Consider the following 57,671-nt stretch of genomic DNA (forward strand, 5'->3'; position numbering starts at 1 on the left):
GCTGGCGGGATGATGACTTTGCCGGAGGGGTTGCCACTGGCGCCGCGCCCTGATTTGAGCTCTTCAGCCGGGGTGGGTTTGGCCGAACCGGCGGCTTTGCTTTCCGACTCGGGCACGCCGCGGCCAACGTTCCACAGGTCGGTCCACTGAATGCCCAATTCGCCGCACAAGCGGCGGGCAAGCGGCAGGCTCAGGCCGATGATGCCATGCGGATCGCCTTCGATGCCGTCGATGAACGCTCCACCGAAGCCTTCGAGGGTGAATGATCCAGCGACTTCAAGCGGCTCGCCGGTGGCGATATAGCGTTCGATATCGTCATCGGTGTAGTTGGAGAAGTGCACCAGTGCGTGGCTGGCACCGCGAGCCACGCGACCGGAGGCGAAATCAATCAGGCAGTGGCCGGTCCATAGTTCGCCGGTGGCACCGCGCATGCGGCGCAGGCGTTCGCGTGCCACCTCCACGCTGTGAGGTTTGCCGTAGCATTCGCCGTCAAGCAGAAACATTGAATCGCAGCCGAGAATCAGTGGGCCAACGGCGCTGTGCGTCAGGCCCGGCTGCCGGGCAATGACTGTGTCGATGGGTTCGCTTGTGGTGGGAATCTGTACGCCGGAAAAGTCGCGTGTGGTGGCAACCGCAGCCTTGGAATAGTCGATGGCGTGGGTTTGCGTGGCGCTGGCATGCTTGCCTCGCGCGGGTTCTTCGGGTTTGGCGGTTTTCAGCGGATAGCCGACAATGCGTTCGCCGGTTGCGGCGGCGGCTGTGGCTGCTACGGCCTGATAGGCGTGATATACGGCCTGTGCTTTGGCCTGAGCAAGGATGGTGACGCGCTGTTCGATGGAGAGTTCGTCTACGGTGACGCCCTGCTCTTGGGCGGCCTCTTCCAATGCGGCGGGTTCGTCAACATGGGAGACGCGAATGGTGGGGCACACGCCAGCGGAGTTCAGCACATCGCGGCGCGGCTTGGATTTTGAAGCAAGAATCAGCGGAATGCTCATACCGCCACCTTATCAGCAACACTGCTCGGTATGACGAAGAGATGCCTCGACTTCGCTCGTCATGCCGAGCGTAGTCGAGGCATCTCGCACCCTGCAACGTGTAATAACACCGGCTAGGCGCGCTGCACTTCGACACCGGTGGTGTTGATGGGCAGGTGCAGCACCCTCCAGTGGCCGGAGGCGAGCTCCTCAGCCGCCAACTGGTCGATGGCCTCGCGGGCATCGCCGTAGTGCAGCACCATAACGCAGGGGCCTGCGCCGGAAACCGCGGCGGCGTATCCCTTGGCACGGAATTTGGCAATCAGATCGCCGGAGGGCTGCATTAACGGGGTGCGATACGGCTGATGCAGTTTATCGGATGTGGCGGTGAACAGCAGCGCATTGGCTTCACGCTGAGCGTTGTTCAATGCTGCGGTGCTTGGCGCATCGCTGCCGGCATCGGCCTCTGCCGAACCACTCTCCTGCGCGGCGGCTTGGGCCAGCACCACCGGATTCATGGCGGCGGGCAGCAGCCCCACGCGGGACACGTTGTAGACTGCATCGCGATACGGCACCTGTGCAGGCAGGGCCTGACGCGCCTTTTCGGTGGACAGTTCGAAATCCGGCACGAACACGGCCGCGGTCACAGACTGGTCAACCGGATAGTTGATGGTGTGGAAACCACCGTGCAGAGGCTCACCGCCCGGAATCGGCACGGATCCGACGCCTTCGCCGGTTTCAAAATCCCAACTCACGGTCAAGCCACCGAATACGGCCGGTGCCACATTATCGGGGTGCCCTTCGATGTGAGCGGCCAGGTCGAAAATCGCCTGACGGTTGAGTTCCCCGGCCTGCGCAAACGCGGCGGCAGCTGCGATACCGGCTACGATGGCCTCGGCGGAGGAACCCATGCCACGAGCCTGCGGGATGTTGTTGGTTGCCTCCAGCGTGAAGCCGAGACGGCCCAGTCCGAAGGTGGAGCAGGCGCGGCGGAAGGTGGAAACCACCAGATGCGTTTCGTCGCGCGGCAACGTGTCCGCGCCCTCACCATGGATAATCACATGGGCTGTGGTGTCCGCCGAATCCTCGGACAGCGTGAATACCAGTTCATCGTGGTAGTCAAGCGCCAAGCCGAGCGTATCGAAGCCGGAGCCAAGGTTGGCGCTGGTGGCGGGCACGCGCACGGTCACGCTGGTGCATACTGGGGTCATTTGTATCTCCTGCCGCGTTATTGCAATCCTACGGAACTTGCCTGCGATCAGTCCAGCACGCGCAGAATCGACGGTTCGCCGGTTACGAAGTCGAGCTTACAAACCGAAGCGACGGTTTCGCGCAGGGTCACTTCGTCGGTCAGATGGGTGACCAGACGCAGCTGCTGGATTTCGCCGTCATAACCGGGGTCGGTCATGGTGGGCTTCAGATCCTGGTTCACACCGTTGATGGACACGCCATGGTCAGCGAATTCCTTGGCGATCGCGGCAAGCACACCCGGCTTGTCGTGGATGAGGAAGCGCACGGCAAAGGCGGCCTTGGAGGCGCTGATCGGCGCCTGGGGAAGGTTCTTGTACAGCGGGATGGCGGGGCCGGTGCAGCCGGAGGCGATATGACGGGCCTCGGTGACCACGTCGCCCACCACTGCGGAGGCGGTAGGTGCGCCACCTGCGCCACGACCGTAGAACATCAGATCGTCAGCGGCCTCGGCCTTGACGAACACGGCATTGAAGGAGCCGTGCACGCTGGCAAGCGGGTGGGATTCGTCGATCAGGGCCGGGTAAACACGGGCGGAGACTCCAGCTTCACCGTTTTCAACCACAGCCAGCAGCTTGATAACCTTGCCTTCGGCGGTGGCAGCGGCGATATCGTCAGCGGTGATCTTGGTGATGCCCTCAACCGATACGTCATCGATGGTGACGTTGGTGTGGAAGCCGAGCGTGGCCATGATTGCGGCCTTGTTGGCCGCATCGTAGCCTTCGATATCACCGGTCGGATCAGCCTCAGCGTAACCCTTGGCCTGTGCGTCCTTAAGCACATCGTCGAACTGCAGGCCCTTGGTGGTCATCTCGTCAAGAATGTAGTTAGTGGTGCCGTTGACGATGCCGAGCATCGAGGTCACCTTGTCGCCCACGAGCGATTCGCGCAGCGGGCGCAGGAACGGAATAGCACCGCCGACCGCAGCTTCGAAGTAGATATCAACGCCCTTGGCTTCGGCGGCCTGGTAGATTTCGGGGCCGTACTTGGCCAGCAGTGCCTTGTTGGCGGTGACCACGGAGGCACCGGATTCGATGGCGGCAAGCACGAACTTGCGAGCCACGGTGGTGCCGCCGATCAGTTCGACCACGATATCGGAGTTGGTGGCCACGGACATGGTGTCGGTGGTGACGATCGACTGGTCGATCCAGGGGAAACGCTCGGTTTCCTTCGGGTCGAGGCAGGCCACGCCGGTCAGTTCGATCGGACGGCCGATGCGAGCGGAAAGCTCATCCTTCTGTTCGACGATGAGACGCGCGGTCTGTGAGCCGACCGTGCCCGCGCCAAGCAGGCCTACGCGAATCGGGGTTACGTTCTGTTCTGCCACTGGAATCCAGCCTTTCTGCCGATGTGCAACTCCCGCCATTCTACGGAGGGAATCTGACTTGGGTCGCGCAACGTCCAGATCACCTATTGGCGATTGCACGTTGGCGACCACACGTTGACCACTTATATTGAACGACGATTATTCGTCGACAACCTGCCGACGACTATGTGCTAGCAATGTGCCAGCAATCACTCGCTGACGTCAAGGTCAAGCAGATCGTCGACCGTCTGACGGCGCAGCATCACATGCGCACCTGATTCGCTGACGGCCACAACCGCCGGAATCAACGCCTGATTGTAGTTGCTGGCCATGGTGCGGCCGTACGCGCCGGTGACGGGCACGGCGAGGATGTCGCCGCGCTTCAGGTCGGCGGGCAGACGCACCTCATGCACCACGATGTCGCCGGATTCACAATGCATGCCGCATACGCGGGCGAGCATGGTGTCGGCTGAGCCCTCGCGGTTCGCCAGTTTTGCGGTGTAGTCCGCGCCATACAGGGCCGGGCGGATGTTGTCGGACATGCCGCCATCGACGGACACGTACACGCGTTCGTCAATCAGGTTGCCAGCACTGTCGTGGGCGTCGCCGCTCAAGTGCACATGCTTAATCGTGCCCACGCGGTAAAGCGTGACACCTGCGGGGGCCACGATATAGCGGCCCGGTTCGAAGCTGATGGCGGGCATCGGCATGCCAAGAGCACGATTGACGGTGGTGACGGCTTCGGCCAGGCGGTTCAGTTCGGCGTGGATATCCATCGAATCCTCGCCGTCGGTGTATGCCACGGAGTAGCCGCCACCAAGGTCGATTTCGGGCAGGGTGTAGGCGTCGGTCGCCCAGAAGGTTTTGCGCAGCAGCATCATGCGACGGGCGGCCTGGATGAAGGCGTCCGCGTCGTGGATGTTGGAGCCGATATGCGAATGTGCACCGACGAGTTCCAGATCGCTTTGGCGGGCGAGGATGTCTTTGAGCACAGCGATGGCCGGGCCATCAGCCACGGCTTCCATGGCTGATGCCAAGGCACGGTCCGCGTCCGATACGTCCTCACGGCTGAGGTCGTAGGGGTATTTGACGTCGTAGCGCAGTGTGCGCGCGGCACCAGTGTTAGCGTCGGTGCTGGCGTCAGCGGCAGACAGCTTATCGTCACTGGCCTCAGCGATGCGCGCGTTGGCCGCAGCCGGAGTCACGCCGCCCAAATCAGCCAGCATGTCGAGTGCACTGGCATCGGCACCTGCGGCCAGCAGCGGTACGCCGAACTTCTGATCCTCATGAGCGGTGGAAATGTATTCGTGGCCACCGGCATGCACACCGACGGTGACGCGCAGCATCACACGGGCGCGCTTGCCAAGACGATGTGCGATGGCAGCGATGCGGGCGGGCTCATCCGGCTCGTCGACCACGATTTTGGCGAAACCCTGCTCAATAGCGAGCGCAATCTCCTCATCAGATTTGTTGTTGCCGTGCAGCACCAGGCGACGGCCGGGCACACCGGCAGCCAGTGCGATGCGCATCTCCCCCATCGTGCAGGTGTCCACGTAGGTGCCTGCTTCGGTGACAAGTCGCGCGATTTCCTTAGAAAGGAATGCCTTGCCGGCGAAGCTCACATGTGTGGTGGCGTTGCGGAACGCTTCAGCGGCTGCGGTCACGAAGCGGCGGGCGCGCATAACCACCTCGTCGGTGTCGATGAGGTAGAGCGGCGAGCCGAACTCGTCCAGCAGTGAGGCGGCGGTACGGCCGTGGAATTCGATTGCTCCTTCGGCGTTGATTGTGCTGGCTTCAGGCCAGATAGGGGTAATTGCCATCACATCTTCTCCGGGGCGGTGACGCCGAGCAGGTCGAGGCCGTTGGCGATAACCTGCTGCACTGCGTTATTAAGCTTCAGTCGGGCGGCGGCGCGTTCGACGGACGGGTTCTTGGCGATGTCAAGCGCGGCGGTAGCCTCTTCGGAGCCGCGGGTTTCGGGCTCGGTCAGTGCCATGGGCACCACGCGCTCCACGTTGTACCACTTGTGGTAGGCGGCGGCCAGATCCTCCAAGTAGCGGGCCACGCGGTGGGGTTGACGATCGTCGGCTGCGGTGGCGAGCACGCTCGGGAACTGGGCGAGTGCGGCGAGCACTTCGCCGTCGGCTTCGGTGTCGAGCAGGGACATGTCGGCCTTGGCGGCAAAGTCGGACAGGACCTCGTTCAGCGGGGTGCCATTCGCAGCGTCGGCGTCGGCGTCAGTGTCGGCCAGCGTGAGGCCGTTGCGCTCGGCCCACCATGCACCGGCGTTACGATCCACGTTCTTGGAGCGGGCGTGCGCGTACTGCACGTAATACACCGGATTGTCGTTGGTGTGCGAGGCGAGCAGGGCCAAATCAATGTCGAAATTCTGGTTGTAGTCGGAGCGAGCCAGCGAATAGCGGGCGGCGTCCACGCCGACCACGGACACCAGATCGTCGATGGTGACGACATTGCCGGCACGCTTCGACATGCGCACGGCCTGACCGTCCTTCATCACGTTGACGAGCTGGCCGATGAGGATCTGCATGTTTTCGCCGGGCTTGTCGCCGAAGGCAGCGCACATGGCCATCATGCGGCCGATGTAGCCGTGGTGGTCGGCACCGAGCATGTAAATCGCCACGTCAGCCGGGTTCTCGGCACGGTGGCGCTTGTCCCAGTAATAGGCGATATCGGCGGCAAAGTAGGCGAATTCGCCGTTGGACTTGATGATCACACGATCCTTGTCATCGCCATGTTCGGTGGAGCGGAACCAAGTGGCACCGTCCTTTTCAAAGATGTCGCCGCGCGCACGCAGCTCCTTGATGGCGGCGTCGACCTTGCCGTCGGCGTACAGGCTGTTCTCGTGGAACCACACGTCAAAGTTCACGCGGAAATCCTTCATGGACTTGCGGATTTCGTCGAACATCATCGGCACTGCGCGCTTACGGAATTCCTCGCGTACTGCGGTGTCTTCCTCGCCGCGCGGCAGGCCCTTCTCGTCGAGGCCACCATCGCGGTGGTCGAGAGCGGTCAGATCCACGCCGTCGGCTTCGGCCTCGGCCTGAACGCGAGCGGCGATTTCGTTGATGTACGCGCCCTTGTAACCGTCGCCAGGGGTTTCGGTGTTGTAGCCCTTGTCACCGAGATCGTTGGCTGCGGCCCATGCGGCAACCAGCGACTTGGCGAAGCGGTTGATCTGCTCGCCGTGATCATTGAAATAGTATTCGCGCACCACGTTCGCGCCGTTGGCTTCAAGCACACGGGCCATGGCATCGCCGACAGCGGCCCAACGGGTACCACCAATATGAATCGGACCGGTGGGGTTGGCGGAGACGAATTCGAGGTTCAAAGTTTTGCCGGCGAGGTGAGTGTTACGACCATAGGCGTTGACCTTATTCAGGTGCGTATCATCATCGGTTGCGCCGGTTACGGGAGCGGCGGCAAGGATGGTGTCCACCACGGCGGCGGCCGAAGCGGAGTCAAGTGTGATGTTGATAAAGCCGGGGCCAGCCACTTCGACCTTGGCGATGCCATCGGCCTCGGCCAGTGCGGCGGCGAAGGGTTCGGCCAGATCGCGCGGCTTCATGCCGGCCTTCTTGGCCAGCTGCATGGCGATATTGGAGGCCCAGTCACCGTGCGCGCGATCCTTCGGGCGCATAACGGTGAGCTTGTCAACCGGCGGAATCAGATCGTCAGTTAATTCGCCGGCTTTGCCGTCGGCGACAAGCTGGTGGGCAATCGTGGAAATCAGTTCACTTAAGGCTTCAGGACTCATTCTTACAAGAATACCGTTCGCGCTGACACTACCGAGCTCCGCGCTCACCGATCTAGTGCGTCGAAGCGGCGAGACAGCGGCATTATTCTGAGCGCAACTGCATACTCACCGTCATTCTGAGCGAAGAGCAGCAGAGTCGAAGAATCTCAACCCCATCCCCATATACAGATTCTTCGACTTAGGCTGCGGCAAGTTCCCGGACAATGGCATGACGCACAACATCGTCACGCTTTACCCCAAGTTGCTTGGCCCTCGCGTCAAGCAACATCAGCATATCTGCAGAAACTCCGACAGAAATGGAATCGGAATATACCCTGTCCACCGGGAAAATGGGGCCATGCATCACGGGGCCTTTGTCCCCGCCATACTCGCCACGCTCCGCAGCTTCACCCCACTGTTCAAACTGTTCATCGCTAATAGACATAATGCACCTCCATCATTCAGTCACTTCGCGCAAGAACTTGGTAGTCGCTGGCATCGCATGAAAGATAATCCAATGATTGTCGTCCCACACAGCACACATCTCCAGTAGTCTGTCAGTACCATCATAACCAACAGCAAGATACCGAAGTGGGTCAGTACCAGGACGATACGACCAGCTAACACGGTTTCGCCATGCAGCCAAAACATCAGCTTCCGACACTTCAGGATGTCGCCTCATAACACGGCTATGGACTACAACATCATCCAAACCCATACCGTCACCCCCCCATATGCTCGCTTTATTCCGGTCTCGCTGCCTGCTGCCGTTGAAACTAGACTAGCGCACACTCATGGTTCCAATACGCTCAGAGCATGACTTTAATAGGCAATCAGCGTCGTCCATCACATTGGCTGCATTGGCGCCCGCATACTTACGCAGTTTGCAACGCAGGATGCTGTTCGGCACATGAGTTCTTCGATATGTTTTGTCGGTTTTTATGATCACCTTTCCAATGCGTCGAAGCGCTTGGACAGCGGCACGATCAGCACGCCGAGCACGGCTAGGCCTGCGGCGGATGCGAGCAGCACTGCGGCTACGGAGAATCGGTCGTAGGCCCAGCCATACAGCAGCTGGCCGAGCGGCTGCGCGCACATGCTTAACGCGGCGACCATCGACATCACCTTGCCGGTCATAGCTTCGGGCGTGCTCAGCTGGATGGTGGGTATGGCGATGAGATTGGCGAAGCTGCTGGCCACAATCGTGCCGCAGGTGAACGCCACTAGAATCACCAGTTTGCACCATGGCTCCCAAGATTTCACGCCGCTCCATGAGTCGAAAACGCCGGACGGCAGCAGAAATACCAGTCCCTGCGGCACCATCATCAGCACGAATGCCCACATAGTCAACGGAAACCGCCGCATCGTGAGCTTGGCGGAAAACAGACCTGCGGCAAATGCGCCAATTACGCCGAAGACGCCGACCAGGCCATCCGCGACTCCGTACACCGTGGCGTTGAAACCCAGTACAGTACGAATGGTGTAGGGAAAGCCCACACCGGAGAATCCAATGATGATAAAGTTCAGTGCTGCGGCAAACAACAGCAGTTGGAATACTTGCGGACGTTCGTGTGTCAGAAATCTGAGGCCGGCCTTGAGATCTTCAATAGGCGTGGGCAGATTGCCTTCAGCATCGGTCGCACGTTCGGGTGCATCCAAGCGAATAAAGCATTCAAGTACGGCGGCCAACGCAAAGCATGTAACGGTGATGCCCATCATCAGGTGGATGCCGCACATCGCATACAGTACACCGCCGAGGAAGCTCGGCAGCAGCGAGCTCAACTGTTGCACCTGGTTGATAACGGCCATGCCTTTGCGCAGTGTTTCGGCGTCGCTGCGCCCAATCAGTTGCGGCAGTGCGGCCTGCACAGTCGGCGTTTCGAAGGCACCGAGCACAGCAAGCAGTACCTGCATCATCGCAATGGCTGCGATATTGAATCCCAAACCAACGAATACTAACGCGCAGATCAGCACCAATGTTCCGGAAGCCGCGTCAAGCGCCACCATGATGGTGCGCCGATTCATGCGATCGGCCAGCACGCCACCGAACGGGCTAAGCACAATTGTTGGCACGATGGATATCGCAAGAATTGTGGCGAATACGGTGGCCGAACCGGTTGCATCCAACACCCACATCGACATAGCGAAGCGCAGCATCATATTGCCGAACAGCGAAATACCTTGCCCCGCTACCAGCAGCACGAAATCACGCGAGCGCAATGGGTTGCGCTTTGTATCCCCTAACTTGCTTGGGATTATTTGGTTCATAGCACGGCCTTTCTCTTTAATACCGACCGACAGTATGTTTTCTTTCGTCTCAATAACAATCGAGACATAAGCTGTTTGTTACTTGCTTACTTACTGCTTACTGCTGATTATTGCCACTTGCACTTGCCATTGACGCACCGACTCCTGCGAGCGCTACTTATCCGACTCGCACGCGACAATCGCACTATTCACCATCAGTTCCACGAGCTCGTCGTCGAACAACGGCACGCCAATCGCCTCCATCATTGTGGCCAGGCATTGCACACGATGGCGACACTCGGCCTTCGACGCAGGATAGAAATGCGGGAGCAGCCAGTAATTGAGCAGCAGCGCCAGCAACTGGGACGCTTCGCGCGGATACTGCGTAACAATCGAGCCATCGGCCGCCCCCTCGTCGATGAGCTGCAGCCACATCTGCGGCAGCTGCTCACGCCAGAATCGCATATTCGCACTAAAGGTCATTGGATCATCCAGCGACGGCTCCACGGCGCGCGTCACCTTCGCATGGCCAGCGTCGGTTAAGGAATAACGCAGAATCACACGTATCTTATGCAGGGCGTCAAGCTGCTGATCATCCATAACCGCACGTACTGCAGCGTAATGCGCGTCATTGTCGCGCTCGGTCAGCGCTTCGAGAATTGCCTCTTTCGAAGCGAAATGATGGTAGATCGCACCTTTGGAGAGATCGCCGAGTTCGTCGACGATGTTCTGGATGGACGTGCGCTCATACCCCCCGCTCGGCGAACAGGTTCTGTGCCGCGTCCAGAATGCGCCGGCGCGTCACTTCGGGATGCGCGTTGCGTGTCATGCCAGACCGTCCTTCCAGATGTCAGATCCAATTTTATCTAAGACCAAATCAAGTATACATACCGTCAGTCGGTATGGTCAAGGCACCTAACACCATTGTGTTCACGCCAAAGGCCACTACCCAAAGGTAGCGGCCCGTAACTCGACTATTCAGATCACCTTCGACAGTCAGCTGGCGTAATCCCTCACCAATGCAATAACATCGTGGTTGATTTGATTGATATGGGGATCGGCAAGCATATCGTCAAGACTCATCCACCGACATTCTTTGGCACCAACCTGAAACTGATCGGCTTGCCAAGATGCAGGAATGTGCTTCACTGTTGCCTTGTACAGACTGTATATGTAATAACGAATTTCTCCACCATGCTCAGTCGATGCCTTTTTGGATTCATCATTACGCACATATTCCAGATCTATATCCTCTTCCGGCACACCAAATTCACTAGACAAATACTGTCGTAGCTGTCGCGCATTTTCTGAAGCGGGCTCGATAGTTTTATGGTTGGGGAAAAAGACACAATTCCATCCCCTGTCAAGATAGACAAGAAAACGATTGGGAAACTCCTCACCTGTGTTCTTTAATGCGATAATGGAGCTTCTACGCTCAGTTCGATCCATGGCTGTAATGTCCTCATAAAGCTGTTTAGCGTCATACCGTCTTGTAGCGGCATATATCGTAGTTACGATACCAAAGATAAGAAAGAACAGACCCACTAACGTGAATAATGTCCTCGGCCAGAAGTCTAAGAAGGACGTTAATGCCGTGGGAATGTAAAAAATACCTGCGACGATGTTGACAATGCCGTTGCTCACCGGCCCCAAGCCGATGAGCTCCTTATGCTCGAAAAGCTTTGCTTGCAATTCGGCTTCGTCAATTCTCAACACCATAGTTTCCTATGGCACTCACGTGCTTGGGACTTTCGGCGAAAAGATTAGGACGTCTCCGCAGTGGAGACGTCCTAATGAGACAGCCGGTCAATTCAGCTCATTCAGTCGATTTGTGCGCCGAGGGCGGTGAGCTTGCCGCGGAAGTCGGCGTAGCCGCGGTCGATCAGGCTGATGCCGTGCACGTTCGACGGGCCCTTGGCCGTCAGTGCGGCGATCAGGTGGCTGAATCCGCCGCGAAGGTCCGGCACGTCGATATCCTGGCCGGTCAGCGGTGTGGGGCCGAAGATCACTGCGGAATGCTTGTAGTTGCGCTGCTGGAAACGGCACGGCAATGAACCCAGGCATTCGCGGTACAGCTGCACGGTTGCGCCCATCTGCACCAATGGCTTGGTGAAGCCGAAACGGTTCTCGTACACGGTTTCATGCACGATGCTCAGGCCGTTGGCCTGGGTCAGGGCCACGACCAGCGGCTGCTGCCAGTCGGTCATGAAACCGGGGTGCACGTCCGTTTCGATGGCCACGGGCTTCAGATCGCCGCCCGGATGCCAGAAGCGAATGCCCCGGTCGGTGATGTCGAATTCGCCGCCGATTTTGCGGAACACGTTGAGGAACGTCATCATTTCGGGCTGGGTCGCGCCCTTGACGAAAATGTCGCCGTGCGTGGCCAGCGCTGCCGACGCCCAGGAGGCGGCTTCGATGCGGTCGGTAAGCGCGGTATGCGTGTAGCCCTTGAGCTCCTTGACACCTTCGATACGGAAGGTGCGATCCACATCCACGGAGATGATCGCACCCATCTTCTGCAGCACGGCCACCAAATCCATGATTTCCGGCTCGGTCGCCGCACCGGACAGCTCGGTCTTGCCCTTGGCCAGCACCGCAGCGAGCAACGTCTGCTCGGTGGCACCCACGGAGGGGTACGGCAGATGGATCTTCGCACCGGTCAGGCCGTTGGGCGCGGTGATATGAATGCCGTCCTTATGTTCCTTATCCACCGTGGCGCCAAGCTTGCGCAGGGTTTCCAGGTGGAAGTCGATCGGACGGCCACCGATGTTGCAGCCGCCGAGCGCGGGGATGAACGCCTCACCCAAACGGTGCAGCAGCGGGCCGGAGAACAGGATCGGAATACGCGACGAGCCGGAAAGCGTATCCACGTCGGCCACATCGGCCAGCTGCACATGGGTGGCGTCGATGGCGACCACACCGTTGGCACCGTCAACCTCAACATCCACGCCGTGCAAGCGCAGCAGGTCGGAGACCACATGCACATCGCGAATTTCCGGCACATTGCGCAGCACCGACTTGCCCGGCGCCAGCAATGCGGCCACCATGGCCTTGCTCACGAAATTCTTCGCGCCACGCACCTTGATCGTACCGTTCAGCGGCTTGCCGCCGACCACATGCAGCACGTCTTCGGAATCCTCAGCCACCACTACCTCTTCTAATGTCATACACTGATATTGTCTGCACACTAGTTTGCCATAAGCCATGTGCGTGAGCCGTGAAATGCTCCCGCAGCGCAACAACTTTCGCCGCTCATTAGCAGAAATCGTCCGTTATCACGGCAAGATCGTTCCGCGAATTGACACGAAGTGCTGCCGAATATCTTTCGTCCAAAGGAAGAAGCTCATCAATGTTAATAGGCGAAAGACCGCTCTTGCGCTTCAAAGCACGCTCCACCAAATACGCAAAATTCGGGCATTCCGCTTTCACTAAAGGCCCTCGCAAATCCACACCATCCTCGCAACGATGGCTCCAATAGTCCAATTCACAACTTACGGCCTGATCCAGCAACACCGGACTTTCAGCTAACAGACAAAAGAAATCGTCGGCAGTGTAAACCGAATAAGGCAACTCATCTAGCTCCTCGTCGCTGAGGCGCTTATACAACTTTCGGTCATTGGTCAGCAGCACATCGGAATGACTGTCGCAAGCCGCAGCGTGCAAGTGAAGGTCGTTCTCGTCCGAACCTTTGTAAGCTGGCAGTGCAGCTTCACAATCGAAGTCATCAACCAGTTCGACGATTTCCGCCATCTGTTCCAAAATAGCGTTAATCTTCTTTCCAGAGATGGTCGGATTGCTACGGCGAATGTGATACATCGCCTCAACCAGCACATCATTGCTGGAAAAAAGATCAAACGCTTTAATATCTTTACATGTGGAGAAAGCAAAAAGCCAGTCGCGTATTGTTTTCATATATAGAATATTTGCATCAACAAAAACCCGCATGACTTCGCCCCCTCTAGTAGCACTCTAGAAGGATATGGTACCGCTACTCCACGCCAAGATCATCCAGCTGCTTACGCATATGCAAGAAAGCCTCTCGTTTAGCTCGCTGTTGCTGGGTTTTGTATTCCATAATGTCATTCAAGGCAAAACGGTGATGCGAGCCAACTTTATGGGATGCAATCTTCCCTTCCCTGACAAGCTTGAGCAACGTAGGCCGGGAGATACCAAGCATTTCCGCAGCGGCAGTCGTGCGTAATTCCTGAGGGGTTGTGGAGAGGACAACACGAGACCCCTGAGCGAGATTCTCAAGAACACTAAGCACAATCCTTGAAACATCTTTCGGCAACTCGACGCGATGACCATTGGCTTCAAGCGTCAAGTCTGACCTCATATCCTGCACGCCATTGACCACTTCGACGACGTTTGCTTGCGTCTTCTCATCCACCAAAATGGTCAAATCCCTATCCCGAATCAGCGTTTCCACTACTCCCCCTTTCTCTCTGTTTCACCAATCAACCAAAACTTTCAGTTGCAAGTGTAACCCACAAGAGGGAGGAAACACGCCTCAAATGTGAGACATTCCCCACAAGCACAATTCTTGGAACCTGCGCCGATGGAACTTTCCTAAACCACATACGTCATCCTGAATGGAAGCCGAAGGCCGGAGTCGAAGCATCTCAGCACTTCACTGAGATGCTTCAACTCTGCTACGCTTCGCTCAGCATGACGTTAAACCATGCTTAGGTGTGTGTCAGCGCGCGGCTTTGATGTCTCGGGCGAGATTGGCGTTCCACATTGCGCCGGTGGCGCTCATTACCGAGTCGGCACCAGCGGACCTATAAGCCGCATAATCCTCAGGCGAGACCACGCCGCCCACACCATTGATGGCGAAATCAAGACCAAGTCGTTCGCGAATCGCTGCCAGACGGCGAACCATGTTCAAGCCAGCTCCACGAATCGCATTGCCGCACACGCCGGAGCGTTCGCGCCCAGCACCGGGCAGTGCCTGCTCGCCGTTCGCATCAACCAAACGCGCCGAAATGGTATTGATCGTGCTGAAGCCCTGCACCGAACCAAGTCCAGCAGTGGCACGCACCATCGTCTCCAACGCCCCGTCATCGGGGATATAGGCGAGCTTGATCATCAGCGGCGTATCGCCGATTTCCCGTTTGATGGCCTCGGTAATGCGCCCCACCAGCAGCGGATTATGGCACAGCAACCGATTGTGGCCTTCGTTCGGGCAACTGGTGTTCATCACCATCACCTGCGCGCCGGTTTCCTTGACCAGTCGAGCCGTGGTCACATGGTCGGCGATATAGGCCTCTTCAGTGGCACCTGGATCTCGCGATCCTTGGAAGCTGGGCACCAGCAACTGGCCTTCGCCGGCAGCCTTGATGGCCGCTTGCATATCCGGCTGCCACGCATCCGGGCTTTGCGAGGGCACACCGAAGGAGTTGGAGATGGAGATGGGCTGCTCGTAATTGGTATCCGCCAGCACACCTTCATCAAGTTCGGCGCTACCAGGGGTCAGCGAGCCGTCCGCGGACCGAGGGTGCACGGCAAGCACGTTGGGGAACGGATTGCAGCCCCACGCACGCGAGCGCACGGTTTTGTAGGTGGCCAGATCAAAGCCCATGCGGAAGGCCGCCGTGGTGAATCGTTCGTTAAGTAGCGGCCCGGCAGGAATGCCAAAAGCAAGGTTCACAGGGACGCCCATGAAGTTTTCGTCGGCATGAGGCACGCTTCCTTGCGTTGTGTCAGATTTCAAGGCCTCGGCGAACTCGCCAAACGGCCCACGTTCGTAGTTGTCTTCATAGGTGCGGTTCACGTCATAAAACGGCTCGAAATCACTCATGATTCAACCATAAAGCAAAGCGGCACCGGACATTCCGACGCTGCACACTCTATGGTCGCGATAAACACTCGCGCTTCGCTGTTTTGCGCAGACAACAACCATAAGTTAGACTATTTTATAGTTTTTATTATAAAATAGTCCAACTTAGAGAGGATGCTACCGATGCAAGACTTCATCAGCACATTGGAGCGTCAGTTCGGTGCTGATACCCCGATTTTTACTAAGGAAGTACTGGACTGCTTCCCAGAAGATCCACGCAGCACAGTTTTTGCAAACATCAAGAAAAACACTGCCAGCGGAGCCTTAGCACAGTTTGATCGCGGAGTATATTATCTGCCTCGAAGGTACGAAGACAGCAGATACCCCGAGCTCACCGGGGAGATACCGCTCAACGCCGAAAAAGTAATTAGCAAAAAATATCTGACGGACGGCAATACCATTTATGGGTTCCGCAGCGGATTATCGCTGCAAAACGAAACTCACGTAAGCAATCAGGTTCCCGCGGTTTTAGAAATCACCACCAACAAAGAAACCAATGCTCTGCGCCACATCAAGCCATTTGGTGGCTACCGTGACATCATCCTGAAAAAACCACGCATCCCGATTACCAACAGCAACGTCAAAATCCTGAAGCTACTGGATTTACTGACTACAGTGGATATCCCCTCGCTGAATTCCTATGAACTCGAACGCTTCAGCGAATGCTTCTCAGACCTCAGCGAGTTGGAGCGAATCACACTCACACTTATCGCCAAAAACTATCCCAAGAGAACCCTTGCCAACATCATGGAAAGCGAAAGTCATGGCATACTTACACACTGACCTCTCACTTTTCGAAACAATATTGGGACGAACCGCTGAGCTACGACAAAGCGGCACCGGACATTCCAGTGCCGCTTGAGATTCAAGATGGAATCATGGTGGATTCATACGCAAGGCCGACTCTGCGCGTCACAGTTCTTGGAACTGTCTCAGAGCTGGCCTTAGAGTCACCACGAAACCATCGCAGAATAGGGGTCAGGTCAGATGATGCCACGATCGGCCAGCGGGCCAGCCCACGTTTCATCCTCGGGTTCACGGGCGGAGGCAATGGTCTGCTCGGCCCAGTGCTTGGCGGGGATGGTCTTGGGCTTGAAGGGGAACTTCTCGGCGCGCATCGCCTCGTAGGCGGCGATATCATCCTCGTGCTGAAGCGTCAGGTCGATATCGTCGTAGCCGTTCATCAAACGCCAACGCACATAGTCGCCCACTTCGAACGGCAGGGTCACGTCGCCGCAGGTGGCGGTGCGGGCTTCGAGATCCACGGTCATCTCACGGCCGGGTTCTTCTTCCAGCAGCTTCCACAGCAGCTCGACGCTTTCCTGCGGCATAATTGCGGCCAGCACGCCGTTTTTGGCGGTGTTGCCGTAGAAAATGTCGGCGAAGCTCGGCGCGATGACCACGCGGAAACCATAGTCGTGCAGCGCCCACACGGCATGCTCACGGGAGGAGCCGATGCCGAATTCGGGGCCGGCCACCAGAATCTGGCCCTTGCCGGCGTATTCGGGCTGGTTGAGCACGAAGTTCGGGTCACGACGCCACGCATAGAACAGGGCATCGTCGAAGCCGGACTTGGTCACACGCTTCAAAAAGACCGCGGGAATAATCTGATCGGTATCAACGTTGGAGCGGCGCAGCGGCACACCCACACCGGTGATCTGAGTGAGTTTTTCCATAATGCACAATCCTTTACAAATCAGCCGGCGAGGAAATCGTGCCGCGGATGGCGGTGGCGGCGGCAACCTGCGGGGAGGCAAGGTGCGTGCGCGAACCCTTGCCCTGACGTCCCTCAAAGTTGCGGTTCGACGTGGAGATCGAGCGCTCGTTCGGCACCAGCTTGTCGGGGTTCATGCCCAAGCACATCGAGCAGCCGGCGTTGCGCCATTCCGCACCGAAGTCCTTGAAGATACGATCCAAGCCCTCTTCTTCCGCCTGCAGACGCACGCGGGAGGAGGCTGGCACCACGAGCACACGGTGAATCGACTCGGCCTTGTGGTGGCCCTTCATAATTGCGGCGGCGGCACGCAGATCCTCGATACGACCGTTGGTGCACGAGCCGATGAACACGGTGTCCACGGCGATGTCCTTGATGGCCATGCCAGGCTTCAGGCCCATATATGCAATGGCGCGTTCAGCGGCGGCACGCTTGGTGGCGTCGGCGATGGAGGCGGGATCCGGCACGTTCGCAGTGATCGGCAGACCCTGGCCGGGGTTGGTGCCCCACGTCACATACGGCTGCAGATCGGCGGCGTTCAGCGTGATTTCCTTGTCAAACACGGCGTCGTCATCGGTTTTCAGCGTCTTCCAGTAGGCGACGGCCTTGTCCCACATCTCGCCTTCCGGCGCATGCGGACGGCCCTTAAGGTATTCGAAGGTGGTCTCATCGGGGGCGATCATGCCGGCGCGGGCACCTGCTTCAATGGACATGTTGCAGATGGTCATGCGCGCGTCCATCGACAGGTCGCGAATCGCTTCGCCGCGGTATTCGATCACGTAGCCCTGGCCGCCGCCGGTACCAATCTTGGCGATAATCGCCAAAATGATGTCCTTGGCCGTGGCGCCGGGGGCAAGCTTGCCCTCGACGTTAATCGCCATGGTCTTGAAAGGCTTGAGGCTCAGCGTCTGAGTGGCCATCACATGCTCGACCTCGGAGGTGCCAATGCCAAACGCCAACGCGCCGAACGCACCATGGGTGGAGGTGTGCGAATCGCCGCACACGATGGTCATACCCGGCTGGGTGAGGCCCAGAATCGGCGCGAACGCGTGCACAATGCCCTGATCGGCATCGCCGAGGGCATGCAGACGCACACCGAATTCCTTGCAGTTCTTTTCCAGCGTGGTCAGCTGCAGGGCGCTGGTTTCGTCCGGGTTGGGACGGTCGATGTTAACGGTGGGTGTGTTGTGATCCTCGGTGGCGATGAGCTGATCCACATGGCGCGGTTTGCGCCCCGCCAAGCGCAGGCCTTCGAAAGCCTGCGGGCTGGTGACCTCATGCATCAGCATCAGGTCGATGTAGAGCAGATCGGGAGCGCCGTCGCTGCCCTTGCGCACCAGATGATCGGCCCAGACCTTTTCGGCCAGTGTCGTTCCCATAGTGTTTTCCTCCAATTTTTTCGCGCGAAGTATTGTGTTCGCGCCTTGTTCGTGGTAACAGCCTATGTGTTCGCTTCCGGGGTGGCCTTCCACCGGCCGGATACTGAGATACACACGGATGCACCGTCACGATGCTCACTCGACGCACTCCCACAGCGACGTTCACCACTTGAGACACTTCACCGATTTGGCATTTCACTATGTGAGATGGCATAATCCTGTATATTATGACTGCTTCCATTGCCCAGAACGCCACGGCCGAAGAGCCGATCGACGACAGCCTGACCGATACCACCTCCATAGAAGCCATGGAGCCGGATACCGATACCACCAGCGCACCGAAAGATGACGGAGAGATTCATTCCGGCGTCGGCGTGCTTGATAAAACAGTGAAGATTCTTGACGCCCTCGAATCCGGCCCGTCCACCCTCGGGCAACTCGTGGCCGCCACAGGGCTCGCCCGACCGACTGCACACCGACTGGCCATCGCGCTGGAACGGCACCGTTTCGTGCTGCGCGATCAGCACGGTCGTTTCGTGCTCGGCTCACGTTTCGCCGAATTGGCCGCCGCCGCTGGTGAAGATCGCTTGCTGACCGCCGCAGGTCCGATTCTGCAAACCCTGCTCGATCGCACTGGCGAATCCGCACAGATCTATCGTCGCCAGGGCGACCAGCGTGTGTGCATCGCCGCCGTGGAGCGCGCCTCCGGTCTGCGCGATTCGATTCCGGTGGGTGCCATGCTATCGATGGAAGCCGGTTCCGCCGCGCAGATCTTGTTGGCTTGGGAGGATTCCGAGCGCCTGCACCAGGGGCTGCGTCGCGCGAAGTTCACCGCCACCAAACTTGCCGCCGTACGCAAGCGCGGGTGGGCCGAGTCAATCAACGAGCGCGAAGACGGCGTATGCTCCATTTCCGCACCGATTCGTAACGCTTCCGGCCAAGTGATTGCCGCGATTTCCATCTCCGGCCCGACCGGTCGCATGGGTTCCACCCCCGGCCGCCGTTACGCTCCGCTGGTGATGGCCGCCGGCAAATATCTGACCGACGCTCTGATCAAAGCCGTTCGTTAATCATCTAATCGTCAGAACCGTTTGAATTCCGTCACCATATAACTGCCAGATAACTACTGACATCATTAGCCCTTCTGCACGACTAACCATGCAGAAGGGCTAGTTTGTAGATTTACCGGCCACGCAGTAACGCTTTGATTCGGCTCCACAGCGACGGTTTGCGCAGCAGGTCGTCGCCCTCACCTTCGCCGGGCGTGGCCTGATTCACCGCATAGGTATAGGCCTTCTTGGAACTGGGTTTGCCGACCAGCTCACCGAATTCCAACAACTGCGTGCGCGGCTCATAGGGGTGACGGATGTCGAATTCAATCAGTCGCGCGGCCCTCTTGGCCGGCGCCGGGCCATAGGTATTGAATCCGCAGGTCGGCGTGGCAATCAGCAACAATCCCTCATATTCGCCCACAAAACCATTGCGATGATCATGCCCAGCCACAACACCGATGTATGCGCTGCCCTTAGCTTCAATCCCATCCGGCACCTTTGCTTCAACTTTTTCAGCGTCGGAATCGCAGTTGATATGACGGTCCCCGCCAAGATTCTCACCAACAGAGGAATCGCCGTCAACTTGACGATCCCCACCAATACGAGCGTCGCGCAAGATGGCAAACTCCTCGGACTGATCGGGGCACGAGATGCCCTCGCCCAGATAACCGCCCGGCTGCGTCTTCGCATCATCCAATACGTAATATGTTTCGGCGTGTGCACGGTAGCCCTGCATTGCGAAAGCCGTTTTGGCTTCCACGGGCTTAAGCACCTGGTAGTACTCAGGCAACGGCATGTGCTGGAATACCATCGTTTTCGCACCGATCAAGCGCGGCAAGCGACGCAGCAAATCCAATGCTCCAGCCGAAGGCGTACCAAATCCGCCACCGTGCGCATAGTCGCCGGAATCGATGAGAGCCAATCCCAATACATTGCGCGTGCCGTCTTCATTGTGTACCGGCAGTGCAAACGTGCCCGGCTCAGGCGTCGCGCATGTATATACGGTCTGTTCCGGCAATGGGCTGCCGACGGAAGACGTTCTCTTCCCCTCTCTGGAAGGATTCACACACCCTGGGAACTCGCGGTACAGCGCATCCAACGCGCTGTTGTCAAGCCCGCATTGGAAGTCGTGATTGCCGTAGGTCACTGCCCAAGGGATGCCGCGCTCGGCCATGGGAGCGGTGAACTGGCCGATCGCTTTGCGCACCAGTTCGCGGGTACGCTCCACGGCGGAGGCACGCACCGGTTCCTCACTCCAGCGACGTTTGCGGAATGAGCCCTCAAACGCCGTATCGTATCCGGCGATCTGATTGCCGGTAAAAATCACCAGATCCGGGCGCGTGGCGTCCAGACTCGCCTCGATCAGGCGAATCGTATCCTTGGACACCTTGGGACCGTCCTGAATATCGGCCAGCTGCAGCACACGAAACTTGCCGGAATGGTGGAACTGCAGGCGGCCCAGACGCGCGGATATGGAGACCGGCCGATCGTCCTGCGCATTGGCCGGCTTGATACGGGGCTTGGACGACATGCCCTCGGGCGCACGCTGTGTTTCCGTCATGTCTCCACTGTAGTCCATGCGAGTCCATACGCATTGTCCCGTGCGTACCGGCCCATACGTACCATACCGTACCGCTCCGCAGCCAGCGCAACCTTCACGGTTCAACTGCCAGGTTGCACGATTGGCCTGTCGGTTTGCACGGTTGACCTGCAGGATTGCACAGTTGGCCTGCGGAATTGTTACGTAGGTACGTGATAACTTCGCAGGCCAACCGTGCAAACCAACAGTCGAACTGCACAAACCGACAGGCCAAGCCCGTTTGGTTCCTATAACCCATAGCCCCCCAGCTCAGAAATATGCCCAGACAAACGAAAAGGCCCGCCGGAGCGGGCCTTTCGACAAGTTCAACACACAAAGCAGAATCTCTACACAACAACATCGTTGCAACGGTAAGTCTTTCCAATGCCCGTTCAACGTAATAGCCTCTTGGCCATACACTCTTTGTGGGCTCTGCTCTGTTCAGTTGTTCTTGTAGTTCATAATCTATTCGCGCATCCTCCATCCTGCAAGCTGGCACAGGCTATTGTGCGGTTTTTATCGCAACTGTTCGCTAGGGCACAGCAAATCTCATCAAACGATCGATGCCGTTCACATCGAACGCGATTGATGTTCGCTTTTGTGACTTTCAGCCCTTCGCAGCGGCGTGTCGCATGCACGACACGCAAACAAGTGAACGGCCGTTGAATTCTCGCGCGCCGCGGCGCTTCAGGACCACGCCCAAGCCTAGGATGGCTATATGGCACAGATATTTGACGCACCCTCGAAGGCTATTCTGCGAAGCCAAATCGCGGAGCATATAGCCGAAACCGACAAAAACGACCGGCGCCTCGACAAAGAAGGCGAAGCGCCGCTGCCCCAGGATCGCTTCTTCGACCGCGAGCTCAGCTGGCTCAAGTTCAACCAGCGTGTGCTCGAATGCGCCGAACGTGAAGACATCCCGCTGCTGGAACGCGCCAATTTCGCCGCGATTTTCGCATCGAATCTTGACGAGTTCTTCTCCGTGCGCGTCGCCGGCCTGAAGCGCCGCATCGACTCCGGCATCGCCGTGCCCTCACCGGCCGGCATGAGCCCGCGCCAACAGCTGCGCGCTATCAGCGAAACGGCTCACCGCCTGCAGGACGAGCACGCCCATTACGCCACTCAGGTGATTCTGCCGGCGCTCGAAAAGGAGCATATCGTCCTGCTGAGCTGGGACAAGCTCACCACCGAGGAGCAGGAACGCCTGTCGCGCTACTACCGTCAGCAGGTCTTCCCGGTCCTCACTCCGCTGGCCGTGGATCCGGCTCACCCGTTCCCCTACATCTCCGGCGGCTCCATCAACCTCGCCGTCATCGTGGAGAACCCCACCTCCGGCAAATCGCACTTCGCCCGTGTGAAGATCCCGGGTAACCTGCCGCGTCTGGTGCCGGTGGACGATATGACCGACGAGAAGCCCAAGGATGAACGCTACGGCTTCATCACCATGGAGAAGCTGATCGCCGCCCATCTGGAATCCCTGTTCCCGGGCATGATCATCAAGGAAGCCCACTCCTTCCGCGTGACCCGTAACGAAGATATCGACGTGGAAGAGGACGACGCTGAGAACCTCCTCAACGCCATGGAGAAGGAACTGCTGCGTCGCCGCTTCGGACCGCCGATCCGTCTGGAGATCACCGACACCACCAGCCCGTTCCTCTCCCAGCTGCTCGCCGACCAGCTCGGCGTGAACGCTGACGAGGTGTACCGTCTGCCCAGCCCGCTGGATATGACCGTCCTGTTCGAGCTTGGTGCCGTGGATCGCCCGGATCTGAAGAATCGCCCGTTCGTGCCGACCACGAACCGTCAGATCGCCGAGGTCGAATCCTCCAGGGCTCAGGATATTTTCGCCGCCATCCGCGAGCGCGATATCCTGCTGCACCACCCCTACGACTCCTTCTCCACCTCCGTGCAGGCCTTCCTTGCGCAGGCCGCCGCGGATCCGAAGGTGCTCGCCATCAAGCAGACCCTGTATCGCACCAGCTCCAATTCGCCGATTATCGATGCTCTGATCGATGCCGCGCACGCTGGCAAGCAGGTGCTGGCGCTGGTGGAAATCAAGGCTAGGTTCGATGAGGATGCCAACATCGCCTGGGCTCGTAAGCTCGAACGTGCCGGCGTGCACGTGGTCTACGGCATCGTGGGGCTCAAGACCCACTGCAAGCTCATTGAAGTGGTGCGTCAGGAGGCCGATGGTCTCAAGCGCTACTGCCATGTGGGCACCGGTAACTACAACCCGAAGACCGCGCGTCTGTATACCGATCTTGGTTTGCTGACCTGCGATCCGGTGGTTGGCCAGGATCTGACGCGTCTGTTCAACCAGCTGTCTGGTTACGCGCCGAAGTCCAGCTTCCATCGTCTGCTGGTCGCTCCGCGCACCATCCGCACCGGCCTGATCCAGCGCATTCGCCGCGAGGAGGATGCCGCGCGCGCCGGCAAGGAGGCGTGGATCAAGATCAAGGTCAACTCCGTGGTGGACGAGAAGACCATCGATGCGCTGTATCGCGCCAGCCAGGCCGGCGTGAAGATCGACATTGTCGAGCGTGGTATTTGCGCGCTGAAGCCCGGCGTGCCCGGCTTGTCGGAGAACATTCGTGTGCGCTCGGTGCTGGGTCGTTTCCTTGAGCACTCGCGTATCTACGCCTTCGCCAATTCGGACGGCCCGGCCATCGGCGAGGGTCCGGCTTCCGGCCCGGAGGTCTACATCGGTTCGGCCGATCTGATGCACCGCAACCTTGACCGTCGCGTCGAGGCTCTGGTGCGCATCACCGCCCCGGAGCAGATCGACGATCTGATCAAGTACATCGATCTGCAGATGGCTGATTCCACGCTCAGCTGGCATATGCAGCCGGATGGCAGCTACGTGCTGCACACCATGGATGACGAAGGCCGCCCGCTGGTCGACAGCCAGGAGTTCCTGATCCGCAAGCACCAGCGCCGCCCCTCCACCCACAACTAAACCCATCGTCACTTTTCCACACGATGCCCGACTTTCCACACGGAGAGCCGGGCATCTGTCGTATATACGCAAAAACTACGTAGCGTCAAACGTTTTGACCTACAATCAAGAAATGGGCACGAACAAGATGAGAAGAATCATTCAAGCAGCCGGCGGCATCCTCTACCGTTGGAAATCCGAGAATGATCGGCAGGCATACGCCGACGCTCTTGCCACCGCCGATTCCGCTGCGGATGCTGCCACACGCAGCAACGTATTGAACAACATTGAACTGTGCATTGTGCACCGGCCGAAATATGACGATTGGAGCTGGCCGAAAGGCAAGGTTGATCCGAATGAATCGCATCGTCACGCCGCTGTGCGCGAAATCGGCGAGGAAACCGGCATACCCGTGGCGCTGGGAGCGTTCCTCGGCGAAATTGAATACCCGCAGGCCGAAGAGGGCAGCAAACTACGCCATACCAAAGATAAAACCTCGGACGCTAAGCATGTGCTGTATTGGATGGCGTCGCCAATCAGTGACGTTGATAATATGAAACGCACGCACGCCTTCGGCCCAGTGCATAAGGCCGATGTCGGCGAAATCAACGAAATTGTGTGGCTGACTCCCGCCAAGGCACGCAAGAAACTCACCCACTCCACCGACAAAGATATCCTCGCCCTATTCGTGGATCGAGTGCAGGAGGGCGCGTTGGATGCCACGCCTGTGTTGATCGTGCGTCACGGTAAGGCCGAGGGCCGCAAGGTATGGCGCGGCACCGATGCCAATCGCCCGATCACCCCGCGTGGAGCGGCCGCGGCGTTCGCATTGAATTATGAGCTTTCGTGCTTTAACCCGGTCAGACTTGCCACCTCACCGTGGATGCGCTGCCAGGAAACCATGGAAATGCTATCTTGGCAGACCGGACACCCCATGATTGCTTTGGATCCGTTGACCGAAGACGCCTATGCGGCCGATCCGGAAGGCGCTTGGACGTGCCTGCTCAGCGAAATCGAATTTGCGTTGGATAGGCGTCAAGCCACGGCGATCTGCATGCATCGTCCGGTTATCGGTGGTATGTTCGAGCGGTTGCGCCCGATGTGCGATTCCCGCGCGCTGGCCAAACGCCTGATCGTCAAAACGCCGTTTATGCCGACGGGCACTGCGATGGCGCTGTTTGTTGCCAATATGCGCTCCGGTCCGCGCATCGTCGATATTCAGAAAGTGCTGCCGCTGGTGTATTAGTCGCCGACTCACCTAATTGCCGATTCGCTGTCTTCGCAGGGTTTTGGCTACCGGATTATTTGAGTTTCCGGATTATCCGAGTCCCAGTTTTTCAGCTTGTAGCTGTCATAACGCCATTACAGCAACGCCGTTCTCATACCGTTGTATGGTGTTATGACAGCTTTTTCGCATATTCCACCATCAATCATCGAAAGGCATACGCGTTGTCCAATCGTCCCGCCTACCCCGATTCCTCCAACTCCTCGGCCGCTGCAGCCGCATCCCACGCCGCACATGGCTCAGGGCTGGGCCCAGGGTTCGGTTCGCTGCGTGCCGCGGGCGTATCGTTCGCTCCCACGCAATTGGGTGCGGCACGCCCCTCGCGACCTGCACAGCTCTCCCCCGCCGTAGCCGATGGTTTGGCCGGCGGCCTTGACCCGCAGGCCATCAGCGAGATGAGTCATCTATCGGCGGCAGCGCTGCTGGATCGTGTGCGTCACAGCGAGGATCCCGAGGTTGTACGCAGGGTGCTTACGTTGGTCGAAACGGTTGGTGTCGATGAAATCGCCGAACTGTGGAGCGATGCCGAGGCTGATTCCCTGCCGGGCATTCTGTGGCGTTTGTATATGCTGCGCACGTGGATGCGCGCGAATCGTGATGCCATCGCGCGTCTGTGGCGCGTCGGCGAGCCGGTGGCGACCACTGCTTCGGCCATCGCGGGCGTGGATCAGGCCCCTACGGAAGACGATATCGCCCGATTGGCGGATTCGATTCTTTCAGGTGCGTTCGTCGGCGATTTCGCCGTCGCCTTGGAACGTGCTGCATCGTTTGTGGATGTGGTGGCGTTGGGATTGCGCGTGGAAGCGAAACACATGACCGAGCATGCCGCCGCAATCGTTGCCGATTCCACGGCCACAGCGGGCGATCCGCGCGATGCCGCAAACGACGAGAAACGCCTGCGCACCAAGGCCGCGCGCCTGATGCACACCGCCAGCAACCTCATGGTCACCGCCAAGGACTTCCACCATGGTGCCAACCTATGGCGTCGCGGACGGCTGGAGTAGTACTGGCTCGAGAAACAACCACTGGCGTGTGACGTCCAAGCATGCTTTATACTGGGAAGCCGCGTCGGACCGTGCTTAAGCCCCGGGCTCCATTTTTTGCCGCTGCGAGCGGCCCTTGCGCCGACAGGCGCTTTCGCGGTTCGGCGCTTTCCCTCTCATAAAAACATCGCCATCCACAACGGCATCACCGAAATCTTCTCACCCGCCGTTCCAGTATCAGCTCGTGCTATCAGTCATGCAAAAAATCATGTGCGTTTTATGTGTTCATTACCAAAAAGTCGCGTGACTTATATGCATGCGTGCAAAAAAGTCGCGCGAGTTTTATGCATTTCCTTGCTTCAGAAGGCTTGGAACCGTTGAAATAACACCAAATTTAGGCTTCACACCACACCAGATGATTACATGGCTCACGACACTGATACCAGCAGCCGCCCGCATCTGCGAAGTGCCGAGCGCGGCGTGGTCGCGACGGCGGTGGAAGCGCGTTACTCTTGGACATATGAGTATGGAACTACATGTTTTGAACCATCCGCTGGTTGAGCATAAGCTCACCGTACTGCGCGACAAGAACACCCCCTCCTCCACCTTCCGCGAGCTCGTCTCCGAGCTGGTGATGCTCGAGGCCTACGAAGCCACCCGCAATCTCTCCGTGGTGTCCACCCCGATTGAGACGCCGGTTGCCCCCACGCTCGGCAAGAAGCTCGCCGCCCCGCGCCCGCTTATCGTACCGGTGCTTCGCGCTGGCCTCGGCATGCTTGACGGCATGACCCGTCTGATCCCCACCGCCGAGGTCGGCTTCCTTGGCATGAAGCGCGACGAGGAGCACCCCACCCAGCAGGTGACGTACGCGAACCGTCTGCCTGATGATCTAACCGGACGCCAGTGCTTCCTTATCGACCCGATGCTTGCCACCGGTGGCACGCTGGTCGCAGCCACGCACTATCTGGCTGAGCGCGGTGCCAAGGATGTGACCGCCATCAACATCATCGCCGCCCCCGAAGGCATCAAGTTCGTCGAAGAGCATATCGATCCGTCCATCGACTTCAAGGTCGTGGTGTGCGCGGTCGACGAAAAGCTCGACGACAAGTGCTACATCGTGCCCGGCCTCGGCGACGCCGGCGACCGCCTCTACGGCGTCATCGACTAGAAATAAAGATTATTATTGTGCCTGCGTGAGATTACAACATAGTCTCGCGCAGGCACAATATAAATTGTAAATTTTACAAGGCGAAACGATAGTCGTATCCGGCACCATTGATATTTATTCGCTTGCCGGCAAAAGATATAGAACTATCATCTAGCCAAAATATGTGATCAATAGCTTCGTTGCATAATTTCTCAGAAGAGAAATGATTCCAGTATATAGACCTTGATTTGCTGGCCGCCCTTGAATACTCCATTGAACGCTCATCGATGGATGCAATATCTGCAATATAAGCTTGTAAGTAACAGTCAGATTTACAGTATTTCCAGAGTTCCAAATGAATCTTTTTGTTAGGAGAAGGACGAAAACCAAGAATAATAGCGTTCTTGTAATTGTCACGCATGAACTGTGACGGAACAGTATTTAACGCAGCATACCGAGGAACAACAAGGCACGGAGCAATAATCAAAGCCAATATCACTAACTTGCAGCACATCTTTCGTAACGAGACATCCATGTCACGAACCTTTCGATATATGCGTCGACACTGAGCACAACAAGGCCGATAGAAACGATTATGCACGCCTTATTCTACCTTAGTGATGTGTTGAAAACCACGGGAGAAGCAACAATACCTACTCCGCGCAAATTTGTTTCGCTATAATAACAGTCTTCACCAAGGAGAGCAATGCAGATTGATATTGTGTGCGTCGGCCGGATCAAAGAACGGTATCTGGCCGACGCCATTGCTGAATATTCCAAACGTCTGTCGCGCTATTGCAAGCTCAACATCATTGAGGTGGCTGACGAGAAGACGCCCGAACACGCCTCCGAAGGTGTGGAGCGACAGATCAAGGCCAAGGAAGGAGAGCGCATCGCCAAGCACCTGAAGTCTGGTGCATTTGTAATCGCCTTGGCCATTGACGGGCAGATGCTGTCATCCGAAGGATTTGCCGCGAAAATCAACCAGCTGGGCATACAAGGCGTCAGCCATATTCAGCTGGTCATCGGCGGTTCGATTGGTCTTGACGATGCAATTCTGAAGCGTGCGGATATGAAGCTCAGCTTCTCAAAAATGACGTTCCCACATCAGCTCATGCGCGTGATCCTGCTAGAGCAGATCTACCGCTCCTACAAAATCAACGCGCACGAGCCCTATCACAAGTAGCTACCGCCACCTGCTCACTGGTGGGCGTCGGGGACGAAGGCTTCGAAGATGTGATGGTCGAACCATGCATCGCATTCGGCGAGCTCGTCGCTGCTGCGCACGGTCCATGACACGGTGGTCGCACCCATCGCGCGCGCAAGCTTGACCTGCGGCAGCGCCCCACCGTGCCAATCGTAAGCCACGAAGTCAGGGCGAGACAGCCAGTCAAAGGCCAGCAGGCCAGCGGCCCATTCGGCCACGCCGGACTCCTTGACGGTGGTGGACCAGCTCAGCTGCCCACGGTTCACCTCAGGGTGGTGGGCCTTGTACCAGTTCACCGCACCGGGGTGGAAGGATTCGATCACATAGGGGCCATCATATTCCGCCAGCAGTGCGGCACCCTTTTCCATCAGTTCTTCGCAGCGCTCGTCCCAGTGGGCGTTGTCGTCGAACTTGTATTCGACAATCAGCGGCGCGCGACCATCGACCACGGCAAGCACGTCGGAGAACAGCGGCACGTGCTGATAGTAGCCTTCCGGCGCGGCGGACGGCGTGGTGACCAGCGGCGGACGATCCTCAGCACCGGGAAGCGGTGCGGCAACGGCATCGCCCGGCTTGGCCGTGGGATACAGCGGAATACGCGTCAGCTCGCTGTAGGTGAGGTCTTCGATGCGACGCGGGTCGCCGGCCACACGCTTCAGGTCAGGGTCATGCACGACGACGACTTTGCCGTCAAGGGTCAGTTGCAGATCCAGTTCGATGCCATAGCCGGCTTCGCAGGCGGCCGCGAACGAGGCCAAGGAGTTTTCGGGGGCGATGGGGCCGGGAGCATCCGCAGAACCATAGCCTGCCTTTTCCGCCATGCGACGGGCGAGCGCCACATAGTCACCGGATTCGGTGGCGTATTGGGCAGTCAGGCCCGAGCCGGCGTCATGCAGTCCGCGGTGGGCATACCACACGTCCGGAATCGAAGGCACAAAATTGCGACGCTTGTCGCTAAAGGAGCGCGGGGCAAGCGCCCACGCGGCGGCTCCGGCAGCAACAGCACCGCCAATCACCACGTTTCTGAACAGTTTCGACGAAGACATAGGTTCCATCCTTTCGTGGCCGGCACCCTTTCATGCCGATTGGTTGCGGCTACCGCCCAGCCTACCGCCTGCCCGCCCCCTGAAGCTGAAATTTTTACAAGGATTCAACTAACCATTGCGGAGTAAGTGGATCCGATGGATCCAGAGCACGATCGGCGTGCGAGGCCCGCAACGCCGCCCAACTGAAGCTGTCTAGCAAATCAGTGGCTTGGCAGGGATCAGGGGTCGGCTGCAAACGCAGCAGCCAGGCGCAGTAGCCGATAATCTGCTCCGTGCGAACGCCACGGGCTCGCAGCGCTCCCATATCCAGCGAACGCTCGCGTTTGGCCAGGCGTCGGCCGGCGGCGTTGTCAATCAGCGGCAGGTGCGCATAGCTCGGATGAGTGGGATTATTGGAACCGCTCGACGATTCTTGCGATGTTTCACAGGATGTTCCACGCAGTGTTTCACGTGGTGTTTCACGATTTTGACCGCTTGAACCGTCTTGGCTGCTTTGCCGCGCGCATTCAGGAACGAATCCGGCATCCAGCAAGCACCGGCGAATCCACATCTGCAGCGCAGTGGAACGCAGCAAATCACGCCCGCGCACGATATCATCCACGCCCATGTCAAGATCGTCGACGACAACCACCAGCTGGTAGGCGAACAGTCCATCCGCGCGACGAATCACCGAATCGCCGACCATGCGCGGCAGATTGAACAGCTGCGGGCCGAACACCTTATCCGCGAACCCCACAAAAGCATCGGCGGCGACTTTGGGCGGCTCGGCCCACTCGCCAGGCATCACAATGCGCAGCGAATGGCGATCCCCACGATCCAGACGCGCCTGAACCTCGTCCGGATGTTCGTTAATCAAGCGACGGCAGGTGCCGGGATACACCATGAACCCGTCACCCTCGTTGGGCGCCGATGCCGCGCGAAGATCCGCCCGCGAACAGAAGCAGGGATACAGCACCCCCGCGCGGCCTAAGCAATCCAATGCCTCCACGTACCGTGCCTGTCGATCGGGCGAAGACTGGTAAACGGGCTCACCATCCCAGTCGAGCCCCAACCAAACCAGATCGTCCATCATGAGCCGGTCGGCGTCGGGCAGCACGCGCGGGGTGTCGATGTCTTCGATGCGCAACAGCATGCGTTGGCCCTGCGCGCGGGCGGACAACCATGCGCCCAGCATCGCATAAATGTTGCCAATGTGCATACGCCCCGAAGGCGTGGGAGCGAACCTACCTGTCATGCCATATGACCTTACCCGCGCTGACGGTCATCATCAGCAATCACCATTATGACCACATGCCATTGCTATACGCCGGTATTGGCGCATGCTTCAGTAAACTGGCCAGCAGCAAGCGTTCGCACGCGTCGCAGAGAAGGGACACTCATGACAAGCAACGAAGCCACGCCAAATTCGTCGAACGAACCCCGATCCGGTGCACAACAGCCACAACCCGCGCAACAGCCTTACCCAAGACAATGGCCACAGCAGCAAGCACCTTATACTCCGCAATCTGGTTATATGCCACAGCAGTCCGCCTATGTTTCGCAACCAGCCCAACCACCGTATGGTTACGCACCGCAACAGCAAGCACCTTATGCCCAGCAGCCTGGACAGCCGCAACCGACGTACGGCATGGCACCTAACCTTGCTAACCACACCAGTCATGCCAAGCCGAAGAGGCCGTGGAACAAGGGGAAGAAGCTGGCTGCGATTATCGCCGCTATTGTGGCGGTTGTGCTGGTGGTCACCGGTGGCACCATAGGTTTCTTTGTCTGGAAAAAGGCCAATTCCCCGATCACCATGACTAAGGAACAGGCCTACGGCGACTACTTCGATACATCGAAATACGAGCTTTTGGATCCGGTTATTGATGTGGACGCGGAATACGAATGGCGTATCCCGTTCAACTCTTCGGTTGATCTCAAGCAGGTTGCCAAGGACGCCGGTTTGAGCGACAAGGCCCTTGAGACCGTGTCTGAGTATGCCGACGAAGAACTGGGCGACACCGGCTGCTTGGTGGCTTGCGTGTTCGCGGACCCAAATCTGACGCTTCCTGTGGAGATGTTCAGCAGCAGAACGCCCAACGATCAAGGGAATGGTTCGGTGGAGGGTGCCGACGCCTTTGTTGCCGTATCAGGATCTCACGAACTCGCTAATGGCGACTACGGATGGTCCGGATTCCCCGCCTACTACATCGTGCACTATGTCGATGCCGACGGCAAGAAACTTGACAAACCGCAGGTGCGTCTATTCACCGTACGCGACGACAACGCGGGCACGCTGCCGACCACGACGTCGATCACCACCAGCGTTGATGGCCGCGGTGTGTTCGGCGCCCGCTGGGATCCGGTGGAGGGCGCCAAGCAGTACCGGGTCGATCTGATCATCGACGGCAGAACCGACGATGTCCCCTATATGCCGATCACGCGAACGACCATCACCACCGTGGATTCCACGGAAATGAACCTGTTTGACTCCCCCGGCTTCTGCGGCATCGGGGACGGAAGCGGTGACAAGAAAACCGGCGAGGAATGCCGCGACACGACCAAGGACGACGCTGGTTTCGAACGCGGGTATCAGATTATGAACGGCCAGCTCGCCGGTATCAACCGGCAGAACGAAGACGACATACTCACCTGTGCCCTCGACTCAGGCACCTACTGCACCGACCGTTACGGCAACGACTCCACCTTTGATGTCAAGACGGATAATTTCCCGGCATGGCTTGCGGTCACCGCCATCGATGAGAAGGGCAGGGAGGGTCTCACCCAAACGACGTCCATCAACTCGATACTCGGCCAGGTTCCAATCAAGGCGGCCGGCCAAGCCGAGTTGAACGCCGACCTAGAGGGCATGCAAAAGTACGGGTTCGACGTGGATCCTTCCTACGATCAGCTGTTCCCGAAGGCGTTCTCCTTCACCACCATGGCAGACGGCCACACGCAGACGGGATATCGCACCTTCGACACGTCCAAGGCGGCGGCCGCGAACCGCGACGGATACTACATCCCGTACACCACGCCCGGCACGATGCTTACCGGCGACCTGCTCATCTATGCCTCGAATTGGGGCAACGAGCAGCCTGATGCGTCGCGTCTGCTGGATTTCTTCAACACGCGCATGGCCAGCTACGCCAATACCGCGCCACCGACCGGCTGGACCGACCCCCTGGCGTTCGCCCCCGACACCGATTGGAAGCCGTGGGCTTCAAAGGACATCGATTCGAAGCCAATCGGTAAGAACGACGTCGAGTCCTATCACCCGTTTGGCAGCACCGATTTCAGCAGGTATCTGGCCGAGAACATACTGGCCGGGCACCAAGTGATTGACATAACGGAGTTCCTGGCGTCGCCGTCCGCGCCAATCATCCGCGACGTCATGCGGGAGGTCAGCGAGCAGAACCCCTACGTGACTGCGGGGTCCGAGGATGTGCGAATCAATATGGTTTCACGTGACGGCAAAAAGCTGCTCTACGTGTGGTATCCGGACGGCTGGGCCAACGACGTGCAACGCATGCACCAGCGTGTCACCGAGGCCGCCGCGAGCGTCACAGGCAACGACGAGAAGACCAAGGCGCAGCAGATCGAGAACTGGATCGCCGCGAACGGCCAATATGATTACGACGCGTACAACGGCCATCTGCAGCTCAAAGCGCAGTCAGGCTCCAGCCCCTATGAGACCTACGAGCGATATCCGTACGCATGGACCAGCGGCATCCTGCTCAAGGGCAAGGGCGTGTGCGCCTCGTATGCCGATGCGTTCACCGCGATCGCACGCGAAGTCGGACTGGAAACCCTATCCGTGACCGGTGATGTCGCGGCCGGCCGACACGCGTGGAATCGCGTGAAGATCGACAACCAATGGCTGGACACCGACCCGACATGGGACGATCCGGCCGATACGTCGGCCACCGTGGCCAGGACGGACTATCAGTTGCAGCCCGTCAACCAGCTCAGGGGACATACGGCGGATGATTATTGGATGCTGAGCGAGAAGATCGACCAGTACGGCGGACGCTGATAGCAAACCAAAGGGTGGAGCCCCCCCGAAGCGGGAAGCTCCACCCAAAAGACAGGGATTAGGACAATCAGTCTTCTTGGACGTTGTCTACTGATACGGCTGGGTCGTCACCGACGAGTTGGTCGGACGCCCAGGCGGACAGCTCCAGGTGTTCGCCGCCGGTCTGGTCGACGAGCACGGTGTCGCCGTCGTGGACCTTGCCGGCCAGCAGCATACGGGCCAGCTGGTCGCCGACCTCGGTCTGCACCAGGCGACGCAGCGGACGGGCACCATAGGCCGGATCGTAACCGGTGTTGGCGAGCCATTCGCGGGCCGCATCGGTGACGTCGAGCGTGATGCGACGGTCGGTAAGCCGCTGGGCCACACCCTTGACCTGAATATCGACGATGCCACCGAGCTCCTCGCGGGTGAGCGGATGGAACATGACAATGTCGTCCAAACGGTTCAGGAACTCCGGCTTGAAGTTCATATGAACCGCGTCCATCACGGCCTTCTTCTTGGCGTCCGAATCCATGTCTTCGTTCACCAAGAACTGCGAACCAAGGTTCGAGGTCATGATCAGAATCGTGTTCTTGAAGTCCACAGTCCTGCCCTGACCATCGGTCAGACGACCATCGTCGAGCACTTGCAGCAGCACGTCGAAGATCTCAGGATTGGCCTTCTCCACCTCATCGAACAGCACCACCGAATACGGACGACGACGCACGGCCTCGGTCAGCTGACCGCCCTGCTCGTAACCCACATAGCCGGGGGCCGCACCGATCAGACGCGACACGGACGCCTTCTCCATGTATTCGGACATGTCGATGCGCACCATGGCCTTCTCGTCATCGAACAGGAAGTCGGCGAGCGCCTTCGCGAGCTCGGTTTTGCCCACGCCGGTGGGGCCCAAGAACAGGAAGGAACCGGTCGGGCGGTTCGGGTCGGAGATGCCGGCACGCGAGCGACGCACCGCGTCGGACACGGCGGCGATGGCTTCCTTCTGACCAATCACGCGCTTGCCAAGGTAGTCCTCCATGTGCAGCAGCTTCTCGTTCTCGCCTTGCATCAGGCGGCCAACGGGAATACCCGTCCAGTCGGAGACGATTTCGGCCACCGAGTCGGCGTCCACACGGTCGGGCACCATCGGCTCGCTGGTCGGAGTGCCGTCCGTCTCGCCCTTGTCGGCCTTGGACTCGGCGTCCGCGTTCTCGGCGGCAGCAAGCTCCTTCTGAATGGCCGAAATGTCGCCGTAGAGAATCTTGGAGGCCTTGGCCAGGTCGCCTTCGCGGGTGGCCTTGTCGGCCTGCACGCGCAGGTCATCGAGCTGGGCACGCAGGTCGCCGACCTTGTTGTGGCCGGCCTGTTCGGCGTCCCAACGAGCCTTCAGGCCAGACAGCTTTTCGCGTGTATCAGCCAGTTCGGCCTGCAGCTTGCCCAAGCGATCCTTGGATGCAGGATCCTCAGCCTTCTTAAGCTGCATCTCCTCCATTTCCAGACGCGTGACCTTGCGCTGCAGTTCATCGATCTCCTCCGGGGAGGAATCAAGCTCCATACGCAGGTGCGCGGCGGCCTCATCGACCAAATCAATGGCCTTATCCGGCAGTTGACGGCCGGAAATGTAGCGGTTGGACAGGGTTGCGGCGGCGACCAGCGCGTCATCACCGATTGTCACCTTGTGGTGCGCTTCGTAACGCTGCTTCAAGCCACGCAGGATGGCGATGGTGTCTTCCACGCTCGGCTCGCCGACGAACACTTGCTGGAAGCGGCGTTCAAGGGCCGGGTCCTTTTCGATGTTCTCACGGTATTCATCGAGGGTGGTGGCACCGATCAGGCGCAGTTCGCCGCGGGCCAGCATAGGCTTCAACATATTGCCGGCGTCCATGGAGCCTTCGGCAGCGCCCGCGCCGACAATGGTGTGGATCTCGTCGATGAAGGTGATGATCTGCCCGTTGGCGTTCTTGATTTCGTTCAGCACGCTCTTCAAGCGTTCCTCGAATTCGCCACGGTACTTCGAACCGGCAACCATCGACCCCAGATCCAGTGAAATCAGCTTCTTGCCTTGCAGGGTGGTGGGCACGTCGCCGGCCACGATACGCTGGGCCAGGCCTTCGACCACGGCCGTCTTGCCGACGCCAGGCTCGCCGATCAGCACCGGGTTGTTCTTGGTGCGACGGGACAGAATCTGGATGACGCGACGGATCTCCTGGTCACGGCCGATCACCGGGTCAAGCTTGCCTTCCTTGGCTGCGGCGGTCAGGTCGGTGGAATACTTCTCAAGGGCCTTGTACGAGCCTTCCGCGTCGGGGCTGGTGACTTTCGCACCGCCGCGCACGCCGGGTACGGCCTTGCGCAGGGCGTCCACGGACGCACCGTGCTTGTCAAGAATGTCAGCGGATTGGTTCGGCTTGCTGGCTGCGATACCGATCAAAAGGTGCTCGGTGGAGACGTATTCGTCGCCCATCGCCTGCATTTCTTTCTCGGCGGCAGCAAGCGCGGCGGTCAGCTGACGGCTGGCCTGCGGCTGGGAAGTGGTCGAACCGGAAGCGCTGGGCAGCGCGACCAAGGCGTTGCGCACTTCAGCGCCAATAGCCTGGGCGTTGCCGCCGGCGGCCTCGATCAGCGTGCGGGCCACGCCGTTTTCCTGACGCAGCAAAGCGTCGAGCACATGCAGGGTTTCGACCTGTGCGTTGCCTGCGGCCGAAGCGCTCTGGATGGCATCGCCGATGGCCTCTTGGGCCATGGTGGTGAACTTCTGTTCCATATCGTTTCCTCCATATCATGCGTCATGCCGGCCGGCGTCGCCGCGCGGAACTTGGGCGGGACGGGCCTGGCACGGCGCTATTCGTCGTGTTCTGATATGGTCAACCGACCTGGAACTCATTCTATTCCCAAAACTTGAGTGTATGTGACTCAAGTTTTGTTTTCTGTCGTCGGCGGCGGCCTTTGTGAGGTACGCAACACTAGTCCGGAAGCCACCTGCGGCGGGCCAAAATGCCCGCTCAACTACAATGGAAGTATCTTTTGCAGTATCTCTATGCAAGGAGGCAGAGATGCAGTACACACCAATCCGCAACGCTTTGGGCACAGGCCTCGCGGCGATTGTGGCGGTACTGGCCATTGCCGGAACGACCGCTTGCGGTGGGCCGGCCGACAACGGCACCAGCAGCAACGCCGGCAAACAGCAGAACCAGCAAAGCCAGCAATCGCAACAAAGCGACGGTAACGATACAACAGATAAAGGTACCGGCAACGGCACCAGCACAACCAATAACGGAAATACTGGGACGTCCAGCAACGGTTCCGCAGCTGGCACCGGAGCGAACGCGACGCCCCTGAACGCTCAGTCCACGCCGGACGAAATCAAAGCTTACGTCGACTCCCTGCAGGTCGGCACCGACGGTTCGTCCGACACCTACCGGTCCATTCCGGACGTCAACATGGCGGAAACATACTATGAATGCAGCCCACAGCAGGGCGGTTCGGACCTGACATGGAGCACTGGCCCGAACGCCGAATACGTGCGTTTCACCACCGGCAGCATGTGGACCGACACCATGCCGATGACATTGCAATGCGCCATCGACGACGTGGACATGCCCGCCGACATCATCAGCCGCATCAGCACGGACCAGTCCGGCACCTGGCAGTTCGCGCAGTGGACAGATGACGACGACCGGTCCGTGGAGGGCCAGGTGCTTTGGAATCGGTCCGGGGCTGCAGCTGACGTGGTGATTATTGATATTGATGATTGATGGGTCGTCTTCGTTGCGTTTGCTGAGGTCGGTAGGTTAGTGGACTGACGGATCGTCGGACGACGGAACGATACCAATAGACCGATAGACCAGCGGACCGAAGGACGACAGGCAGACAGACACTACACGACGGTCGTGCGACGGTTACAAAATTGGCCGTGCGCGGTTACTTGCCACGCACGGCCAATTTCTTGTATCTACTGTTGTTTATTGCGTCCGCTAGCCGCGTCAATCAGCCAGCCGCGACGTCAGCCGCGCACGACCACGTTGCGCAGAGAACCGATGCCTTCGACATGGACGATGGCTTCGTCGCCGGGGCCAAGGTGGCCGGAGGCGTTCGGGGTGCCGGTCAGAATCACGTCGCCGGGCAGCAGGGTGGAGAAGCTAGAGATCGCAGCAATCTGCTCCGGGATACCGTGGATCAGGTTCGCGGTGGTGCCGGAAGCCATTTCAACGTCCTTGCCGTTGAGGGTGAAGGAGATCTTGGCGTCGCGCCAGTTGAGGTCGTCGCGCATTACAATCCACGGGCCAAGCGGGCAGGAGGTGTCGAAGCCCTTGGCGCGCGTCCACATCGGGTCCTTGCCCTGCAGGTCGCGCAGCGTCACGTCGTTGACGCAGGTGAAGCCGAGCACATAGTCCATGGCCTCGTCCACCGAGACGTTCTTGGCGATACGGCCCATGACCACGGCCACTTCGGGCTCGAAGTTCATGTCGTTGGACTCTGCCGGGTAGACGATCGGATCGTCCGGGCCGATCACGGAGGTGGAGGGCTTGGTGAAGATCATCATGTCTTCGGGCGCGTGGGCGATGTCGGAATGGCCGGCTTCGTGCATGAACTGGGCGTGCGCCTCGTAGTTCTTGGCCAGGCCGAACACCTTGGAGGGGATCACCGGGGCGAGCAGGCGAATGCCGTCGCCGTCCACCGGGTAACGATTGCCGGTCGGCTTGACCTGGCCGCCCGCCAGCGGGTGACCGTCCAGTTCGACGAGGTAGTCCTTGCCGTCCGTCTCGTCGGTCTGAACGAAGGCATAGCGCGGCGAATCATTGAGCGAAAATCGTGCAAGTCTCATAGTCATGTTTTAAGATTACGCCCGGCCACGGCCAGGATTGTGGCGGTTTAGGCCTAATGCCATCTGTCACCCGCTCATCATTTTCAACTGCGAAATGCAAACAATCTTATCCGCAACGTCTCATCGACCGAGTTGCCCACCACACACAAAGAGCATATATAGTTGTTAAAGAATAAAAACGATACTATATATAGTAAAAACACTGTAAAATTGACACACTCAACCCAAAACTGATATGCTTCTATCCGCATGAACGAGGGATGACTCGACCGGCTCTTGTGGCGTGAAGCGGTCTCCCAGAAAGCGGGCAAACCTCACTGTTTGCCCGCTTTTTCTTTTGCAAGGAGGCGCGATGACAATCGAACAGACCAAGTCCCCCGCAACGACACCTAGACGCCGCGCCATGACTGCAGATGAGCAATGTGACGTTATGGCTCGTCATGGCATCACATTCCAGCAATGCAGCAGAGAAGCAGCTAAACAATTTCTACAAGATAACACGTACTTCTTTAAATTAAAAGCATTCGATAAAAATTTTCAACGAGATGCCGATGGCCAATATCAAAATTTAGATTTTGCTTATCTTCGTGATTTGTCCACCATTGATTTTGAGTTGAGAATTCTAATCTTGCGTATGACCGGAGATATCGAACATGCACTTCGAGTACGCTTCAATAATCTTATCTCACGTGTTGATGAAGACGGCTATCAAGTGATTCGTGATTACGAACAAGATCAGATGGCATTTTATGAGAGTCAAGGAAAACATTATAATCCCGAAAGCGTCTATCAGAAATCAGTATATACCAAGGGCATGATTGACAAATACCTCGTCGATAAGCCCATCTGGCTATTTTGGGAAACCTGTTCCCTTAACAGTCTTATTCATTGTTATCGTTCGTTCTTGAAACATCGCCAGTTCCAAGATATTACCTATTCGTTGCTTTATGGTGTGAGACTCCTTCGCAATGCAGCGTCACACCACAATTGCCTACTCCTACCTCCCTCAGAACAGATCAAACCAACCAGAGATCTCAATGAGCTTCTTAAACTGCTCCTAAATGGCAAAACTGAATTTGTCGAGCAAACTCTTCATCTAGCAGAAACAGATGCGCTAATTCATGATTTTTCTTGCGTATTGTTAGCTCACTGCAACCTTGTCAAGAGCTCAGCGATGCGGGCACATATCACCAGACAGATTGAAAATTTCTGCGATCGAATGAAACTCCATGAAGATTGGTATCGTAATCCGAGCAGTGGATGCAATCACCTCATAGAGCAAATGGACGCCATGCAACTGTTGATGAGCTGTGTTGTGGAATTAAACCAAAAACGTGGCAATGAATCTCTCCCAGAAGCGCAGATGCCCCTTCTACGCCAGCCGTACAGACGCCCAGTGCGTCATGGAAGAAGGCAAGCCAGCAAACAAGCCCGATTGTCGAAAGATTGAAGAAGTAGTATCCAATGGTTTGCACAGTACCATGGCATACTCGTCAGTAATGAATTCGCAAGAGCCGGGCCCTGCTCCTGCAGGGTGTCTCCGGCTCTCACTTCTGCACCCGCCGAAGGGGATGCAGCAAAGTCGTGCGGATAATCCGCGTTATTATGCTATCTTCTGCGCCGGAAAACAACCAAATCCCTGCACTCCCAAATCAAGCACCGTTCTTATTGACGCGCTGCGCGACCTCGCAAACAACAGCCAACATCAGTTGTTGATCCAGCCGTCGTTGTGTTGGATGTGGGCTTTTGATGGTTTATCGGGATTGTAGATCACGATGACGGTATCGCCCTCTCGAACACGGCCCATCACTGGGGTCTTGCGTTGTCCGATGGGGATGGGACCGGCCTTGATCACCGATGATTTCAGGGCAAGCGATTCGACAACCTCATATGCGATGCCGTCTACTTCATAGTGCACACGGATACGCCACGGAGTATCCATGCCATGAGATTTGATACTCACCACCAGACCGGGGCATTGCGCGGTCATTAAACGAATCCGCCCTTTTCTGCCCGGATTGCCCAGCAACACCGCCGCAACAATGATGACAACCGGTATCATCACCGCTGTGCACAGCACTATCACTCCAGTCAGCTCCCGCATCCAAACTCCCTCGTACAACAGATGTGGATGGGTTCTACTCTACCGAAGCTGCTCCTGCTTCCGCCCCATCAATCAGGCATTTTGCAAAGATTCGATGATCCAAGCAGCATGCCACTATAGCAAGCAACGAACAACAAACAGCACCGTAAAACAGCCGAAAAACTCAGCGCAGCGTGCCGACGGTGAAGCTTACGGCTTGGGCATTATCAGGTAGGGAGGGCACCATCACCGTGTTGTTGTCGGAGGCGATGGTCGGCCGGGAATAGCCGTAGCAGGCACCCAAGTAAGTGATTTCGCCTTTGGACCAGTTGAAGGCATACATGCCGGTGTTCTCCGACTGCGAGCCGGAACCCCAGACGAACCATTCGCTATTCATGGAGGCGACCACGCTGGGCGACTTCACATGTACCCATGCCAGCGGACGCTGAAAATCATCGGCCCAGAAACCGATATAGGTGCCCGATTCAACATTGCCGTTATAGAACGCCACGGCACGATATCCCTCGTGCGCCCAAACACCGGCAATGCCCCATGGACCGCTCCCCTGATTGCCACCCGCAGACTGTGCCTTCGACTGCACAGCATCAGAGGACGGCTTCATCTCAAACACTGTGTCACCGGCACCAGCAGCAGCACCCTGTTTGCCAACGCTACGCTTCAGTGTGGCATACGCAGGAAAGCCCGTGCTATCGTCGGTCGGCTGCGCATCGCTGGCATAAATCACACCATCAGCAACCGCCGCCGGATAATTGCCTTCGTCGATTACCGTATGGCTTCCACCAGCAAGAGGGAATGCCAGTACAGAAGGCGTCCAATGATCACCGTTCGCAATATTGGAGGCGAAGAATGCCGTGGACTGGTTGGCAGTCGGCACGATATCGCTGCCCAGAGCGGGAGTATCGTCGCGGCCGTTGATATCGATGGCCGTACCCAGCGTCACTGTTGTGTCAGTTTTTGCATCCCACGCCTGCACGCGCCAGTTGTCGTAGGCAAGTTGCGCGCTGTTCCCGCTCAATGTGGCGGAGCGCCATACTGCTCGATTGCCGTCTGCCGTGCCATCCTGCGGTTCGTAGAACGGACCAGAAGGCGTATCGAGCGCCTGCGCACCGCCGTCACGATCCAGAATGGCAGCATAATAGGCATTCAAGTTATTGGAATCAGGCGAAGTGGAGCCAAACACGTGCGTGTTGTCGATTGGGAACGAGCCGATACGGCTAAAGTCGCCACCGAAGGTCCACGAGTCCGCCAACTGCGCAGGATCGGCACCCTCACTGACTTCCACCAGTTCAGCGTTGTATGAAACCCCAGACAGAGTGAACGGCAAATCTGGCAACGCAGAGGCGGAGTCCGAATCACCTGAATCAGGCTTCACCGTTGCGCCATGCTCAGCTGCGCCAGTCACATTGGATGAGTCATTCTGCTGACGCCGCACATGCAGCGTTACAGCAACGACCAAAACCACCGCCAATATCGCAGCGATGGCGACCAGCACTGCCCAACGCCAGCGGCGAGATTCCACATCTGACGGATGCTCAGACTCTTGCATGGCTATTCTCCTTCTGCCACGTATTTCGATCGCCGCCATGCCGCGTGCTATAGACCATGTCAGCAACTTGTGTCAACACACTGCGCAGCCACTGTTGTGCCAGCAGGCTGCGCAGCAACTTTCAACTCCACGACCGACGTACGTCAGCGGGTAGCCACGATGGATGGAGCGTCGTGATCGTAGGTCCACGTCATGTACTTATTGCGGAAATCAGCCAAATTGGTCCAGAACTTGGCGCTACCGCCATAGCCAGGCGCAGGGTCGACGAACTGCACATTGCCGTCGGTGGTGCTGAAGCTGTCCACAACGATGGCATGGCTGAAGGTGCCGTTGGCGTGACCGTTGGGATGCGGGCCACCGCGACGCTCATATTCGACCACAATCGGCGAGTAACCGGTTTGATACGAGTTCAGGATCTCGTTACGCAGCAGGTCGTAGCTCGGGTAGAGCGTGTAGTGATACAGATCCGTGCCCAAGAACTGGTTGATGCCACGCGTGAAGTCCGGGTTCCATACGCCGGCCGGTGTGATGTTCATGCGGTTGGCTAGATTCCAGACCGTGGTCTCTTCACCGGTAACGGGCGAACGGTTGATGCCTGCCGTGCGCAGCGACATATAGCCCGAGGTCGGGAAGCAGGTGTAACTGTTCGGCTGCGGGGTCCACTGCACGTTATGTGTGTAAGTGCCGCCAGGCATGCCGTTCCACCAGTAACTGCCGTGTTCAAAGTCCTGACGGGCATGACCACGGTCATTGTATTCTTCGGAGACGGGGAAGCCACGCGGACCATATTCGTAGCCTTGCGACTTGTACCGATCGAAGAAGCCATTGAGCACGGCAAATGCGCCACGGTTGGGACGCCAGTAGATCGAGCCGTTCTGGAAATGCTGCCATACGCCGCTGCGGGTGGTGCCGGTTTCCTCGCTCATGGGGAAGCCAACAGTCTCCAGCCCACCACGTCGTTCAAAACTGGTCTTGATATCGCCATGCACCGAATGTGTGCCGGTTTGTGCGGATGAATACACCACGCCACCTTGGAATCGCTGCGAAAAACCATTGATTCCGCCACGGCTCACAGCGGTTTTCGCACCGGTGGGCATGCCAAGATATCCGGCTGCGCCGCCTTGGCTCTGCCAATAGGCGAACATGCCACCATCAAGCACAAACGTCTTGGAATCATCCGTTTCGGACGTGGCCACAATCACACCGTTGGCATAGCTCTTCATAAATCCATATGAAGTTTGCACAGTGATGTTATCGGCCGGCGCACCAAGTTCGCTGCCAAGCTCGGAAGCCGCCTGCTGAACGCTGGGAACCGTGGAGCCGCTTTCGTACCAATAAACGGTACCGCCGGCAAATTGCTGTCTTACACCATCAGCTTGTTGCTGCGATGCTCCAGTAGGAGCTCCCAACCACGCGTTATGCAAACGATATTGCGCAATCGGAAGACTCATATTCATGGATGTATCCAGAGACCAACGCTGCGCTGCAGAATTATTGGCCTGATACAGCTGAATGTTGGTGCTGTTCGCGAAGGAACCGCCATATATATCCAGTACCCAATCAACGTTAATGGCCGAATGCAGCGTAAAGCCGCTGCTGGAACCAACAGCAATCCACTGTTGCGCCCTGGTGCCATTAGCGTCATACTGCTGAACATTCGCACCGTTGCGTGCAACTCCACCGGCCGCGTCAAGCACCTTGCCTGAATTGAGGTTGGTGAATGTCAGGTAGCCTTGCGCATCCTGCGTCACCATCCAACGCTGCGCCATAGTTCCGTTATTCCGATACAGCTGCACGTTCGCGCCATTGGAGGTCGACGCTCCCCTGACATCGGCGAGCATGCCACCCGAAGCCGCAGCCAGCCCATACACGCCTTCGGGGATGGTACCCATATACTGCTGCGCCAACGCATCAGCCTTGGCAACGGCCTCCGGCTTCGTATCCGCAGGCAACAGCGACCAACGTTGAGCCGCTGAACCATTGGCGGTATATAGCTGCAGGTTGGCATTATCGCCCAAGTTGCCGCCAAACGCATCCAAGACCAGATTGGTATTAATCGCGGAATGCAACGTAAAGTTGTCGGCTGTGCCGACTGCGATCCAGCGTTGCGCCGGCGAACCATTGGCTGCATACTGCTGCACATTCGCGCCGTTGCGGTTTGCACCACCGTAGACATCAAGCACCTTGCCTGATTGTGCATTGGTGAAGGTGAGATAGCCTGCAGCATCTTTGGAGATCACCCAGCGCTGAGCTTGAGTGCCGTTGTTGTGATACAGCTGCACATTGGCACCATTGTTCGCGGATCCACCGCTGACATCCATCAAAGATTGATTGGCAGCTGCAGCGGCGACAACATATGTGCCTTCAGATAGCACATCAATGTTGTCCGCAGCCAAATCAGCTGCATTGCGCTGCGCCTCTACGGCGACAGCACTAGGCGACATTACCCCCATAATCATCATGGCACATGCACAAACCACTGCAGCGGCCATGCGAATCGAAGCGTTGAGTTTCTTCATTCGAGCCCCGCTTGTTCTTCTCTATACAACAGCCACAATGTAGCGCTACGCAAAGACGCGTTCGCACACCCCTATCAGCCCCTATCGTTCTCTCCCCGTGAGCTCAAGCAAACACCTATTCCAAGCCTTTGTCTACCCCACTAGGAAAACCCGTTACAATGGCACAAGACCCAGCAACGTAAGGCGGTAATCATGTCTTCAATAAACCGTGAGCACGATCCTCGCATCGCAATATTCGTATCGGCGCACAAGCCAGCTGCGTTCCCCCACGGAACCAGTCTGTTGCCGATCCAAGTTGGCGCAGAGAATGCAGCATCACGGTTTAGCGATACCTTGCATGATGATGAGGGGGACAATATTTCAGCCAAGAACCCCATGTATTGCGAATTAACCGCACAATACTGGGCGTGGAAGAATATGGATGCCGATTATTACGGCTTCTGCCACTACCGTCGTTATTTTGATTTCACCAGTACCGCGCATACTGAGAACGATTACGGCGAGATTATGGATATGTTCATCGACAACCGCGCCATCGCCGAATATGGTCTGGATGATTACTCCATTGCGCAGGCAGTGCAAGGCTGGGACGTCATCACGACTCCGCTGAACGATGTGCGTCGCATCGGCGGATTTGCCAATCTTAAAGAGCATTGGGACGCCGATCAGCATCTCCGCCTCAAGGATCTGCGTCACTTGTACGACCTGCTCTGCGCCCGTCATCCCGAATATCGCGAGGATGCTGATGCTGTGCTCAATGGTCGACGCGCGGCATTCTGCAACATGTTCATTATGAAGAAAGATATTTTCTTCGAATACTGCGAATGGTTGTTCCCACTGCTGGACGAGTTTACGGAGCACTGGGATCACGTCGCAGCCGACATGCAAACGCTGCGCACTCCCGGCCATCTATCGGAGCGTTTGCTCAATATTTTCATCGCGCATAAGCAGCGCACCGGCGCGAATTGGCGCGTCAAGCAACTGCAATGTGTGCATTTCACCAATCCGGAGCCTCCTGCACAGCTCGAACCGTTGGAAGGCGATCAGCAGAGCATTATTCCTGTAGTGTTCGCCGCAGACGATGCTTACGCGCCCATGGTGACCACCACCATCTATTCAATGTTGAAGAACGCTGACCCCAACCGCCGCTATGACGTAATCGTGCTAGAGCGCGATATCAGCAAGGAAAATAAGCAGCTCATCACCTCGTTCCTTGCGCAATTCAGCAATGCCACCATCCGTTTCCATGACGTTAGCCGTGCCATTGCCGGGTTCAATCTGACCACGAATAACGCGCATATCAGCATCGAAACCTACTATCGATTCATTATTCAGGAAGCACTGCCGTTCTATTCCAAGATTCTGTATTTAGATTGCGATCTGGTGGTCAACGGTGATGTCGCCCAGCTTTTCGATACCGAAATCGGCGATGCCGCCATTGGTGCCGTGCGAGATCTCGACTTCCTCGGCAATCTCAATATGAAAGATGGAATCCGAGCAACATATGTAAGCAAGCAATTGCATATGACCAATCCATATGGCTACTTCCAAGCTGGCGTGCTGGTGATGAACCTCGACCGCATGCGAACGATTCACTCTGTGCATGAATGGTTGGAGATTGCCCAGCGCCCTGGGTTCATCTACAACGACCAGGACATTCTCAATATGGAATGCGAAGGCATGGTGCATTACCTGCCATACGACTGGAATGTGATGCACAACTGCGCTGGCCGCGTCGATGGTGTGTTTGCCTATGCCCCCGCCGATACATTCAAGGCGTACACGGATTCCCGGCAGAATCCGAAAATCGTGCACTATGCCGGTTTTGACAAGCCATGGAAGAATCCATGGTGCGACTTTGGGCCGCTTTACTGGCAGTACGCTCAGCAGACGCCATTCTCCTTGCAGATCACCGCAATGCTAGCTGGCATTAAACGTCCGCAACCTCCCGAGCATCACGAGCGCGCTATCGCCGAAGACAGTCCTTTGCGCAAATATGCGGATATTGTGGCTCCTTCTGGTTCCAAGCAACGCGAAATTATGAAGGTTGTCGCCAGAAAGATCCAAGGAAAACGATGAGATAATCGCCGAAACGGTAGTCAATAAGCCGTTTTCCATGTCACTATTGACGTCATCACAATGCCCGTTTGCTCTTTCATGCGAAAGTGCAAGCGGGCATTGTGCATTCGGGTTCATCCGTTACAATGACAGCTTGTCAGATATGAACTCTAGCAAAAAATGTGGTGACGCCTAGATGAACGACGACTATATTGCCTATCTCACCAAACAGGGACTTCAATTGAACGCCCCTCAACGGGACGAGACTTCCGCAGAAGCGTCGAGCACCATCACGCAAAAGCAGAAGCAGGAACAAGATCAGCAGCAAGCACAGGATTCGCCGCAGCCACGTGATTGGAAAGCTCTAACAAAATCCTACGCGTTGTCGGCTTGGCACGGCATTCGTTGGGCTTGGGGCAAACGCCCACGACTGTCATTTGCGCTGTATTTCATGGTCTTTATGCTGGTAACAGCTCTCTCTGTACTGCTTCTGCAAGCTAGCGTGTATGAAAGCAGCGATCAGAATAGTGAAGGCGGCACTCTTCACTACATTATTGAACAAGTTGATCAGTTCGTCAGCCAGATATGGCTTAATCACCAATATCAGGCGATTCTGAATTTCTTAGTGCTTGGTCTGATATATCTCACGCTTATTCTCGTCCTCAACAGATTCTGGATATCAACAGCCATATTCGGTTCGGCGATGGCTGCATTTGCCGTAGCCAACTACTTCAAGGTTCAGCTGCGCGGAGAGCCGCTTATTCCCTCCGATCTCAACTTCGTGGCCAGCGGCAACACCGGCGAAATCATGTCGTTTGTGCCAAAAAGCGGCGAGGGACTGGTGAATACGGCGATTAGCGCGCTTATCTGGTTTGTGGGCATTTGCATTGCCTTGCAGATTCTTGACCGTCGCGGCGCACTGATTCCCGTGCGATGGCGTCCGAGTCGATTCCTGCAAGCACCAAATATTGTCGCCGCATGCGCTCGAGTGCTTACCGCAGGTCTTAGCGTGTTGCTGACGTTCACACTGGTATGGAATCTCGGTATTCCCGGATCGTGGGCCCGGCAATGGGCGGCCACCTTGTCGGATGCTCCGCAGCCTTGGAATGGCATGGGAGATGCAATGAATAACGGCCCCGCCATGAATTTCCTGCGTTTGGTGCATACCAAGGTCATGGATAAGCCCGAGAGTTACAGCAAGCAAACCATGGAGGATCTTGCTGAACGTTACGCCAAAAAGGCGGATTCGATCAACCAGACGCGCGAGCATAATCTCACTGACAGCACTGTAATCATGATTTTGTCGGAGTCCTTCTCTGATCCGACCCGCGTGCCGGGCATTACCTTCAACGAAGACCCGATGCCGAATATTCGCAACGTCAAGAACACCACCACTTCGGGTCTTATGTTGTCGCCGGGCTACGGTGGCGGCACTGCCAATATCGAATATCAGGCACTGACTGGCTTGGATATGGGCAATTACGATCCGTCTCTGCAGATTGCCTACCAGCAGCTGGTGCCTAAGCAGCAATGGACACCGACATTCAACCAACTGTGGAATCAGGAATACGGCGATCAAGCTTCCATCGCGCTTCACCCGTATTATCGCGCCATGTATTTCCGCAACACCAATTACAAGAAGTATGGGTTCTCCCAATTCTGGGCGGTTGACGGCGACTACAAGATGGAGAATCTCTCGCCTATTGATTCCGCATGGTACGCCTCCGATCAGTCGACATATCAGAATGTGCTTAATGCCATTGATACAGATTCGTCCGACCAGCAGTTCCTGCAAGTTGTCACTATGCAAAACCATTTGCCTTACGACGATTGGTATCAGAACAACGAATTCAAGGAGCTCGATACTTCCGAAGGACTTAGCGAAGATGAACGCACGTCGGTGGACACCTATGCCAAGGGCGTGAATATCACCGATCAAGAGACGGCTGCATTTTTGGAACAGCTTGATCAGATCGATAAGCCCATCACTGTTATTTTCTATGGTGATCATTTGCCGGGCATTTATTCGAGCGCGGCCCAGGACCAGTCAAACACCACCAATTTGCATGAAACGGATTACTTCATCTGGTCTAATGCAGCATCGGGTTCGCAGGGCACCAAGTTGTCTGATGAGACTGCTGGATATACCTCATCCAATTATTTCATGGCACAAGCTGCCGAACACATGAACGCAAAGGTCACGCCTTATCTGGCGTTCCTCACCGAGATGCATCAGGCCATTGCCGCTATCTCCACTCCTACCGCCAGCGCGGAAAGTGGTGACAATCCTACCTATATGGATAATGCTGGTAACGTGATCTTGCCTGAGGATCTTTCTCAAGGAGCTCAGGATATGCTCGCGGATTATCTGCTTATTCAGTATGACTTGTCCGCTGGCAAGCACTACCTTAAGGATACTGATTTTATGGGGATGTGATCTCGAGAAATTGTGATCAGTAAACAGGTTGCTCTAGCTATGAAATAAGCCGGTGGATTGAAGAACTTGCATTGGTTCTTCAATCCACCGGCTTATTGCTGCATGAACTTTATTTGTTGAGTTCGTTGTTGATGTAGGTGTTGAGGGTTTTCTCCCAGCCGGCGGGCTGGTAGCCAGCCGCCTCGATCTTGGCCAGATCCAATGCGCTGTGGGTGGGGCGCGGGCTAACGGGGGTTTTCGCGTTCGCGAAGTATTCGCCGGTCGAGATGGGCTTGACCTTATTACCGTTGCCATTCACCCGGTCGAACACCGCCTTCGCGATGTCCGCCCAGGACTTCACCGCCCCGGAGCCGGTGAGATTGTAGGTGCCGTAGGGTGCATGGGAGTCAAGCAAATGGAAGATCGCCTCGGTCATATCCGAAGTGAAGGTCAGGCGCCCGTACTGGTCGTCCACCACCGTCACCTGAGCGAGGTCACCGGCCTTGACCTTGTCGGACAGCATCATCATGGTCTTGACGAAGTTATGGCCCTCGCCGATCACCCACGAGGAGCGCAGGATGTAGTGCTTCGGAGCGTTGCCGACGGCGATGTCGCCCGCGGCCTTGGTCTGCCCGTACACGCCCAACGGGGCGAACGCCTCCGTCTCCGTATGCTCCTCACGGGTGCCGTCGAACACGTAATCCGACGAGACATGCACGAGCGTCAGGTCATAATCCTTCGCCACACGCGCCAGGAGCGCCGGCCCCTGGGCGTTCGCCTTCCACGCGATGGGACGGCCCTCCGGGGTCTCGGCCTTGTCGACCGCCGTGTAGGCGCCCGCGTTGATGATCGCCCCGTACAGGCTCCAATCATACTTCCCATAGGCGGCCGGGTCGGAGAAGTCGAACTCGTCGATGTCCGTGAACTCGAAACCCTCCAGGTCATGCTCCTCGACATACTTGCGGATCGCGTGGCCGAGCTGGCCGTTGCAGCCCGTCACCAACGTGCGGCGCGGGCCCATCGGCTTGACCTCCTTCAACATCGGGTGGTGCAGGTCCGCCTCCGAGATCGTCGCCTCCGACAAGGGGATCGGCCACTCGATATGCAGTTCCGGGTCGGCGAGGTTCACGAACGTATACGTCCTCTTCAGCTCGAGGCTCCAGTGGGCGTTGACCAGGTACGTGTACGCGGTACCATCCTCCAAAGCCTGGAAGCTGTTGCCCACGCCGCGAGGCACGAAGATCGCCCTCGACGGATCCAGTATGCACGTGAACACTTTCCCGTACGTGGGGCTGCCCGCGCGCAGGTCCACCCACGCGCCGAAAACGCTTCCGGCAGCGATCGAGATGAACTTGTCCCACGGCTCCGCATGGATCCCACGCGTCACGCCACGCTCCGCATTAAAACTGATGTTGTTCTGCACGATACGGAAATCCGGAATGCCCAACCCCGTCATCTTCGCACGCTGCCAATTCTCCTTGAACCAGCCACGCGAATCACCATGCACCGCAAGATCCACAACCTTCAGACCGTCGATACCGGTCTCAGATACCTTCAATTCCTTCTCAAAATCCATAACCTTATATTTCCTTTCGCGTTTGTCTTCCGGCTTTGAAATCAACGACCAGTTTCATTGGATCGGCTTCCTTGAGCGCCAGCGCGCGGTCAGGCAACGCCCAATGCAAGCATTCCGGTCCCAACGCGCTCAGCACGAAGAACATGTCCCTGCGCAGTGTGGGAAATTCCACACGGAGCAGATTCTCCTGATGCCCGGCCCGGTTCCTCACCTTCCGGATACGACGAAGTCTGCATACCAGTTCCAGACGCAGACGGCGCTGACTGCTATCGGACGGGTTCCCCGGCAGAACGGCCCGTGGCATACGAGCCTGCTCAACCGCCCAAGCCGCTTCGATGTTCGGGAATGCGGACATCAGGACATCCGCCAACTCGGGATCGCCATCCGCATGTCTGAGCATGCCGTCCCACGCTCCGAAGCTCAGTTGCGTGAACACGTCGTCGCGGTTGACACGGTCGTCATGCCTCGGATGGGACGAATCCGCCTTCCACTGACGTTGTTTGCGCAACGCATCCTGCATGGCCTCGGCTAGATGATCCATCCCGTCGCCGTTGACAAGACGCCTTATTCTTCCCAACGGATCCAGGCCATGCACGTCGATCCAGTCAGCATACCCCGACACGCTCTGCCGTCGAATCCATTCGCACAGTCTCGCATCAATGGCGTTGCGAACCAAAACCTCGACATACGAGACATAGCCCATCACGACGGAGGACATCCTCACGTTCCAACGGTAGAGTTCCAACGCCAGGCGGCCCACGTCATCGGGATCGGACAATCCGCTGTTGCCGGAGGCATAGTCCAGATATGCCCTGAACCTCGGACCTCCCAGCAACGATTCGGCCAACTCAATATCACGATCCACTTTACACATCCGCCAATCAGTGTTATCCTGAATTTGTTTCTTAGGGCCGTCCACTTGTGGGGCGGCCGTTTTCATATCCGCCCCTCACTGTCCCTGCTGCTTGTAGCGGGCCTCGGTGGCGGCCTTCACCGGCTCCCACCACGCGCGGTTGTCCGTATACCACTTGACCGTCTGCTCCAGGCCGGATGTGAAGTCCGTGTGCTTCGGCGTCCAGCCCAATTCGGTCTGGAGCTTGGTGCTGTCGATGGCGTAGCGGCGGTCGTGACCGGGACGGTCCTTCACCCAGTCGAACGCATCCGCAGGCTGGCCCATCATCTCAAGGATCATCCTGAGGACCGTGATGTTGTTCTTCTCCCCGTTCGCGCCGATCAGGTAGGTCTCGCCGATGCGCCCTTTGGTCAGGATCGTCCACACGCCGGACGAGTGGTCCTCGGTGTGGATCCAGTCGCGCACGTTCTCCCCCTTGCCGTACAGCTTGGGGCGGATGCCCTCCAGGATGTTCGTGATCTGCCTGGGGATGAACTTCTCCACATGCTGATACGGACCATAATTATTCGAACAGTTACTGATCGTCGTCCTGAGGCCATACGTGCGCGTCCACGCGCGCACCAACATATCCGAGGCCGCCTTCGTCGACGAATACGGGCTCGACGGGTGGTACGGCGTCGACTCGGTGAACTTCGCCGGATCATCCAGGGCCAGATCACCGTACACCTCGTCCGTGCTCACATGATGGTAGCGGACACCATACTTCCTGACGGCCTCCAGGAGGCGGAACGTGCCCTCCACATTCGTTTTCAGGAACGGCTCCGGATCCGCGATCGAATTGTCATTATGCGACTCGGCCGCGTAGTGCACGATCGCATCATGGCCCGGCACCAAGCGGTCCAGAAGGTCCGCGTCGCAGATGTCACCCACCACCAGCTCCACACGATCCTCCGGCAGGCCCTTGATGTTCTCCGGGTTGCCCGCGTACGTCAGCTTGTCCAACACCGTCACATGGGTCTCGGGATGGTTGTTCACCACGTAATGCACGAAATTCGAACCGATGAAACCACAACCACCAGTCACAATAATGTTCTTAGGAGCGAAAACTTCTTCAGCCATATACCACAGATTACACGGGGGACGCACTACCAATTCGCCCCGATATACAAAGGTGGCTCGCCCCGATATCAGGGTAAGCCACCGTAATTCTCGAACTAAAACCGCTATATCAAGCAGTTCGATTTCATTTATCGCGCTTCAAGCACATTGAACGCAACATCGCCTTCCAGTTGCCATCCAAGAGCGACAATGTTGTCCGCCTCACCCTTGTCAGCAGTGTAGAAATGCTCACCGGAATAGGCGTTGTATACGCGGTACACCGGAACCTTGGCATCATCGGAAACGTACCAGGCGATTCCTTCATCCGCCCAACCCGCTTTCACGGCGTTGTCAATTTCGTTCTTGCTCAAGGTATACAGGTGAGAGCCATCGTACTTGTTGTAGGCACGGTACACCGGCTTGCCTTCACTAGTGGTGACAAACTTCACGCCTTCACCCTTCCAACCAGCGGCGATCAAGGAGTCATATTCCTTCTTATCCTGCGTGTACAGGTGGGTATCACCCTTGCCGTTCTTATAGGGATTGAACAGTCGGTACACATAGGTCTGGCCAGGTTCGGGCTCAGGTTCAGATGTTGCGTCTCCCGCAACCGTGGTGACGGATTTGCCGGACTGACGGCCCGTGACGGTGATGGTGTCGCCCTTCTTCACGCCGTCGAGCGTGATCGGGGTGGTCTGGGCGGTGCGCACGCGAATGCCGGAGACCGGTGTGGACGTGTCGGTCACGGTCTTGCCGTTGACGGCCACGGTGAGTACAGCGTCGCCGTTGAATCCGGAGGCGTTGGCCACGAATTTGCCGTCGGCCGCCGTGGTTTCCACCTTGGCATTATTGGACAGGGCCTTCTGGTCGTTGGTCTCCGACGCTAGGCCGAGGGCCTTGGCGATGGTGAAGAAGTTGTCGCTCTGATCGGTCAGACCGTTGACGCGCTGGGCGCCAGGGCCGGATGCGGCGATGCGCAGCTGTGTGCCGGTGTGTTCCATGGAGCCGTCGTTGAAGCCGACTTCGGGGTTCTCGGCATCCGGGTCGATGGTGTCGGCGGTGCCGTAGGAGACAATCATTTCTTCGCCGAGCTTGTTCTTGAGGATGGTGCTCAGGGCGTAGGCCGGCGCAGCGCCGACGATCTGGGAAGTGTGGGCGTGGTCGGCGGTCACGATGATGAGCGTGTCGCTCAGATCCACCTTCTTGAGTGCGGCAGAGATGGCCTTGTCCAGATCATCGGTTTCACCAATCTGGCCGCAGGCGTTGCCGGCATGATCCTGCTTGTCAATGGATGCGCCTTCGACCTGCAGGAAGAAGCCGTTGCTGCTCTTCGGGTTGGCCTTGAGCAGGTCGATGGCCTTGCTGGTCATGTCGGAGAGGGCAACGCCTTGGTTGCCGAGCCATTTGGGGTTGACGGAGCATTCGACCGGGCCGCGTTCGATGGTTTGCTTTTGAGCAAGGGCCGGGGTCGGGTTGTATTGCGTCTCCATGTTGCCATCGGCCATCAGGGCCAGCACCGGCTGGTTTTCCTTGTAGGTCAATGATTTGAAGGCGTTCACGTCGTTCTCAACGGTCTGGTAGCCCATGGCCTGAGCCTGCTGCCACACGGTCTTGCCCTTGTAGTCGCCGCCTTGCACGGTCTGACGGAGATACTTGGAACCGCCGCCGATGGTCACGTCAGCGCGGGTGTCGAGCAGCTGTTCGGAGATGGAACCGATGCCGCCGTTCTCCTTGAGCTGGCTGGCCAGACAGTTCTTCACTGCATTATTGGATGAGCCGTCGGTTTTGCCTTGCGGTCCGTAGCAAGCGCGTTCGGTGGAGTGGGATTCCAGCACGGCGGGGGTGGCGTCCTGAATTTCGGCGGTGGTCACGTTGCCGGTGGCCAGCCCCTTGGCCTTGGCGAGCTCGATGAGGTTGAGCTGGGGGTTGCCGTCGATGTCCACATCCACGGCGTTGTTGTAGGTCTTGGTGCCGGTGGCCCAGCTGGAGCCGGAGGCGGAGGAGTCAGTCACGGGGGTGATCTTGCCGACGTTCGTGTTGCCGGTCAGCTTGCCGTCCTTGTCCTTGGCCATGGCCGAATCGTCGGAGCTGTTACCCAACGAGAAGGTGGTGTATTGGCCGGTTCCGGCGTTCGTGTCACCAAGGCTGGCAGGCTGGCCGATCTTGTCGAGGCCATCGAACGAGCCGTTGACGCCGTGCAGGTAGTTGCGAGCCACGGTGATTTCCGAATCTCCCATGCCGTCACCAATGAACAGGATAACGTTCTTCGCGGAGGCTGAACCGATAGCGGCGATGCGCTGCGCGGCACCATGCACCTTGAGCTCGTTGACGGACTTGCCGTCAGCCGCGTTGGCAACGCCGGCAAATGTGCCTAACGTCGCAACAGCCACCAGAGCTGCAGCGGCAGCCTTAAAACCATGTTTCTGCATGTGAGTTCCTTTCGTCTCCTCACTCGATCATCGCGCCGCAGGTTCTTTCCATTCCATAACGAAAAGAACCGGCAGCCCGATTCATATTGCAGACATCACCGTATGGTTCCAAGGTCTCCGCCAGCTATCTTCCAGCTATCGGTTAATGCAACTTTGGGTGAATTGTTAGGGTTCTTGCTGTTGATCCCAAGCCTTGAACGCCGCACCCTCGTCTTCCCATCCTGCCGCTACCGCATTTTGGAGCTCTGTTGCGTCAATGGTGAACAGGTGTTCGCCGGTATATGGGTTGTATCCTCGCAACACGTCTGTGTCGGCTTCTGACTTCACGTACCAGGCAATGCCCTCAGTAGTCCATCCATGTTCAATGAGATTGTCACGCTCAGCTGCATCTGTTGTGTAATGATGAGAGCCGTCATAGCGGTTATACAAGCGGTATACCGGCGAGCCGCTGTCATCTTGAGAAACATAGAATACGATGCCTTCCGGCGTCCAGCCCGCAGCCACCGCGTTCTTGTATTCCGTTTCATCGGTGGTAAACAGATGGGATGATCCCCGCGTCATATACGAGTTATAAGCCCTGTATACCGGCACGCGAACTTCAGGCTTTTCAACTTCTTCAGTAACAGTACCGAACATGGCAGTAAGCACAAGACCCGAGGTCACTACTGTGTTCTCATCGGCCTGAACCTGCACACCCTGAGAATCCGTATAGAACCATCCAAGGAATTGTTGCCCCTCTGGTACCTTCAAGCTCTTGGTTTCACGCGCGTATGCCGTGTTATCGCCAAGCTTGCTGCCTTCCACATACATAAACATGTTCATTATGTGGGTGCCATCATTACGTTTAAAATAAATTCGGCACTGCGCACCGTTCGCATCACTTACAGCAGCATATGCAGTCCCATTATTATCCTGCGTCGCATACTCGCTGGCGCTGGCACCGCACACCACCGACAAAGACAGTACCAGCGCACAAATTGAAGACACAATGACAAGCCCGAAGCGCACGCCTCGGGCCATGGTCGTACCGGAATTCATCGTTCAATTCTTCTCTCATTGGAATGCAGGCAGAAAAGGAAAACTTAGCTGCTCACACTATTGCTGATTATTGCTGCTGACGACGTGCCAGCTGTGTATCCAAAACCTGATATGCCATGGATGACTTGTTGATCAACGCGAAATTATCAAGGCCGTCGGCATCTCTAACGGAGAAGTCACAGGCATTGCTCTCATTGGTAAACGCGATCATCTGGGCGGTTTCAGGATTATGTCCATCCCACTCGTGGATGGAGGCGATAAGGCGGAATTCCCCATTGGTGAACAATCCCATGGGAATTCTGAAATGCACGCTGTGTTTGCCGGGCTCAAACAGGTCGAAGCTATCTCCATAGGGAACGCCACCACGTCTGATGTCGTTCAACGATATGGCCACATAGAACGGCTTGTTTCCGTGGTAATCATATTCCACGGTAAAATCAAAGCCTTCCGTCAGGCTGCAGATGGGCTCCCCTGTCGGAACAACATGCAGCACAGGTACGGTTTCGTTCAGGCCAGTGGCATATTCGCCTTCCGGCTGTTCAGTAGGCTCGGACTGCTTTTTCTTAAGATTCTCCAGCGTATAGCGATCAGCAACATCATTCTTATTGCCGCTGACGATGATTTCACCGTCTTTGATCAGAATGGCTTTGGTGCAGTATTTCTTGACCGCATCCATGGAGTGGGTTACCAGAATAACCGTTTTGCTGGGATCTTTTTTAATGGCGGCAAAGAAATTATCGCATTTACGTTGGAATGCTTCATCACCTACGGCAAGTACCTCGTCCAACACGAGGATATCGCCTTGGGCTTTGATGGCCACCGAGAAAGCCAGACGCACCTGCATACCCGAGGAGTAGTTCTTGAGCTTTTGATCCATAAAGTCTTCCAGCTCAGCGAACTCCACAATGTCGTCATACATCGCGTCGATTTCAGCGCGGGTGAAGCCCAGCAATGCACCGTTGAGGTACACGTTTTGCCGCCCCGTCAGCTCAGGATTGAAGCCCACGCCCAGTTCGATGAACGGCACCAGTTTGCCGCGCACATCCACCACACCCTGCTCGGGCTTGTAGATCTGCGAGATGATTTTCAGCAAGGTGGACTTGCCGGAACCGTTGCGCCCCACGATGCCGAAGAAATCACCCTGACGAACCTCAAAGCTGATATCTTTGAGCACTTTTTGCTCGGTATATCCTTTAATGCCCTTGGTCCAGTTAAGGAATGCCATCTTCAGACCGGTGGCCTGTTCCGTGGGCAAGCGAAAGGACTTCGCTACATGGTCGACTTTGAGCACCACCGGTCGCTCGTCGTCGCTGCGGGTATTAGGCACGGTATTTTTCAGCGCAGTCATATCAGAGCACCTCCGCGAACTTCTGGCTGTACTTGCGGAACAAATGAATGCCCAGCCACAGCACGAGCACGGTGAACAGATAAGGAAGAATATTTAGGCATGGGGAATTCAGCCATTGCCATTCCGCCGGGACATCCGGCGTATCTATAGCACCACCCAAATCAGCGGTATT

42 protein-coding genes and 1 pseudogene (1 of these 43 only partly in view) are annotated in these 57,671 nt (G+C 57.3%); 12 read left to right on the plus strand and 31 right to left on the minus strand.

Annotated features, from left to right (window positions below; genetic code table 11):
• Positions 1–85: 85 nt before the first annotated feature.
• The 13 genes and pseudogenes from G1C95_RS12820 to G1C95_RS11340 all read right to left on the minus strand — a co-directional run.
• A pseudogene (locus G1C95_RS12820) lies at positions 86–995 on the minus strand (nucleoside triphosphate pyrophosphatase); the annotation flags it as partial.
• Between the two features lie 113 nt (positions 996–1,108).
• Positions 1,109–2,185 (minus strand): homoserine kinase, encoded by a 1,077-nt coding sequence (gene thrB / locus G1C95_RS11285; RefSeq protein ID WP_169173053.1) that lies wholly within the window; start codon positions 2,183–2,185, stop codon positions 1,109–1,111.
• Positions 2,186–2,232: 47 nt separating this feature from the next.
• Positions 2,233–3,588, minus strand: a complete 1,356-nt coding sequence (locus G1C95_RS11290; protein WP_205832826.1) for a homoserine dehydrogenase — start codon at positions 3,586–3,588, stop codon at positions 2,233–2,235.
• Positions 3,589–3,737: 149 nt separating this feature from the next.
• Positions 3,738–5,348, minus strand: coding sequence for a diaminopimelate decarboxylase family protein (locus G1C95_RS11295; protein ID WP_169173055.1), 1,611 nt, complete (start codon positions 5,346–5,348; stop codon positions 3,738–3,740).
• Positions 5,348–7,303: an arginine--tRNA ligase gene (gene argS, locus G1C95_RS11300; RefSeq protein WP_169173056.1), complete on the minus strand. Its 1,956-nt coding sequence runs from the start codon at positions 7,301–7,303 to the stop codon at positions 5,348–5,350. Before argS ends, G1C95_RS11295 begins: the two co-directional genes overlap by 1 nt.
• 178 nt (positions 7,304–7,481) lie before the next feature.
• Positions 7,482–7,727, minus strand: coding sequence for a hypothetical protein (locus G1C95_RS11305; RefSeq protein ID WP_169173057.1), 246 nt, complete (start codon positions 7,725–7,727; stop codon positions 7,482–7,484).
• A gap of 500 nt (positions 7,728–8,227) precedes the next feature.
• The gene (locus tag G1C95_RS11310; protein WP_169173058.1) at positions 8,228–9,550 is read right to left on the minus strand and encodes an MFS transporter; all 1,323 of its coding nucleotides are present in this window, start codon (positions 9,548–9,550) and stop codon (positions 8,228–8,230) included.
• Positions 9,551–9,703: 153 nt separating this feature from the next.
• Positions 9,704–10,129 (minus strand): hypothetical protein, encoded by a 426-nt coding sequence (locus G1C95_RS11315; protein ID WP_240947545.1) that lies wholly within the window; start codon positions 10,127–10,129, stop codon positions 9,704–9,706.
• 396 nt (positions 10,130–10,525) lie between these two features.
• A complete protein-coding gene (locus G1C95_RS11320) occupies positions 10,526–11,248 on the minus strand; it encodes an NUDIX hydrolase (RefSeq protein WP_240947546.1) in 723 nt (240 codons plus the stop codon).
• Between the two features lie 101 nt (positions 11,249–11,349).
• Positions 11,350–12,675: a UDP-N-acetylglucosamine 1-carboxyvinyltransferase gene (gene murA / locus G1C95_RS11325; protein ID WP_169173105.1), complete on the minus strand. Its 1,326-nt coding sequence runs from the start codon at positions 12,673–12,675 to the stop codon at positions 11,350–11,352.
• Between the two features lie 109 nt (positions 12,676–12,784).
• Entirely contained in the window at positions 12,785–13,474 is a 690-nt protein-coding gene (locus G1C95_RS11330) for a PIN domain-containing protein (protein WP_169173059.1), read from the minus strand.
• 43 nt (positions 13,475–13,517) lie between these two features.
• On the minus strand, positions 13,518–13,958 hold the full coding sequence (locus G1C95_RS11335; RefSeq protein WP_169173060.1) for a helix-turn-helix domain-containing protein: 441 nt from the start codon (positions 13,956–13,958) through the stop codon (positions 13,518–13,520).
• 267 nt (positions 13,959–14,225) lie between these two features.
• Positions 14,226–15,329: a beta/alpha barrel domain-containing protein gene (locus G1C95_RS11340; protein ID WP_169173061.1), complete on the minus strand. Its 1,104-nt coding sequence runs from the start codon at positions 15,327–15,329 to the stop codon at positions 14,226–14,228.
• 162 nt (positions 15,330–15,491) lie between these two features.
• Between G1C95_RS11340 and G1C95_RS11345 the strand changes: the two genes are divergently transcribed.
• Positions 15,492–16,151, plus strand: coding sequence for a hypothetical protein (locus G1C95_RS11345; RefSeq protein WP_169173062.1), 660 nt, complete (start codon positions 15,492–15,494; stop codon positions 16,149–16,151).
• A 200-nt stretch (positions 16,152–16,351) separates the two neighbouring features.
• Here the strand turns inward: G1C95_RS11345 and leuD are convergent, their stop codons facing one another.
• Together leuD and leuC are read right to left on the minus strand one after the other, a co-directional pair.
• Entirely contained in the window at positions 16,352–17,044 is a 693-nt protein-coding gene (leuD, locus tag G1C95_RS11350; RefSeq protein ID WP_169173063.1) for a 3-isopropylmalate dehydratase small subunit, read from the minus strand.
• A gap of 13 nt (positions 17,045–17,057) precedes the next feature.
• Entirely contained in the window at positions 17,058–18,461 is a 1,404-nt protein-coding gene (gene leuC / locus G1C95_RS11355) for a 3-isopropylmalate dehydratase large subunit (protein WP_169173064.1), read from the minus strand.
• Between the two features lie 227 nt (positions 18,462–18,688).
• Here leuC and G1C95_RS11360 point away from each other — a divergent pair, with 227 nt between their 5' ends.
• Positions 18,689–19,531, plus strand: coding sequence for an IclR family transcriptional regulator (locus G1C95_RS11360; protein ID WP_169173065.1), 843 nt, complete (start codon positions 18,689–18,691; stop codon positions 19,529–19,531).
• A 112-nt stretch (positions 19,532–19,643) separates the two neighbouring features.
• On the opposite strand, the gene G1C95_RS11365 is transcribed toward G1C95_RS11360, so the two are convergent.
• Positions 19,644–21,044, minus strand: coding sequence for a metallophosphoesterase (locus G1C95_RS11365; RefSeq protein ID WP_417852280.1), 1,401 nt, complete (start codon positions 21,042–21,044; stop codon positions 19,644–19,646).
• A gap of 766 nt (positions 21,045–21,810) precedes the next feature.
• On the opposite strand from G1C95_RS11365, the gene G1C95_RS11370 reads away from it, so the two are divergent.
• The 4 genes from G1C95_RS11370 to upp all read left to right on the plus strand — a co-directional run bounded on the left by G1C95_RS11370 (position 21,811) and on the right by upp (position 27,463).
• Positions 21,811–24,048 carry an RNA degradosome polyphosphate kinase gene (locus G1C95_RS11370; protein WP_169173067.1) on the plus strand — a complete coding sequence of 746 codons (2,238 nt, stop codon included), beginning with the start codon at positions 21,811–21,813 and terminating at the stop codon, positions 24,046–24,048.
• Between the two features lie 127 nt (positions 24,049–24,175).
• Positions 24,176–25,273: an NUDIX hydrolase gene (locus tag G1C95_RS11375; RefSeq protein WP_169173068.1), complete on the plus strand. Its 1,098-nt coding sequence runs from the start codon at positions 24,176–24,178 to the stop codon at positions 25,271–25,273.
• A gap of 203 nt (positions 25,274–25,476) precedes the next feature.
• Entirely contained in the window at positions 25,477–26,316 is an 840-nt protein-coding gene (locus G1C95_RS11380) for a hypothetical protein (protein ID WP_205832828.1), read from the plus strand.
• Between the two features lie 505 nt (positions 26,317–26,821).
• A complete protein-coding gene (gene upp, locus G1C95_RS11385) occupies positions 26,822–27,463 on the plus strand; it encodes a uracil phosphoribosyltransferase (protein ID WP_169173069.1) in 642 nt (213 codons plus the stop codon).
• A gap of 73 nt (positions 27,464–27,536) precedes the next feature.
• Here the strand turns inward: upp and G1C95_RS11390 are convergent, their stop codons facing one another.
• Positions 27,537–27,977, minus strand: coding sequence for a hypothetical protein (locus G1C95_RS11390; protein WP_169173070.1), 441 nt, complete (start codon positions 27,975–27,977; stop codon positions 27,537–27,539).
• A 171-nt stretch (positions 27,978–28,148) separates the two neighbouring features.
• Here G1C95_RS11390 and rlmH point away from each other — a divergent pair, with 171 nt between their 5' ends.
• The gene (rlmH, locus tag G1C95_RS11395) at positions 28,149–28,628 is read left to right on the plus strand and encodes a 23S rRNA (pseudouridine(1915)-N(3))-methyltransferase RlmH (RefSeq protein ID WP_169173071.1); all 480 of its coding nucleotides are present in this window, start codon (positions 28,149–28,151) and stop codon (positions 28,626–28,628) included.
• Positions 28,629–28,642: 14 nt separating this feature from the next.
• Here the strand turns inward: rlmH and G1C95_RS11400 are convergent, their stop codons facing one another.
• Positions 28,643–29,695 carry a glycerophosphodiester phosphodiesterase family protein gene (locus G1C95_RS11400; protein ID WP_169173072.1) on the minus strand — a complete coding sequence of 351 codons (1,053 nt, stop codon included), beginning with the start codon at positions 29,693–29,695 and terminating at the stop codon, positions 28,643–28,645.
• A 94-nt stretch (positions 29,696–29,789) separates the two neighbouring features.
• Positions 29,790–30,929, minus strand: a complete 1,140-nt coding sequence (locus G1C95_RS11405) for a glutamyl-Q tRNA(Asp) synthetase (protein WP_169173073.1) — start codon at positions 30,927–30,929, stop codon at positions 29,790–29,792.
• Between the two features lie 393 nt (positions 30,930–31,322).
• On the opposite strand from G1C95_RS11405, the gene G1C95_RS11410 reads away from it, so the two are divergent.
• Positions 31,323–33,710 carry a transglutaminase domain-containing protein gene (locus G1C95_RS11410; protein WP_169173074.1) on the plus strand — a complete coding sequence of 796 codons (2,388 nt, stop codon included), beginning with the start codon at positions 31,323–31,325 and terminating at the stop codon, positions 33,708–33,710.
• Between the two features lie 67 nt (positions 33,711–33,777).
• Here G1C95_RS11410 and clpB read toward each other — a convergent pair whose 3' ends face one another.
• Entirely contained in the window at positions 33,778–36,453 is a 2,676-nt protein-coding gene (gene clpB / locus G1C95_RS11415) for an ATP-dependent chaperone ClpB (RefSeq protein WP_169173075.1), read from the minus strand.
• A gap of 289 nt (positions 36,454–36,742) precedes the next feature.
• Between clpB and G1C95_RS11420 the strand changes: the two genes are divergently transcribed.
• Complete coding sequence (locus G1C95_RS11420) at positions 36,743–37,444, plus strand: hypothetical protein (RefSeq protein ID WP_169173076.1); 702 nt, start codon at positions 36,743–36,745, stop codon at positions 37,442–37,444.
• A gap of 248 nt (positions 37,445–37,692) precedes the next feature.
• Here G1C95_RS11420 and G1C95_RS11425 read toward each other — a convergent pair whose 3' ends face one another.
• Positions 37,693–38,514 carry a fumarylacetoacetate hydrolase family protein gene (locus G1C95_RS11425; protein ID WP_169173077.1) on the minus strand — a complete coding sequence of 274 codons (822 nt, stop codon included), beginning with the start codon at positions 38,512–38,514 and terminating at the stop codon, positions 37,693–37,695.
• 352 nt (positions 38,515–38,866) lie between these two features.
• Between G1C95_RS11425 and G1C95_RS11430 the strand changes: the two genes are divergently transcribed.
• Positions 38,867–39,964 carry an Abi family protein gene (locus tag G1C95_RS11430; RefSeq protein WP_169173078.1) on the plus strand — a complete coding sequence of 366 codons (1,098 nt, stop codon included), beginning with the start codon at positions 38,867–38,869 and terminating at the stop codon, positions 39,962–39,964.
• A 255-nt stretch (positions 39,965–40,219) separates the two neighbouring features.
• Here G1C95_RS11430 and G1C95_RS11435 read toward each other — a convergent pair whose 3' ends face one another.
• The 3 genes from G1C95_RS11435 to G1C95_RS11445 form a co-directional block, all read right to left on the minus strand.
• Entirely contained in the window at positions 40,220–40,618 is a 399-nt protein-coding gene (locus G1C95_RS11435) for a DUF3592 domain-containing protein (RefSeq protein ID WP_169173079.1), read from the minus strand.
• Between the two features lie 163 nt (positions 40,619–40,781).
• Positions 40,782–42,164: a hypothetical protein gene (locus G1C95_RS11440; RefSeq protein ID WP_169173080.1), complete on the minus strand. Its 1,383-nt coding sequence runs from the start codon at positions 42,162–42,164 to the stop codon at positions 40,782–40,784.
• 143 nt (positions 42,165–42,307) lie between these two features.
• Positions 42,308–44,683, minus strand: coding sequence for an RICIN domain-containing protein (locus G1C95_RS11445; protein ID WP_169173081.1), 2,376 nt, complete (start codon positions 44,681–44,683; stop codon positions 42,308–42,310).
• A gap of 192 nt (positions 44,684–44,875) precedes the next feature.
• Between G1C95_RS11445 and G1C95_RS11450 the strand changes: the two genes are divergently transcribed.
• Both G1C95_RS11450 and G1C95_RS11455 read left to right on the plus strand, forming a co-directional pair.
• Positions 44,876–46,762 (plus strand): DUF4422 domain-containing protein, encoded by a 1,887-nt coding sequence (locus tag G1C95_RS11450; RefSeq protein WP_169173082.1) that lies wholly within the window; start codon positions 44,876–44,878, stop codon positions 46,760–46,762.
• A 175-nt stretch (positions 46,763–46,937) separates the two neighbouring features.
• A complete protein-coding gene (locus G1C95_RS11455) occupies positions 46,938–49,178 on the plus strand; it encodes an LTA synthase family protein (RefSeq protein ID WP_240947547.1) in 2,241 nt (746 codons plus the stop codon).
• A 109-nt stretch (positions 49,179–49,287) separates the two neighbouring features.
• On the opposite strand, the gene G1C95_RS11460 is transcribed toward G1C95_RS11455, so the two are convergent.
• The 7 genes from G1C95_RS11460 to G1C95_RS11490 form a co-directional block, all read right to left on the minus strand.
• Complete coding sequence (locus G1C95_RS11460; protein ID WP_169173083.1) at positions 49,288–50,733, minus strand: sugar nucleotide-binding protein; 1,446 nt, start codon at positions 50,731–50,733, stop codon at positions 49,288–49,290.
• Between the two features lie 4 nt (positions 50,734–50,737).
• On the minus strand, positions 50,738–51,598 hold the full coding sequence (locus G1C95_RS11465) for a hypothetical protein (protein ID WP_169173084.1): 861 nt from the start codon (positions 51,596–51,598) through the stop codon (positions 50,738–50,740).
• Positions 51,599–51,682: 84 nt separating this feature from the next.
• Positions 51,683–52,705: a dTDP-glucose 4,6-dehydratase gene (rfbB, locus tag G1C95_RS11470; protein ID WP_169173085.1), complete on the minus strand. Its 1,023-nt coding sequence runs from the start codon at positions 52,703–52,705 to the stop codon at positions 51,683–51,685.
• 128 nt (positions 52,706–52,833) lie between these two features.
• A complete protein-coding gene (phoA, locus tag G1C95_RS11475; protein ID WP_169173086.1) occupies positions 52,834–55,113 on the minus strand; it encodes an alkaline phosphatase in 2,280 nt (759 codons plus the stop codon).
• 165 nt (positions 55,114–55,278) lie between these two features.
• The gene (locus G1C95_RS11480) at positions 55,279–56,151 is read right to left on the minus strand and encodes a hypothetical protein (RefSeq protein ID WP_169173087.1); all 873 of its coding nucleotides are present in this window, start codon (positions 56,149–56,151) and stop codon (positions 55,279–55,281) included.
• Positions 56,152–56,218: 67 nt separating this feature from the next.
• Positions 56,219–57,499 (minus strand): ABC transporter ATP-binding protein, encoded by a 1,281-nt coding sequence (locus G1C95_RS11485; protein ID WP_169173088.1) that lies wholly within the window; start codon positions 57,497–57,499, stop codon positions 56,219–56,221.
• 1 nt (position 57,500) lies between these two features.
• Positions 57,501–57,671, minus strand: the end of a protein-coding gene (locus G1C95_RS11490) for an ABC transporter permease (RefSeq protein ID WP_205832829.1). It continues 702 nt past the right edge of the window; only the last 171 of its 873 coding nucleotides appear in the window; its start codon lies off the right edge, out of view; the stop codon is at positions 57,501–57,503.

Source organism: Bifidobacterium oedipodis, from assembly GCF_012932425.1.
Taxonomy (GTDB): Bacteria; Actinomycetota; Actinomycetes; order Actinomycetales; family Bifidobacteriaceae; genus Bifidobacterium; species Bifidobacterium oedipodis.

What these genes read in the sequence shown, in the direction of transcription:
- G1C95_RS11480 (WP_169173087.1), bottom strand. Translation starts at nt 56,151, where the DNA reads ATGAATTCCGGTACGACCATGGCCCGAGGCGTGCGCTTCGGGCTTGTC.
- G1C95_RS11295 (WP_169173055.1), bottom strand. Translation starts at nt 5,348, where the DNA reads ATGGCAATTACCCCTATCTGGCCTGAAGCCAGCACAATCAACGCCGAA.
- G1C95_RS11400 (WP_169173072.1), bottom strand. Translation starts at nt 29,695, where the DNA reads ATGTCTTCGTCGAAACTGTTCAGAAACGTGGTGATTGGCGGTGCTGTT.
- G1C95_RS11375 (WP_169173068.1), top strand. Translation starts at nt 24,176, where the DNA reads ATGAGAAGAATCATTCAAGCAGCCGGCGGCATCCTCTACCGTTGGAAA.
- G1C95_RS11330 (WP_169173059.1), bottom strand. Translation starts at nt 13,474, where the DNA reads ATGCGGGTTTTTGTTGATGCAAATATTCTATATATGAAAACAATACGC.
- upp (WP_169173069.1), top strand. Translation starts at nt 26,822, where the DNA reads ATGGAACTACATGTTTTGAACCATCCGCTGGTTGAGCATAAGCTCACC.
- rfbB (WP_169173085.1), bottom strand. Translation starts at nt 52,705, where the DNA reads ATGGCTGAAGAAGTTTTCGCTCCTAAGAACATTATTGTGACTGGTGGT.
- leuC (WP_169173064.1), bottom strand. Translation starts at nt 18,461, where the DNA reads ATGGGAACGACACTGGCCGAAAAGGTCTGGGCCGATCATCTGGTGCGC.
- G1C95_RS11425 (WP_169173077.1), bottom strand. Translation starts at nt 38,514, where the DNA reads ATGAGACTTGCACGATTTTCGCTCAATGATTCGCCGCGCTATGCCTTC.
- G1C95_RS11320 (WP_240947546.1), bottom strand. Translation starts at nt 11,248, where the DNA reads ATGGTGTTGAGAATTGACGAAGCCGAATTGCAAGCAAAGCTTTTCGAG.
- G1C95_RS11420 (WP_169173076.1), top strand. Translation starts at nt 36,743, where the DNA reads ATGCAGTACACACCAATCCGCAACGCTTTGGGCACAGGCCTCGCGGCG.
- G1C95_RS11345 (WP_169173062.1), top strand. Translation starts at nt 15,492, where the DNA reads ATGCAAGACTTCATCAGCACATTGGAGCGTCAGTTCGGTGCTGATACC.
- phoA (WP_169173086.1), bottom strand. Translation starts at nt 55,113, where the DNA reads ATGCAGAAACATGGTTTTAAGGCTGCCGCTGCAGCTCTGGTGGCTGTT.
- G1C95_RS11305 (WP_169173057.1), bottom strand. Translation starts at nt 7,727, where the DNA reads ATGTCTATTAGCGATGAACAGTTTGAACAGTGGGGTGAAGCTGCGGAG.
- G1C95_RS11370 (WP_169173067.1), top strand. Translation starts at nt 21,811, where the DNA reads ATGGCACAGATATTTGACGCACCCTCGAAGGCTATTCTGCGAAGCCAA.
- clpB (WP_169173075.1), bottom strand. Translation starts at nt 36,453, where the DNA reads ATGGAACAGAAGTTCACCACCATGGCCCAAGAGGCCATCGGCGATGCC.
- G1C95_RS11310 (WP_169173058.1), bottom strand. Translation starts at nt 9,550, where the DNA reads ATGAACCAAATAATCCCAAGCAAGTTAGGGGATACAAAGCGCAACCCA.
- G1C95_RS11440 (WP_169173080.1), bottom strand. Translation starts at nt 42,164, where the DNA reads ATGCAAGAGTCTGAGCATCCGTCAGATGTGGAATCTCGCCGCTGGCGT.
- G1C95_RS11445 (WP_169173081.1), bottom strand. Translation starts at nt 44,683, where the DNA reads ATGAAGAAACTCAACGCTTCGATTCGCATGGCCGCTGCAGTGGTTTGT.
- G1C95_RS11460 (WP_169173083.1), bottom strand. Translation starts at nt 50,733, where the DNA reads ATGGATTTTGAGAAGGAATTGAAGGTATCTGAGACCGGTATCGACGGT.
- G1C95_RS11410 (WP_169173074.1), top strand. Translation starts at nt 31,323, where the DNA reads ATGGCACCTAACCTTGCTAACCACACCAGTCATGCCAAGCCGAAGAGG.
- G1C95_RS11365 (WP_417852280.1), bottom strand. Translation starts at nt 21,044, where the DNA reads ATGTCGTCCAAGCCCCGTATCAAGCCGGCCAATGCGCAGGACGATCGG.
- G1C95_RS11435 (WP_169173079.1), bottom strand. Translation starts at nt 40,618, where the DNA reads ATGCGGGAGCTGACTGGAGTGATAGTGCTGTGCACAGCGGTGATGATA.
- G1C95_RS11315 (WP_240947545.1), bottom strand. Translation starts at nt 10,129, where the DNA reads ATGGATGATCAGCAGCTTGACGCCCTGCATAAGATACGTGTGATTCTG.
- leuD (WP_169173063.1), bottom strand. Translation starts at nt 17,044, where the DNA reads ATGGAAAAACTCACTCAGATCACCGGTGTGGGTGTGCCGCTGCGCCGC.
- rlmH (WP_169173071.1), top strand. Translation starts at nt 28,149, where the DNA reads ATGCAGATTGATATTGTGTGCGTCGGCCGGATCAAAGAACGGTATCTG.
- G1C95_RS11290 (WP_205832826.1), bottom strand. Translation starts at nt 3,588, where the DNA reads ATGGCGGGAGTTGCACATCGGCAGAAAGGCTGGATTCCAGTGGCAGAA.
- G1C95_RS11455 (WP_240947547.1), top strand. Translation starts at nt 46,938, where the DNA reads ATGAACGACGACTATATTGCCTATCTCACCAAACAGGGACTTCAATTG.
- G1C95_RS11430 (WP_169173078.1), top strand. Translation starts at nt 38,867, where the DNA reads ATGACAATCGAACAGACCAAGTCCCCCGCAACGACACCTAGACGCCGC.
- thrB (WP_169173053.1), bottom strand. Translation starts at nt 2,185, where the DNA reads ATGACCCCAGTATGCACCAGCGTGACCGTGCGCGTGCCCGCCACCAGC.
- G1C95_RS11390 (WP_169173070.1), bottom strand. Translation starts at nt 27,977, where the DNA reads ATGGATGTCTCGTTACGAAAGATGTGCTGCAAGTTAGTGATATTGGCT.
- G1C95_RS11340 (WP_169173061.1), bottom strand. Translation starts at nt 15,329, where the DNA reads ATGAGTGATTTCGAGCCGTTTTATGACGTGAACCGCACCTATGAAGAC.
- G1C95_RS11405 (WP_169173073.1), bottom strand. Translation starts at nt 30,929, where the DNA reads ATGACAGGTAGGTTCGCTCCCACGCCTTCGGGGCGTATGCACATTGGC.
- G1C95_RS11360 (WP_169173065.1), top strand. Translation starts at nt 18,689, where the DNA reads ATGACTGCTTCCATTGCCCAGAACGCCACGGCCGAAGAGCCGATCGAC.
- G1C95_RS11485 (WP_169173088.1), bottom strand. Translation starts at nt 57,499, where the DNA reads ATGACTGCGCTGAAAAATACCGTGCCTAATACCCGCAGCGACGACGAG.
- argS (WP_169173056.1), bottom strand. Translation starts at nt 7,303, where the DNA reads ATGAGTCCTGAAGCCTTAAGTGAACTGATTTCCACGATTGCCCACCAG.
- G1C95_RS11450 (WP_169173082.1), top strand. Translation starts at nt 44,876, where the DNA reads ATGTCTTCAATAAACCGTGAGCACGATCCTCGCATCGCAATATTCGTA.